Source organism: Bradyrhizobium sp. BRP22, assembly GCF_020194175.1.
Lineage (GTDB): Bacteria > Pseudomonadota > Alphaproteobacteria > Rhizobiales > Xanthobacteraceae > Bradyrhizobium.
On the sequence record NZ_JADYVX010000026.1, the window covers coordinates 57,672 to 114,804 of the forward strand.

51 protein-coding genes and 2 pseudogenes (2 of these 53 only partly in view) are annotated in these 57,133 nt (G+C 63.9%); 32 read left to right on the top strand and 21 right to left on the bottom strand.

Features of this window, described 5'->3' with window-relative positions; genetic code table 11:
* Positions 1–218, top strand: the final stretch of a protein-coding gene (locus I6F35_RS27130; RefSeq protein ID WP_225120725.1) for an ATP-binding protein. Its footprint begins 1,597 nt before the window's first position; only the last 218 of its 1,815 coding nucleotides appear in the window; the start codon falls outside the window, past its left edge; it ends in the stop codon at positions 216–218.
* Positions 211–945, top strand: a complete 735-nt coding sequence (locus I6F35_RS27135; RefSeq protein ID WP_225120726.1) for a peptidoglycan-binding domain-containing protein — start codon at positions 211–213, stop codon at positions 943–945. The genes I6F35_RS27130 and I6F35_RS27135 overlap by 8 nt, the downstream gene beginning before the upstream one ends.
* Before the next feature lie 138 nt (positions 946–1,083).
* On the opposite strand, the gene I6F35_RS27140 is transcribed toward I6F35_RS27135, so the two are convergent.
* Both I6F35_RS27140 and I6F35_RS27145 read right to left on the bottom strand, forming a co-directional pair.
* Positions 1,084–1,377, bottom strand: a complete 294-nt coding sequence (locus tag I6F35_RS27140; RefSeq protein ID WP_225120727.1) for an addiction module antidote protein — start codon at positions 1,375–1,377, stop codon at positions 1,084–1,086.
* A 1-nt stretch (position 1,378) separates the two neighbouring features.
* A complete protein-coding gene (locus I6F35_RS27145) occupies positions 1,379–1,687 on the bottom strand; it encodes a type II toxin-antitoxin system RelE/ParE family toxin (protein ID WP_225120728.1) in 309 nt (102 codons plus the stop codon).
* Between the two features lie 178 nt (positions 1,688–1,865).
* Here I6F35_RS27145 and I6F35_RS27150 point away from each other — a divergent pair, with 178 nt between their 5' ends.
* On the top strand, positions 1,866–2,210 hold the full coding sequence (locus I6F35_RS27150) for a DUF1491 family protein (protein ID WP_225120729.1): 345 nt from the start codon (positions 1,866–1,868) through the stop codon (positions 2,208–2,210).
* Here the strand turns inward: I6F35_RS27150 and I6F35_RS27155 are convergent.
* A complete protein-coding gene (locus I6F35_RS27155) occupies positions 2,207–3,175 on the bottom strand; it encodes a DUF2336 domain-containing protein (protein WP_225120730.1) in 969 nt (322 codons plus the stop codon). The two genes, I6F35_RS27150 and I6F35_RS27155, sit on opposite strands and share 4 nt — an antisense overlap.
* A 267-nt stretch (positions 3,176–3,442) precedes the next feature.
* Between I6F35_RS27155 and I6F35_RS27160 the strand changes: the two genes are divergently transcribed.
* Positions 3,443–3,643: a hypothetical protein gene (locus I6F35_RS27160; protein WP_225120731.1), complete on the top strand. Its 201-nt coding sequence runs from the start codon at positions 3,443–3,445 to the stop codon at positions 3,641–3,643.
* A 16-nt stretch (positions 3,644–3,659) separates the two neighbouring features.
* Positions 3,660–4,439: a hypothetical protein gene (locus I6F35_RS27165; protein WP_225120732.1), complete on the top strand. Its 780-nt coding sequence runs from the start codon at positions 3,660–3,662 to the stop codon at positions 4,437–4,439.
* On the opposite strand, the gene I6F35_RS27170 is transcribed toward I6F35_RS27165, so the two are convergent.
* From I6F35_RS27170 to I6F35_RS27180, 3 genes are read right to left on the bottom strand one after another with little or no spacing between them, the layout of a single operon-like run.
* Positions 4,436–5,053 carry a DUF1254 domain-containing protein gene (locus I6F35_RS27170; RefSeq protein ID WP_225120733.1) on the bottom strand — a complete coding sequence of 206 codons (618 nt, stop codon included), beginning with the start codon at positions 5,051–5,053 and terminating at the stop codon, positions 4,436–4,438. The genes I6F35_RS27165 and I6F35_RS27170 overlap by 4 nt on opposite strands.
* Positions 5,050–5,628 (bottom strand): DUF1214 domain-containing protein, encoded by a 579-nt coding sequence (locus I6F35_RS27175; protein WP_225120734.1) that lies wholly within the window; start codon positions 5,626–5,628, stop codon positions 5,050–5,052. The genes I6F35_RS27170 and I6F35_RS27175 overlap by 4 nt, the downstream gene beginning before the upstream one ends.
* A gap of 30 nt (positions 5,629–5,658) precedes the next feature.
* Positions 5,659–7,935 (bottom strand): PBP1A family penicillin-binding protein, encoded by a 2,277-nt coding sequence (locus tag I6F35_RS27180; protein WP_225120735.1) that lies wholly within the window; start codon positions 7,933–7,935, stop codon positions 5,659–5,661.
* 295 nt (positions 7,936–8,230) lie between these two features.
* On the opposite strand from I6F35_RS27180, the gene I6F35_RS27185 reads away from it, so the two are divergent.
* The 3 genes from I6F35_RS27185 (at position 8,231) to I6F35_RS27195 (ending at position 14,773) form a co-directional block, all read left to right on the top strand.
* Positions 8,231–8,746 carry a YcgN family cysteine cluster protein gene (locus tag I6F35_RS27185; protein ID WP_225120736.1) on the top strand — a complete coding sequence of 172 codons (516 nt, stop codon included), beginning with the start codon at positions 8,231–8,233 and terminating at the stop codon, positions 8,744–8,746.
* 159 nt (positions 8,747–8,905) lie between these two features.
* Positions 8,906–10,486 carry an MDR family MFS transporter gene (locus I6F35_RS27190; protein ID WP_225120737.1) on the top strand — a complete coding sequence of 527 codons (1,581 nt, stop codon included), beginning with the start codon at positions 8,906–8,908 and terminating at the stop codon, positions 10,484–10,486.
* A gap of 1,044 nt (positions 10,487–11,530) precedes the next feature.
* Entirely contained in the window at positions 11,531–14,773 is a 3,243-nt protein-coding gene (locus I6F35_RS27195; protein ID WP_225120738.1) for a CHAT domain-containing tetratricopeptide repeat protein, read from the top strand.
* A gap of 15 nt (positions 14,774–14,788) precedes the next feature.
* On the opposite strand, the gene I6F35_RS27200 is transcribed toward I6F35_RS27195, so the two are convergent.
* Both I6F35_RS27200 and I6F35_RS27205 read right to left on the bottom strand, forming a co-directional pair.
* Positions 14,789–15,706, bottom strand: coding sequence for a hotdog domain-containing protein (locus tag I6F35_RS27200; RefSeq protein ID WP_225120739.1), 918 nt, complete (start codon positions 15,704–15,706; stop codon positions 14,789–14,791).
* Positions 15,707–15,966: 260 nt separating this feature from the next.
* Positions 15,967–17,607, bottom strand: a pseudogene (locus tag I6F35_RS27205) (thiamine pyrophosphate-requiring protein); the annotation flags it as partial.
* Positions 17,608–17,958: 351 nt separating this feature from the next.
* On the opposite strand from I6F35_RS27205, the gene I6F35_RS27210 reads away from it, so the two are divergent.
* Positions 17,959–19,542, top strand: coding sequence for a porin (locus tag I6F35_RS27210; RefSeq protein WP_225120741.1), 1,584 nt, complete (start codon positions 17,959–17,961; stop codon positions 19,540–19,542).
* A 219-nt stretch (positions 19,543–19,761) separates the two neighbouring features.
* Positions 19,762–19,929: a Flp family type IVb pilin gene (locus tag I6F35_RS27215; protein WP_225120742.1), complete on the top strand. Its 168-nt coding sequence runs from the start codon at positions 19,762–19,764 to the stop codon at positions 19,927–19,929.
* Positions 19,930–19,946: 17 nt separating this feature from the next.
* Here I6F35_RS27215 and I6F35_RS27220 read toward each other — a convergent pair whose 3' ends face one another.
* Positions 19,947–20,180, bottom strand: a complete 234-nt coding sequence (locus tag I6F35_RS27220) for a hypothetical protein (RefSeq protein ID WP_225120743.1) — start codon at positions 20,178–20,180, stop codon at positions 19,947–19,949.
* Positions 20,181–20,238: 58 nt separating this feature from the next.
* Complete coding sequence (locus tag I6F35_RS27225; protein WP_225120744.1) at positions 20,239–21,198, bottom strand: Ku protein; 960 nt, start codon at positions 21,196–21,198, stop codon at positions 20,239–20,241.
* A 278-nt stretch (positions 21,199–21,476) separates the two neighbouring features.
* Here I6F35_RS27225 and I6F35_RS27230 point away from each other — a divergent pair, with 278 nt between their 5' ends.
* The 4 genes from I6F35_RS27230 to I6F35_RS27245 all read left to right on the top strand — a co-directional run bounded on the left by I6F35_RS27230 (position 21,477) and on the right by I6F35_RS27245 (position 23,598).
* Positions 21,477–21,632, top strand: coding sequence for a hypothetical protein (locus tag I6F35_RS27230; protein WP_225120745.1), 156 nt, complete (start codon positions 21,477–21,479; stop codon positions 21,630–21,632).
* A 145-nt stretch (positions 21,633–21,777) separates the two neighbouring features.
* Positions 21,778–21,933, top strand: coding sequence for a hypothetical protein (locus I6F35_RS27235; RefSeq protein ID WP_225120746.1), 156 nt, complete (start codon positions 21,778–21,780; stop codon positions 21,931–21,933).
* A gap of 100 nt (positions 21,934–22,033) precedes the next feature.
* Positions 22,034–22,450, top strand: a complete 417-nt coding sequence (locus I6F35_RS27240) for a hypothetical protein (protein ID WP_225120747.1) — start codon at positions 22,034–22,036, stop codon at positions 22,448–22,450.
* A gap of 131 nt (positions 22,451–22,581) precedes the next feature.
* Positions 22,582–23,598, top strand: a complete 1,017-nt coding sequence (locus I6F35_RS27245) for an NAD-dependent epimerase (protein WP_346283199.1) — start codon at positions 22,582–22,584, stop codon at positions 23,596–23,598.
* 26 nt (positions 23,599–23,624) lie between these two features.
* Here the strand turns inward: I6F35_RS27245 and I6F35_RS27250 are convergent, their stop codons facing one another.
* From I6F35_RS27250 to rfbA, 3 genes are all read right to left on the bottom strand, one after another.
* The gene (locus tag I6F35_RS27250) at positions 23,625–24,944 is read right to left on the bottom strand and encodes a UDP-glucose/GDP-mannose dehydrogenase family protein (protein WP_225120749.1); all 1,320 of its coding nucleotides are present in this window, start codon (positions 24,942–24,944) and stop codon (positions 23,625–23,627) included.
* Between the two features lie 151 nt (positions 24,945–25,095).
* Entirely contained in the window at positions 25,096–26,160 is a 1,065-nt protein-coding gene (rfbB, locus tag I6F35_RS27255) for a dTDP-glucose 4,6-dehydratase (protein ID WP_225120750.1), read from the bottom strand.
* A 12-nt stretch (positions 26,161–26,172) separates the two neighbouring features.
* Complete coding sequence (gene rfbA, locus I6F35_RS27260) at positions 26,173–27,048, bottom strand: glucose-1-phosphate thymidylyltransferase RfbA (RefSeq protein ID WP_225120751.1); 876 nt, start codon at positions 27,046–27,048, stop codon at positions 26,173–26,175.
* Between the two features lie 539 nt (positions 27,049–27,587).
* On the opposite strand from rfbA, the gene I6F35_RS27265 reads away from it, so the two are divergent.
* A complete protein-coding gene (locus I6F35_RS27265; protein ID WP_225120782.1) occupies positions 27,588–28,022 on the top strand; it encodes a hypothetical protein in 435 nt (144 codons plus the stop codon).
* Between the two features lie 23 nt (positions 28,023–28,045).
* Here I6F35_RS27265 and I6F35_RS27270 read toward each other — a convergent pair whose 3' ends face one another.
* Entirely contained in the window at positions 28,046–28,297 is a 252-nt protein-coding gene (locus tag I6F35_RS27270; RefSeq protein ID WP_225120784.1) for a hypothetical protein, read from the bottom strand.
* Positions 28,298–28,521: 224 nt separating this feature from the next.
* Here I6F35_RS27270 and I6F35_RS27275 point away from each other — a divergent pair, with 224 nt between their 5' ends.
* The 3 genes from I6F35_RS27275 (at position 28,522) to I6F35_RS27285 (ending at position 31,617) form a co-directional block, all read left to right on the top strand.
* Positions 28,522–28,830 (top strand): helix-turn-helix domain-containing protein, encoded by a 309-nt coding sequence (locus tag I6F35_RS27275; protein ID WP_225120752.1) that lies wholly within the window; start codon positions 28,522–28,524, stop codon positions 28,828–28,830.
* On the top strand, positions 28,827–29,222 hold the full coding sequence (locus I6F35_RS27280) for a VOC family protein (RefSeq protein ID WP_225120753.1): 396 nt from the start codon (positions 28,827–28,829) through the stop codon (positions 29,220–29,222). The genes I6F35_RS27275 and I6F35_RS27280 overlap by 4 nt, the downstream gene beginning before the upstream one ends.
* Positions 29,223–29,388: 166 nt before the next feature.
* Positions 29,389–31,617 carry an alkaline phosphatase family protein gene (locus I6F35_RS27285; RefSeq protein WP_225120754.1) on the top strand — a complete coding sequence of 743 codons (2,229 nt, stop codon included), beginning with the start codon at positions 29,389–29,391 and terminating at the stop codon, positions 31,615–31,617.
* Positions 31,618–32,175: 558 nt separating this feature from the next.
* Here the strand turns inward: I6F35_RS27285 and I6F35_RS27290 are convergent.
* The 4 genes from I6F35_RS27290 to I6F35_RS27305 form a co-directional block, all read right to left on the bottom strand.
* Entirely contained in the window at positions 32,176–32,913 is a 738-nt protein-coding gene (locus tag I6F35_RS27290; protein ID WP_225120755.1) for a metallophosphoesterase family protein, read from the bottom strand.
* Between the two features lie 826 nt (positions 32,914–33,739).
* Complete coding sequence (galE, locus tag I6F35_RS27295) at positions 33,740–34,750, bottom strand: UDP-glucose 4-epimerase GalE (protein WP_225120756.1); 1,011 nt, start codon at positions 34,748–34,750, stop codon at positions 33,740–33,742.
* Positions 34,751–34,952: 202 nt separating this feature from the next.
* A complete protein-coding gene (locus I6F35_RS27300) occupies positions 34,953–35,198 on the bottom strand; it encodes a hypothetical protein (RefSeq protein WP_225120757.1) in 246 nt (81 codons plus the stop codon).
* Positions 35,199–35,323: 125 nt separating this feature from the next.
* Positions 35,324–35,725 carry a VanZ family protein gene (locus I6F35_RS27305; RefSeq protein ID WP_225120758.1) on the bottom strand — a complete coding sequence of 134 codons (402 nt, stop codon included), beginning with the start codon at positions 35,723–35,725 and terminating at the stop codon, positions 35,324–35,326.
* Between the two features lie 237 nt (positions 35,726–35,962).
* Here I6F35_RS27305 and I6F35_RS27310 point away from each other — a divergent pair, with 237 nt between their 5' ends.
* The 14 genes and pseudogenes from I6F35_RS27310 (at position 35,963) to I6F35_RS27375 (ending at position 53,591) form a co-directional block, all read left to right on the top strand.
* Positions 35,963–36,634 carry a response regulator transcription factor gene (locus I6F35_RS27310; RefSeq protein WP_028167982.1) on the top strand — a complete coding sequence of 224 codons (672 nt, stop codon included), beginning with the start codon at positions 35,963–35,965 and terminating at the stop codon, positions 36,632–36,634.
* A 91-nt stretch (positions 36,635–36,725) separates the two neighbouring features.
* The gene (locus I6F35_RS27315) at positions 36,726–38,099 is read left to right on the top strand and encodes a sensor histidine kinase (RefSeq protein WP_225120759.1); all 1,374 of its coding nucleotides are present in this window, start codon (positions 36,726–36,728) and stop codon (positions 38,097–38,099) included.
* 127 nt (positions 38,100–38,226) lie between these two features.
* Positions 38,227–39,630 carry a hypothetical protein gene (locus tag I6F35_RS27320; RefSeq protein ID WP_225120760.1) on the top strand — a complete coding sequence of 468 codons (1,404 nt, stop codon included), beginning with the start codon at positions 38,227–38,229 and terminating at the stop codon, positions 39,628–39,630.
* A gap of 249 nt (positions 39,631–39,879) precedes the next feature.
* A complete protein-coding gene (gene ccmI / locus I6F35_RS27325) occupies positions 39,880–40,986 on the top strand; it encodes a c-type cytochrome biogenesis protein CcmI (RefSeq protein WP_225120761.1) in 1,107 nt (368 codons plus the stop codon).
* A 29-nt stretch (positions 40,987–41,015) separates the two neighbouring features.
* Complete coding sequence (gene ccmE / locus I6F35_RS27330) at positions 41,016–41,504, top strand: cytochrome c maturation protein CcmE (protein ID WP_225120762.1); 489 nt, start codon at positions 41,016–41,018, stop codon at positions 41,502–41,504.
* Positions 41,501–43,483 carry a heme lyase CcmF/NrfE family subunit gene (locus I6F35_RS27335; RefSeq protein WP_225120763.1) on the top strand — a complete coding sequence of 661 codons (1,983 nt, stop codon included), beginning with the start codon at positions 41,501–41,503 and terminating at the stop codon, positions 43,481–43,483. Before ccmE ends, I6F35_RS27335 begins: the two co-directional genes overlap by 4 nt.
* Positions 43,483–43,980, top strand: coding sequence for a cytochrome c-type biogenesis protein (locus I6F35_RS27340; protein ID WP_225120764.1), 498 nt, complete (start codon positions 43,483–43,485; stop codon positions 43,978–43,980). Before I6F35_RS27335 ends, I6F35_RS27340 begins: the two co-directional genes overlap by 1 nt.
* A gap of 177 nt (positions 43,981–44,157) precedes the next feature.
* Positions 44,158–45,501, top strand: coding sequence for a methyl-accepting chemotaxis protein (locus tag I6F35_RS27345; RefSeq protein ID WP_225120765.1), 1,344 nt, complete (start codon positions 44,158–44,160; stop codon positions 45,499–45,501).
* A gap of 247 nt (positions 45,502–45,748) precedes the next feature.
* Positions 45,749–47,335, top strand: a complete 1,587-nt coding sequence (locus tag I6F35_RS27350) for a Do family serine endopeptidase (RefSeq protein WP_225120766.1) — start codon at positions 45,749–45,751, stop codon at positions 47,333–47,335.
* Positions 47,336–47,646: 311 nt separating this feature from the next.
* Complete coding sequence (locus I6F35_RS27355) at positions 47,647–48,327, top strand: response regulator transcription factor (RefSeq protein ID WP_225120783.1); 681 nt, start codon at positions 47,647–47,649, stop codon at positions 48,325–48,327.
* Positions 48,328–48,404: 77 nt separating this feature from the next.
* Positions 48,405–48,664: pseudogene (locus tag I6F35_RS27360) on the top strand (type II toxin-antitoxin system RelE/ParE family toxin).
* Between the two features lie 51 nt (positions 48,665–48,715).
* Positions 48,716–49,015, top strand: a complete 300-nt coding sequence (locus I6F35_RS27365; RefSeq protein WP_225120767.1) for a HigA family addiction module antitoxin — start codon at positions 48,716–48,718, stop codon at positions 49,013–49,015.
* Positions 49,016–49,173: 158 nt separating this feature from the next.
* The gene (locus tag I6F35_RS27370) at positions 49,174–50,634 is read left to right on the top strand and encodes an ATP-binding protein (RefSeq protein WP_225120768.1); all 1,461 of its coding nucleotides are present in this window, start codon (positions 49,174–49,176) and stop codon (positions 50,632–50,634) included.
* On the top strand, positions 50,631–53,591 hold the full coding sequence (locus I6F35_RS27375; RefSeq protein WP_225120769.1) for a bifunctional [glutamine synthetase] adenylyltransferase/[glutamine synthetase]-adenylyl-L-tyrosine phosphorylase: 2,961 nt from the start codon (positions 50,631–50,633) through the stop codon (positions 53,589–53,591). The genes I6F35_RS27370 and I6F35_RS27375 overlap by 4 nt, the downstream gene beginning before the upstream one ends.
* A 96-nt stretch (positions 53,592–53,687) precedes the next feature.
* Here I6F35_RS27375 and I6F35_RS27380 read toward each other — a convergent pair whose 3' ends face one another.
* The 3 genes in view from I6F35_RS27380 to fdhF are tightly spaced (at most 2 nt apart) and all read right to left on the bottom strand, a layout consistent with a single transcriptional unit that may run on beyond the window.
* Positions 53,688–53,900 carry a formate dehydrogenase subunit delta gene (locus I6F35_RS27380; RefSeq protein ID WP_225120770.1) on the bottom strand — a complete coding sequence of 71 codons (213 nt, stop codon included), beginning with the start codon at positions 53,898–53,900 and terminating at the stop codon, positions 53,688–53,690.
* Positions 53,890–54,720, bottom strand: a complete 831-nt coding sequence (gene fdhD / locus I6F35_RS27385) for a formate dehydrogenase accessory sulfurtransferase FdhD (protein WP_225120771.1) — start codon at positions 54,718–54,720, stop codon at positions 53,890–53,892. Before fdhD ends, I6F35_RS27380 begins: the two co-directional genes overlap by 11 nt.
* Positions 54,721–54,722: 2 nt before the next feature.
* Positions 54,723–57,133, bottom strand: partial view of a formate dehydrogenase subunit alpha gene (fdhF, locus tag I6F35_RS27390; RefSeq protein ID WP_225120772.1) — the 3' portion only. It continues 466 nt past the right edge of the window; the window shows 2,411 of its 2,877 coding nt (coding positions 467–2,877); its start codon lies beyond the right edge, outside the window — the gene reads right to left on this strand; its stop codon occupies positions 54,723–54,725.

Consider the following 57,133-nt stretch of genomic DNA (forward strand, 5'->3'; position numbering starts at 1 on the left):
CCGGACTTGGTCTGTCGATCGTGAAGGGCCTGATTGGCTTGCACCAGGGCGAGATGAGTGTAGAGAGCAAACTTGGCGAAGGCACCACTGTGACCGTGACGCTGCCATTGTCGTTTGCGCCGCCGGCCGTACAGGAGCCTTCCGGCAAGATCGCGACGCTGAAGCCCGCGTTGCGATCCGGATTACAAGAACAAGCTCAGGTGAAGAAGAGTGCCTAGAAAAGTTGCCGATGATGACGAGATGCCGCGCCGCCGCCGTCGCGGTGCGCAGGCGGTTGCGATCGAAGCCGAAGAGCGCGGCCTCGTGACGCGCGTGCTGCTGCATAGTCCGAAGGATACGGTCGCCGGCGTGCTCGCGGCTGGCGCCGTCATCGCCATCGTCACCAATGCGCTGTTCCTGCAGGCCGGCCGTCATCCGTCGCCGATGTTCGGTTCGGTGGTGACGCTGCCGCCGCCTGCCGTCGCGAACCCGCTGCCGCGTCCGCGGCCGGTCGAGGCCGCTGCGCGTCCCGTTGAATCCCAGCCCGTGGAAGCGAAGCCTGCCGAGCCCGCGAAGCCTTCCGAGTCCAGGGTGGAACCGAAAGCGTCTGACTCCAGAGCTTCCGACTCCAAGCCTTCCGATTCCAGAGCTTCGGACCCGATGACCAATCTTGTGGTGAAGTCGACTTCAGTGCCGCCAGCTCCGGCCAATGTCGCGCGGCCGCCTGCGCCGATTCCCTCGCGCGGCGAGACCACCCAGAGCGCGGGATCGAAGCGCATCGCGGCCGTGCAGCGCGCGCTCACCGAATATGGCTACGGTCAATTGAAGCCGACCGGCACCATCGGTTCCGAGACCCAGGCCGCGATCGCCAAATTCGAGCGCGACCGCAAGCTGCCGGTGACCGGTCAGATGTCGGACCGGGTCGTGCGCGAACTCCAGGCGATGATCGGACGCCCGATCGAGTAGCTTTGCGCCTGGCACTGGCCTATCGTTCGACCCGTGCGACTGAGATCACACATGAGAGGCTCTGGCGCAGGTTCGCCCGTTTCATCACGGGTTTCTTGCGCCGGCCCCGAATACTTCAGCCGACGCGGGCGTTTTTCGTTAAGCGGCATTTCTGGCGGCAAGCGTCAATCGCATTCCGAGGGGCTTCAAAGCCTTATCGAGCGTTTCAAGGGTCGGATTGCCGCCTTGTTTGAATGCCTTGTAGATCGCTTCCCGGCTCAGGCCGGTTTCTCGGGAGAACTCGCTTACGCCGCGAGCCTTGGCGATATCGCCGATAGCTGCCGCGATGAATGAGGGGTCATCGATCTCCAGCGCCGCCTCAAGGTAAGCGATTTGCTCCTCTGGAGTCTTGAGGTGATCCAGCACGTTGAAAGGTGTTGTTTTCAGGGCCATGTCAGATCTCCTTTGCCATTCGTTTCGCAGTTTCGACATCGCGCTTCTGGGTTTTCTTGTCGCCCCCGCGGAGCAAGATCACGACTGTCTTGCCGCGCTTCGTGAAATACACGCGGTATCCGGGACCGTAGTCGATCTGCATTTCATTGACGCCGCCGCCAACCGACTTAGCATCGCCTGCATTGCCAAGCTCCAAGCGGCGGATGCGGGCGACGACGCGAGCAACGGCCTGGGTGTCGCCAAGGTTGGCGATCCACGTGGAGAAGGCTTCGGTCTGAGTGACTTGCACTATGTGCACTAAGATACACATAGTGACGCAGATGTCAACTATAGTACACAAGGAAAAATTTGGCTCGCTCGTCTTAGCGACGCTCGGGTACATTTGGCACGAGCAGGATAAATATTTCCGCGGGCCGAAAGGCGGCCGGCTGAGGTTGTATGTTCGCGGAAGCTGTAAGTGTCACCTCAAAATATCGATGGGTTAGCCTGTGCGTCTAAAATCAAGCATCTGGGTGTCCGCATATCTGCGGCGCTGTCAGAAAGAAGGTGTTTTTGGCGCCGTGCGCCGCCGCGGCGCGGAGGAGGCGGGGGCGGTGTTCGTCAAGGTGGCGCTGCTCGACGGCAACGCCATGCTTTACACGCCCGCGCCGCAGACGGCTTATGAAGACAGCCGGCCATTTGACCGCATCTTCGTGCCGATGACGAAAGAGCCGGTACCGGAGTCATCGGTGGAGCAACGGCTTGCCAAGGAAATCCGCTTCGATCCCGATGCCTGGGTCGTCGAAACCGAGGACAAGGCCGGGCGGCACTTTCTGGACCTGGCGAAGGGTTAGCGTCCGCCCTGCGAGCGGATCGCGGGCACATCGCCCGGCTGAACGGCCGGGCGCTTCTCAGCGGACACGGAGCGCGTCCGATGACGCTCGTCATCATAGAGCGAAGGACGATATTTGGCGCGCGCGACTGCCATGGTCGAGCCGCGCCACGCCGCCAGCATGATAAGCGCCGTGCGTTCCTCCAGCCGATCGTACATTCGCGACAGGCGGAAGACGTAGTGCACCGATGAACCCAGCGCCGGATTGAGGAACATCAGCACGCGCTGGAACACCGGGCCCGGCATGTTGAGCGCTCTCGCCGCGCAGGCCAGCGGCTCGCCGCTGGGATCATTCACCACCTGCTCGGCAATGCGCGATGGCAGGATCAGGGCTTCGCCAATCTCGCGTGCGAAATTCTCGATGTCCCCGGCGAAGGCCGCCATCTCCAGGATCTCGATGGCGCGGGCCGCGCGCGCTGCTGGAATCCGCGCCGAGGCCTTCAGCGGCGTCTGCACGATGTTCTGCAGGATCTGGACCCGTTCACCCGCCGTCGCGGCAAAGAACATGTCGGTGATCTCTGCGGCATCGTTGGGCCGCATTGCAAGGCTCGATGCCATCCGAAGCTGCGCCTCGGTCGGAAGCTTGACTGATGATGGCGGAGACGGCGGCGCCGGGATTTCAGCGGCGACCGGCAACGGCTGGTCCGGGTCGGTGCGCCGCAGGCGGAGCTTGTCGAGAAGCTCCTCCGGCGTCGCCGGATAGACCGAGAGCCGTGCCCGCACCGCCGCGCGCGTCGCATCATCCACCTGGTCGATCAGGCGCGAGGCCAGCTCGACGAACTGCCGCTCTTCATCGGCGGAGTGGGCTTTGGTCTGCACATAGAGGTCGGTGAGCACGCGCAGCAGCGTCGGGCGGATGTCGACGCCCTCGCGACGAGAGAGGGTCATCAGCCCGTCGAGGCCCGGAATGACTGGAGCTGCGCTCATGGGAAGGCGTACGCGACTTTCGAAATGCGCAAAACGTTCTGACGCCAGCCTATGTCGGCGGCTTTAAGAGCCGGTTAAGGAAAACGAGCCGTGAAGGCATCCGCTCAAATGTGAACTATCTGACGGAAGCGATCTGACGAATAGGGCACACTCGCCGCATCAGTAACCGATCGGTGGTTCCGATTAAGAGGTCATTAACCACGTGCGGTCCTTAATCCGGACGCCGCCTGGCAAATCCTCGCCGCGCGGCAGGCAGAGAGAACAGAGATGGGCACCATCATAGAGTTTCCGGCGGATGCAGCTTCGCGGCGGCCGGGCGCAGTCATGGGTGGCGCTGCAAGCGATGGCATGGGGACTGTTCTGATCCTTCCCGTTATCCGGATCGAGCGCGCGACCGACCAGACCGATGGCGGGCGCGGGCCGGCAGAAGGTACAGCGCCTCGTCGCCGTCGCCGTCGGCGCACCTGACGATTGGACATTTGAAATGCGCGAGGCGTGTCTTCCGAGCCGGAGCGCCGGGATCCGGCGCTCTCGCCCGGTATTTGCACTGCTGTTGATCGGCGCGGCGCTTGGCGGCTGCAGCGGCGGTGATTTCGGCCGCACGCGCGCCGACTTCCGCAACGACGACATGCACCGCTGGCTCGGCGCGGAAGCGACCGGCAGCATCGGCATGAGGCCCTCGCAATTCCAGCTTACCGAAAACGAGCGCCAGCTCCGTGATCTCGCCTATCCCCTGATCGAACCGCCGCATTCGCGGCCGGCGTGGAAGAGCGTGTTCGGCGACTACCAGCCGCTGCCCTCGCCATGGCGCCAGAAGGTGGTGTTCGACCGCACCGCCTACGGACGCGCGCTGATCGACGAGCCGCATCGCGCGCACACCTCCCGCTACATGCAGCTGATCGACGATGTGCGCGACGACATCACGCGCTTCGAGCCGTTCTTTGCGACCGCCTGGCGTGTCATCGAGCTCGATCGCAAGCGCAATGCCAGCCTCGGCATGGTGTCGGATCTGTCGCCGCGCGAGCGGGCGGACGCGATCGCGCGGATGGAAGAGAACACGCTGATCGTGCAGTGGGTCCAGCAATGCCTGGAGCGGCGGATTTCGTCCTATCGCTGGGCGCTGGAGCGGTTGGTGATCCAGGCGCCGGACAATGTTGCGGCTGATGCCGATCGCCTGATCGGCGAACTCGCCGCGCTGACCGCCAATCCGCCGGTCGCCGCGCAGCCGCCGGTCATCGGGCACGCCACGGTCGTGAAGGGCTAGCGTTTCGAAGGCCGTGCCGCGGGTGCAGGGGCGGGTAGCGGGATCTCGGCCTGCTTCGGCGCGGGCGGCTCGGTCTGCACCTTGCAGCTTGCCGCTGCGAGCGAGGCCTGTGCCTGCGGCATCAGGCCGGGCTCGGCCGCCAGCGCCTTCAGGAGGATCAGGCCGGTGGTGGTCGGGGAATCGATGATCAGCCGGTCGGCGGCGGTGACGTCCTCGTCCTCGGGCAGCTCGTTGTGCTGCGCTTCGGTCATCAGATCGAGCTCGATCACCTTCTTGCCCGCGGAGCGGTCGTTGATCGCGTAATAGGCGAGCTCGTTGCGGGTGTAGAACGACACCGAGGTATAGGCCTGGCTCACCGGCACCGTCAGCTTGATCGGCCCGGTCGAGAGATCGTAGCGGCAGATCGCCATCGCGAATGCCGGGTCCATGTACGGCATCAGCGAATTGCCGGGATCGGCGGGCGGCAGTTGCGTGACGGCATTGAGCTGCGTGATCGGCGTCAGCCGCGAATAGGCATCCTGGGAAGCGATCCGCGGCAAGGCGAGCACACTGACGAGATGCACCACGCCGCCCAGCAGCACCCCTGCGATGATCGTGAAGGCGAGGCGGATCATGGGCAGCCCACCGTCGAGATCGTCGGCATCGGCGCGTCGCGCTGGGTCCGCGTCGCCACTCCGACCGGCGTGTCGTAGAGCCGCAGCATCAGCGCGTAACGCTCGATGCCGCCGGTCGGCAGCCAGTTGCCGGCACGCGAGCGCGAGGCGATGCGGATCTCGAACGTACCGTCGGAAGCGCGGATGATCTCCTGGCTCGTGAAGCCGTAGCGCTGCAGCGAATTCGCCACCAGGCGGCCTTTGCCGTCGAACAGCGTCAGCGTCCAGAACCGCGCCGGCGGGGTCACGCCGCTGACCACGACGTCGCAGCGTCCGTCGAGCGGTTTCTTCCTGTCGTCGGTGGTGGCGGTGAAGGCGATGCCGTCGCCGGTGCCCACAGGCAGTTCGCCGGAGCGCGCGATCGTCGCGCGGTTGTAGGGGTCGATGTCGGAGGTGCCATTCCTCGGCCTGGCGGTCCAGGCGCCGATCTTAAGCGTGCCGATATCGGTGCCGCGCGTCGCGGCCACGTAGGTCGAGCCGAGGCCGATCCCGGCGGCTATTATCAGCGCAAGCAAGGTAATGAGGATCAGCCGCACGGCCCTACAGCTCCGAAGCGATCACTGGCATCAATTCTTGCGCGGTGCGGGTGTCGCCGCCTGGTCGCCGGCCGCCGTCAGGTAATTTTCGGGGAAGGCCAGTGCGCTGGACGACGGCTTGTCCGGTTTCGCCGGCGCGCTGGACGACGTCTTGCCCAGGGTTCTGGCCGCATCGTCAAGCATTTTCTCGACCCGCACCAGGATATCGGCGCCCCGCTTGGTCAGCACCGGCGGCGGCCCGGGCTTGGTCTCTAGTATCTTGGGCGCGGCGTTCGCATTCGCCTGCGTCGCCGGCTCCCGAGGCAGCTTCTGGCCCATGCCGATGCCGGGGATTTCCCGGACCTCCACGCCCTGATGCGCGGCGACCATGATGTCGTGCCACGTCTGCGCCGGCAGCGAGCCGCCGGTCATGCGGTTGGTCGGCGAATAGTCGTCATTGCCGTACCAGACTGCGCAGGTGAAGTTGCCGGTGTAGCCGACGAACCAGGCGTCACGATAGGCGTTCGTGGTGCCGGTCTTGCCGGCAGTCGGGATACCATCGAGCGCGGCGCGGCGCGCGGTGCCTTCGCTCACCACGTGGCTCATCATCCCCGCCATGTCGGCGGCAACCGAGGCCGGGATCGCCTGCCGCGGTTTCGACCCGTCGCGGTCCCAGCGCCACACCAGATCGCCGGCGCCGGTGCGGACTTCCAGCACCGCATGCGGCGTGACGGACCGGCCCCTGTTCGGGAACGTCGCGTAGGCGACCGCATGCTCGAGCACGGTGACTTCGTCGGAACCGATCGGCAGTGACGGCGTGTCGGGCAGCGGCGCCTTTAGGCCGAAACGGCGGGCGACCTCGACGATCTTGGCGCGGCCGGCCTTCGGGCCCTCCTTGCCGCCGAGCGCGATCGAGAGTTTCACCGGCACGACGTTGATCGAGCGGGTGATCGCCTGCGTCAGCGTCACCGAACCGGAATAGGAATGGCCGTAGTTCTGCGGGCACCAATTGCCGATGCACACCGGGCCGTCGACGATCTTCGAGTTCGGCGTGAACCCGTTCAGGAGCGCGGTCGTATAGACATAGGGCTTGAACGACGAGCCCGGCTGCCGGTACGCGTCGGTGGCGCGGTTGAACTGGCTGGCGCCGTAGTCGCGGCCGCCGACCATCGCGCGCACGCCGCCGTCGAGATCGGCGACCACGGTTGCCGCCTGGGTCGCGTGATAATCGCGGCCGAACTGGCGGAGCTGGTTCTCGATCGCTTCCTCGGCGGCTCGCTGCACGTTCATGTCGATCGCGGTGCGGACCACGAACACGCGCTCGCTGTAGGATTTCGGGAAGGTGTCGACGAGCCTGCGCATCTCGTCGAACGCCCAGTCGAGATAGTAGTTCGGCGAATTCTCGTCGCGCCGGTCGACCGCGACCGCTGGATTGCGGCGGGCGCCGAACACCTGGCCCTCGGTCATGAAGCCGGCATCGACGAGGTTGTCGAGCACGACGTTGGCGCGGGCGCGCGCGGCCGGCAGGTTGATATGCGGCGCATACTTGGTCGGCGCCTTGAACAGGCCGGCGAGCATGGCGGCTTCCGCCAGGTTGACGTCGCGCGCCGACTTGTTGAAGTAGAAGTGCGCGGCGCCATCGACGCCGAAGGTGCCGCCGCCCATATAGGCGCGGTCGAGATAGAGCTTCAGGATCTCGTTCTTGCTGAGGCGATGCTCAAGCCAGATCGCCAGGAACGCTTCCTTGATCTTGCGCTCGATGGTGCGCTCATTGTTCAGAAACAGGTTCTTGGCAAGCTGCTGCGTGATCGAGGAACCGCCCTGGCGTACGCCGCCGGCCTGCGCGTTGGTGACGAGGGCGCGGGCGGTGCCGGCGATGTCGATGCCGAAATGGTCGTAGAAGCGGCGATCCTCGGTGGCGAGCGTCGCCTTGATCAGGACGTCGGGAAAATCTTCCAGCGGGATCGAGTCGTTGTGCTTGATGCCGCGGCTGCCGATCGGATTGCCGTAGCGGTCGAGGAAGCTCACCGCGAGATCTGACTTCTTCAGCCAATCGTCATCGGCGGTTTCGCGGAACGCCGGGATCGCCAGCGCCAGCAGCACGACCATGCCGCCGAGGCCGATGGTGGCGGCTTCCGACAGCGGCTCGATGAACACCCAGCGCTTCCAGCGGCCGACATAGAAGCGATCCATGAAGGTTGAGTAGCGCTCGTAAAGTTCGCGCAAGCCCCTGCCTGAGGAGAACAAGGTGGAGTCGATGCGCGCATCCAGGTCCAGAAAGAAGTTCCGGAGCCTGGTCTTCCACTGCGGCGGTAGGATCTGGCGCACCGGGGCCCTTGCTCGGTTCGAAAGCGCTCGCGCCCATGAATTTGGGCGCCGGTCGAGCGACTTGCTTCCATAGTTACGGCAAACCCAAGGCGCCGTTTCGCGCCGCTTGGGAGACTCGGTTATCGTTTCTATCTGAGCGGAGGTTATAAACCAATGGTGCTGCTTGCGATTTTAATGTCAGGCTGAACCTGTTTGTGAACTCGCCCGGCCGCCCGTCGTATGGGCGGCTTGCGCGCCTGCCACTGCGACCCCTAGATGGGCCTGTGAGCCGACTTAAACCAGATTCTCGATTTCCATGACCGCACCGCCCAAGCGCGCCTCGAACCAGGAGGGATTCTTCTGGAAAACCAAGACGTTGGAGGAGATGTCTGACGTCGAGTGGGAAAGCCTGTGCGACGGCTGCGGGCGCTGTTGCCTGGAAAAGCTCGAGGACGAGGACACCGGAAAAATCTACTTCACTCACGTCTCCTGTACACTGCTCGATGCCGGGCTTTGCACCTGCAAGGACTATCCGAACCGGTCCGACAAGGTTTCGGACTGTGTCCGGCTGACGCCCGAAAACGTCCGCACCCTGAACTGGCTGCCGCCGAGCTGCGGCTACAAACTGGTCGCGGAGGGCCGCGATCTCTATTGGTGGCATCCGCTGATTTCCGGCGACCCGAACACCGTGCACGAGGCCGGCGTCTCGGTGCGCGGCCGGGTCCAGGGAACCGAGGACGAGATCCCCGACGCCGAGCTCGAGGACCACATCGTGCGCTGGCCGGCGCTGCTGCCGAAGCGGGCGCGGCTGAAAAAACGGCCGAAACCCTAGGTGCTGTGCACGAAGGCAAATCACGTCATTGGGATGACGCGGCCTCGGAATGCGCCCATGCGCTGAGGCGTCTGCCTCAACAGGAATTTGCTGCCTAAGTTGGAATTCATAGAACGATTCCATTGTGGCTTTGCGCCGCAGCGAGAAATTGCGCCCGAGATGAACAAGTTCGAACGGCAGGGCAGCGAACCTGCCGACCGACAGACATTGCCTGCAGACGTAGCCGAAGAGCTGTCCCGCCTGCCGACCGAGGTGATCGACCTCAGCGATGCGCCGCCGCTGGCGCCGCCGGCTCCGCTTGCCCCGGACGAAGTCCGCACCATCATGGTCAGCCTGATGCTGACGATGTTCCTGGCGGCGCTCGACCAGACCATCGTCGCGACGGCGCTGCCGACCATCGGCCGCCAGTTCGAGGACGTCTCCAACCTGTCCTGGGTGATCACGGCCTATCTCCTGGCATCGACGGCGGTCGCGCCGGTGTTCGGCACGCTGAGCGACATCTATGGCCGCCGCGCCATGATCATCACGTCGCTCAGCCTGTTCGTGGTCGGTTCGATCCTGTGCGCGATCGCGCCCAACCTGCCGGTATTGATCCTGGCGCGCGGGCTCCAGGGGCTCGGCGGCGGCGGCATCATGCCTGTGGTGCAGACCGTGATCTCCGACGTGGTCAGCCCGCGCGAGCGCGGCCAATACCAAGCCTATTTCAGCAGCGTCTGGATGGCCGGCGGCATCGCGGGGCCGGTGATCGGCGGCGTGTTTGCCGAGCACCTGCACTGGTCGATGATCTTCTGGATCAACCTGCCGCTGTCGTTCGCCGCGCTCGCGCTGCTGTTGCCGAAGATGGGCAAGATCGCGGTGTTCCACCGCCGGCGCAAGGTCGACTGGCTCGGCGGCATCCTCCTGATGGCGTCCGCGGTCGTGGTCATGCTGGTGCTGACCTGGGGTGGCAACCGGTTCGCCTGGCTGTCGCCGGTGATCATGGCGATGATCGGCGCGTCGTTTGCGCTCGCCGCCAGCTTCGTGTGGCACGCGGGCAGGGCGGACGAGCCGTTCCTGCCATTGTCGCTCCTGAGCGGAACGGTCGCTCCGTTCGCGATCACCGCAGGCAGTTGCGCGCTCGGCGCCATCGTCGGGCTGACGGTGCACCTGCCGCTTTATTACGAAGTGGTCTACCACCTCACTGCCAGCGAGGCGGGCCTGGCGCTGATCCCGCTTGCCGCGGTCTCGACCTGCGGCGCGGCGATTGCCGGCCGGACCATGGCGCGTGCCAAGCACTACAAGCGCGTGGCGATCGTCGGCACCTCGGTCGCCGCCCTCTGCGGGCTGGGGATGGCGCTGACCACGCTGCCGCTGTGGGGGCTGCTCCTGTTGATGTCGGTGTTCGCGCTTGGCCTCGGCACGACGTTTCCGGTCAGCGTGGTCTCGCTGCAGAATGCGGTGGCGCGTTCGCAGGTCGGCACCGTGACCGGTGCGATGAATTTCTTCCGTGCGCTGATGGCCTCGTTCACGGTGGCGGCGTTCGCCGCGATCCTGCTGATGGCGCTCGGCGCCGACATCTCGCTCGCCGGCGAACATCATGGCTCCGTGAGTTCGATTCCGGCCGCCGACATGATCATGGCCTTCCGCTTCGTCTTCGGCGCCGCCGCCCTGCTGCTCGCCGCTGCCGCGCTGTGCATCACCATCATGGAAGAACGGCCGCTCGCAGGTCCGGCCACGCGCCAGGTGGAAATGGCGGAGTAGCGAGGATCGACCGCTTCGATCCGTCGGGTGGGCAACGCGAAGCGTGCCCACCACCAAGCGCTCCGCTCGTGATGGTGGGCAGGCTGTCGCTTTGCCTACCCGACGGCATTCGCGCGTCCGGCTCGCTCTCTCCCCGTCATTGCGAGCGAAGCGAAGCAATCCATCGCGCCACTTGTGGAGACGTGGATTGCTTCGCTTCGCTCGCAATGACGGGGTGAGTTCTGATTCAAATTTCAAACAGCTTCTCCGCAGTCATCGTCCGGCTTGACCGGACGATCCAGTATTCCAGAGGCGGCGCTTATGCCGAGAGGCCGCGGGATACTGGATGCCCGCCTTCGCGGGCATGACGGTGGAGTGGATGTGAGTCCGCGTTCTCGCGGCATGATGTGCCCGAGGTTTGCATCTCGTTCCACCCTCTCATTGAAGTGAGGGCGCAGGGAAAGCCGGGTGCCGGTTGCACCCGTGGGCCCCGTGCAACAAAAAGCACGGGGGTAGGACCACAGGTCAACCGAAGCAACTCCGGCTTTCCCTGCGCGATGGTTTACGGCTTACTTCGTGCTCTTCTCGGTGACCGGGCTTTCTTGCCACCGTCACTCCGCAGATACTCGATCCACAGAACTTAGCGCCAGCGTCGGGGCGCCAGAACCACACGACTTCGCCGTCCGCGAATGTCACGCTCGTCAGTCGCAACATCCGCGTCCACCGCATCTCACCGCAACGTTCGTGACGATCGCGAGCCGCCCCTCATTTGGATGAGACGCGCGGAGTCATAGTGCTGATTTGCCCGACGGCGAAAGCGGAATGTTTCTTCTGCGATGGCTGGACAGGGCAAATCACGTTGAAATGTCTTAGCAAATTGACCTGCACGCGCATCGCGTTTTCGGGTTCGAAGCAGTGCTCGTTTCGCCCCGATTGCGCCGCGTGCCGAGCTTTTGCGCGTCACAACAATGCAGCGTCGATGGAGCAGAATTCCGCTTTCGCCTTGCTGCGGCCCCAGAGAGCCGCGATGTCAGATGCTTTGCAAAGTTGATTGGAGGGTTGGGCATGCGGGCAGGTCGAGGATCGATTGTCCGGTTCATCCTTGCCGTATTCCTCGCAGGCATGGTTACGTTGCCTTGCGCGGCCGGCCAGCAGGAAATGCTGGCGCTGATGCAACGTATTACGGCGCTCGCCAAGGAAGGTCGGTACAGCGAAGGCGTACCGCTGGCGAGAAAGCTGACAAGTGAAGCCGAGAAGGCCACGGGCCGGCAGTCGCTTTTGACGGCGGCCACGCTGGTCGTGCTGGCGCAGGCTCTACAGGCCCAAGGCGAAATGGCCGAAGCCGAGACCGCATTGAAAAGAGCGCTTGCCATCCGCGAGAAGGCGCTCGGCGCGAACCATGCGGATGTTGCGGCAGTTCTGGTCACTCTTGGCCAGATCGCGTTCAGCCAGAACCGATTGAACGACGCCGAGCGGAATGCGCAGCGCGCGATCGCCATCAACGAAAGCACCTTGGGCCGCGACAATCTCAATACGGCGATGGCGCGCATGCAACTTGGCAATGTGCGTCACCGTCAACTGAGAGAGGCGGAGGCGCTGGAGATTTACAGCCAGGCGCTTGACGTCTTCAAGCGCGCATCGGGACAGGCCGACATCATGGTCCCGGTTGTCCTGAACAACATCGCGGAGGTCTACAAGGCGCAGGGCCGGCTTCAGCTTGCCGAGGAACGTTTCCTTGAAGCGCTCAGTCTCCAGGAACAGCGCCACGGCCGCGACAGCGTCCATCTCACCTCCACGCTCAACAATCTCGGGGAACTCAGGCGCCTGCAGGGGCGGCTTTACGAGGCCGAACAACTGGCGCGGCGCACACTGGCGATCAGGGAAAAGTCGCTCGGCAGCGATCATGCCGATGTCGCCGCCAGCCTCAATAATCTCGCGCTTGTTCTTTCGCGACAGGGCAGGGCGCAGGAAGCCGAAAGCCTGCTGGATCGCGCCCTTGCCATCCAGGAAAAGGCGTTCGGACCGGACCATCCGAATGTGGCGACGACGTTGAACAACCTCGCCGATGCCAAGGCCTATGCCGGTCGAAAGAAGGAAGCCGAGCCGCTGTTTCGCCGCTCCTTGGCGATCCGCGAAAAGGGCCTCGGTCCAAACCACGTCGATCTCGCGATCTCGCTCGACAATCTCGTCACGTTGATCTGCGACGATGGGCGCTATGCCGAAGCGGAGCCCTTGGCGCGTCGCTCGCTTTCGATCCGCGAAGGCGCGCTCGGCAAGGTCCACCCGCTGGTCGCGAGCAGCCTCAACAATCTTGCCGTCATCACGGACAGCACCGGAAGGCCCCAGGATGCCGAACCGCTTCTGAAGCGGGCGCTGGAAATCCGATCGAGCGCACTTGGCGAAGTGCATCCGGACGTCGCCAACAGCTTCAACAATCTCGGGGCACATTATCTGGACGCCAGCCACTGGCAGCAGGCCTATGACGCATTTGCGCGCGCTTCGGCGATATTGATCAACCGCAGCGCCGGCGAAGCCGATGCGGCGCGGACGACCGCCGATCTGAAATTCCATGACAATACGAACCCATTCCCCGGCATGATCGTTGCCGCCTATCAGCTCGCCGGGACGTCCGACGGCGACAAGGCGATGGCGTTGCGATATCGGGCCTTCGAGGCGGCGCAATGGATCGGTGACGAACAGGCGGCAAAGGCTGTCGCCGGAATGTCGGCGCGTGTCGCGGCGCGCAGCGGCGATCTGTCGGCGCGGGTTCGCCAGCGCCAGGATCTGAGCGAGCAGGCGCTTGCCACGGATCGCTTGCTGATCTCGGCCATTTCACAGCCGAATGCCGCGCGCAACCAGCAGACAGAGCAGGCGATCCGTGCCCAGGCGATGCGCATCGCAAGCCAGATCGAAGCGCTCGACCGCGTGATAGCGGCTCAATTTTCGGGATACGCAACGCTTGTTGCCAGGACGCCGATTTCCCTTGAAGACGTTCAAAAAGCGCTGGGCCCGAAGGAGGCGCTGCTGCTGTTCACGACGACGTCGCGCTTTACCTTCGTGTGGACCGTCACGCGATCCGACGTCCGATGGCACGCTGCACCGATCGGTGAAAAGCAGGTCGCGGAGACGGTCAGCATCTTGCGCTGTGGTGTCGACTACGAAGCGTGGATGGACGCAAGTCGGGGCTGCGCCGAAAAACTGGGAATGGATCGCCCGCGGAGCGATCAGTTGCCGTTCGATCTGGACCGTGCGTTCGGACTCTACCAGACGCTTCTACAGCCGGTCGAGAAGGACATTGCAGGCAAGGAGCTCATTCTCGTTCCATCCGGTCCGCTCGCCACGCTGCCCTTCCAGCTCCTGCTGACTGACAAGCCCGCATCTGACGGCACCCGGCAGGAGCTCGCCAAGCAGCCGTGGCTGGTCAAACGGTTTGCCACGACCGTCCTGCCATCCGTCTCCAGCCTGAAGGCGCTGCGCCAGGTCGCCCAACGGAGCAAAGCGTCCAAACCTTTCATAGGTTTTGGCAACCCGCTGCTGAACGGAGACGGCCAAAGCGATGGGGTTGTCGACCGCGTCAAGCAGGCCCGGCTTTTTCAGAATTGTGCGGAAAGCGCGAAACCGCGAACGAACCTCGTCGCCCAAAGAGGGCAGCGTGCTGCCGTCATCCTTTCCGGCGGCACCGCCGATCTCGAGCAACTCAAGCATCTCATGCCGCTGCCCGAAACTGCGCTCGAACTGTGCGCCGTGGCGGACAGTTTTGCGCCCAAGGGCGAGGTTTACCTGGGCAATGAGGCGACAGAAGCAAAGGTGAAGTCGCTCAGCGAAAGCGGGCGCCTGGAACAGTTTCGCATTCTTCACTTTGCAACGCACGCAGCGCTGGCCGGCCAGGTTCGCGGCTCGACCGAGCCAGGTCTGATCCTGACGCCGCCTCCTGCCGCCACGCAGGCCGATGATGGCTATCTCACGTCGTCGGAGATTTCCGCGCTCAAGCTCGACGCCGATTGGGTCGTGCTTTCAGCCTGCAACACCGCCGGCGGCGAAGCATCGAATGCGGAAGCCTTCTCCGGTCTTGCCAGAGCGTTCTTCTATGCAGGCACGCGCGCCCTGCTGGTCTCGCACTGGCCGGTCAATTCGGATGCCGCCGTCGCCATCACGACGGGTGCCATCAGCATTATGACCTCGCAGCCCGATACCGGCCGCGCGGAGGCGCTTCGCCGCTCGATCTCGGCGTTGGTCGCCAAGGGAGGCGACAATGCACATCCCAGCGTCTGGGCGCCCTTTGTGCTGGTCGGAAATGGTGCTTCGTAAGGGCGCTGCAGCGACCTATTCCTCATCGACACCGGAGGATCGCCTCAGCATGAAATGACCGAACGCCGAGGCGATCGGCTTGGTTCTGTCATCCTGCCAGGCCTGCGCCTCGAAAGCGACGACGCGCCGACCCTGCTTGACGATGGAGACGCTGGCGTAGCTGTCGAGGGCGCGGCCGGAGCGGAGATAGTTGATCGTCAGGCCGATCGGCTTCGGTGGCGCCGACACGCCGAGCTCGCGCGTTACGCCTATCACTGCAGCCGTTTCGAGGAAGGCGCCGGTCATGCCGCCATGGATGGCGGGCAGCAGTGGATTGCCGATGATCTTCGGCGAGAAAGGCATGATCAGCGTGCCGTCCTCGCCGATGCGGATGCCGAGACACCGCGCGAAGGGGCTGTTTGCGAATGGCCCGGCGGGGTCATCCGGTGCTTCGAGCGCGGGCAGAGCGTCATCGTTCCGCGGCTTATCGAACAGCATGTTGGTGCGGTTCGCGCCGACCATGAAGCAGGCCGTCGCCGTGGCGACCGGATCGTCCTCGGAATCCTGGTAGGCCGTCGCGCGCACGAAGGCGATGGAGCGGGTTACCCGATAGCAGATCGAATGCGCGTTGATGTCGAGACCCGGCGTCGCCGGCTTCTGATAATCGATGCGCAGATCGAGCGTGGCGATGGCGCGCGTGCCGTCGAGCGCGAGCTGAACGGCCATGCCGCAGCTCTCGTCGAGCATGGCGGTGACCACGCCGCCGTGAAGAACGCCCGTCTGTGTGTCGCCGACGAAGACCGGCCGATACGGCAGCCGTGACCAGGCCTCACCGGGCGCGGCGCGATCGAGCTGCAGGCCGCTGATCTGTCCGTAGGTGGAGCGGCGCCATTTGATGGCGTCCGCCAGTTCGTCGAACGGTAGTGGCGTATTGGATGTCGATGTCTCGGACATGCCGACGTCTTAAACCAGTGCGGCGAAGGGAGCGAAAAATTTCCGTGCTCGGCTTGCGATCGGCGAAAGGCATGGTTTGTGGGAGAAAGAATCGGCGGGCGTCGCTGCGCCCTCTCCCCTTGTGGGAGAGGGCAGCTCCGCTGCCAGCAACAAACTCGCTTGGGTGAGGGGTTCTCTCCGCGAGCACCTGTGCCCGTGGAGACAATCCCTCATCCGTTGCGGACTGCGTCCGCGCCACCTTGTCCCACAAGGGGAGAAGGTCAAATGCCCGGCCTGGAAACTTCCGTCTCCTTGCTGGTGATGAATTCGAGCAACACCGGGACGCCTTCTCTGGTCTTCTGGATGCCGCGCTTTATTGCCGGCACGATGTCCTCAGGCTTGGTCACGCGCTCGCCGTAGCCGCCGAAGGCGCGCGCCATCGCGGCGTAGTCGCCGGAAATGTCGGTCGAGCGATATTTCTCGGTCGAGATCGGCATCACCTTCAATTCGATCGCCATCGAGAAATTGTTGAGCAGGATCGACATGATCGGGATGCGCTCGCGCACCGCGGTCTCGAAATCCATGCCCGTGAAGCCGATGGCGGCGTCACCCCAGACATTGATGCAGAGCTTGTCCGGCTTGGCGAGCTTGGCGCCCATTGCGAGCCCGAGCCCGTAGCCGAGCTGCGTGGTCTTGCCCCAGCCGAGATAGGAGAGGGGCTCGACCGACTTCCAGAACGGCGAGAGCTGGTCGCGCGGGCTGCCGGCATCATGGGTGATGATGGTATTGTGGATGTCGACAGTGTGCTGCAGGTCCCACAGCACGCGGTACGGATTGAGCGGCGCCTCGTTATGGGTGAGCTTCGGCATCCATTTCGCGAGCCATTCCTTGTGGCTGGCGGCGATCTCGGCGGCAACCGCACTGGCGTCGCGGTCCGAGGTGACGGTCTTGCCGATCTCCTCGAGCAGCGCATCGAGCACGAGCGCGGCGTCGCCGACCAGGCCGATCCGGGCCTCGACATCCTTGTTCAGATGATTGGGGTCAAGCGTCGAATGGATGATCGCCTTGCCCTTCGGCATGCCGATGCCGAATGAAGTTTCCGTGAACGAGCAGCCGATGCCGAAGATCACGTCGGCATCAGTGAGGAATTTCGGCACCGCGCGCGGCACAGCCAATCCGCCAGAGCCGAGCGACAGCGGATGCGTCTCCGGAAATGCCGATTTGCCGCCGAGGCTGGTCGTGACGGGAATTGCGAGCCGTTCGGCAAGGCGCTTCAGTTGCGGCCAGGCGCGCGCATAATGCACGCCCTGGCCGGCATAGATGACGGGACGCTTGGCCTTGATCAGGAGTTCGGCAGCTTCCTTCACATGAACGGGATCGGCACCGTAACGGGTGCGCAGCACCGGCGTGTAGTTCAGCGGCTCCGGCACCTCCTCGTTCCACATGTCCGCAGGGATCTCGACGATGACCGGTCCGCCGCGGCCGTTCTTCAGTTTGGTGAAGGCACGGCGGAAGATGTTGCCCACTTCGGAAGCGAGAATGATCGGCTCTGACGATTTCGTGAACGCCTTCATCGCCTCGCTGGAATTGAAGTTCGGCTCGATGTGCGAGAGTCGGCGCGCATAGCCCATCGGCAGCACCAGCACGGGCACCGACTCGCCAAAGCATTGCGCCACGCCGCCCATCGCATTCTCCGAACCGGGGCCGTGCTGCATGCAGAACGCGCCGATGCTGCGGCCGGATGTGACGCGGGAGATCGCGTCGGCCATGTGCAGGCCCACGCGCTCCTGCCGCACCATGATCGGCCGGATATCGGCATTGGCGGCATGCTCGATCAGATGATTGACGGGATAGCCGCACAGGATCTCGATTCCCTCGCGCTTCATGATTTCCGCAATCGCTGCGCCGAGCTTCATGGCCGTGTCCCTCCCTTGATATTGGCCGGTTCATCCGGCCGATTGCCTACAGTAGGAACAGGATTTCGCCGGCGCGTAAAGCGTGTGCCGCGTCCGTCCGAGGAAATGCAGATATGCATTTCGCGATGCGGAGATGCGCAATACGCGAATGAACGTTCAAGATTTTGTGCTGGCAGATCAGATCTGCGCGAGGCGAATACGATTGTTCGATGTATCTCGAACCGTCGGCGTGGCGAAAACATCACAACGCACGACGAAGTGTGTCTGCTTCATGTCCCTGTCATTGTCGCCGGTGGTTTTTGGGTTAGTAGCGCGTCAAACATGCATCTGCATGTTGGGATTAGGAGATCCAAGATAATGTTACGGGCGCGAACACTCATTCTCGGCACAGCCGCCGGCCTGATGGCCATAAGCGGCGCACAGGCAGCCGATCTTCCGGTCAAGGCGAAGGCGATCGAATATGTGAAGGTCTGCTCGCTGTACGGCGCCGGCTTCTGGTACATCCCGGGCACCGACACCTGCATGAAGATCGGTGGCTACCTGCGCGTCGATACGACCTTCAACGGCGGTCCGCAGGGCCAGCCGGCCTGGAACGGCGATCTCGGCCAGGGCAATCGCTTCGCCGATTACTTCGCCACCCGCGCCCGTATGGCGCTGACGGTCGACACGCGCACCTCCACCGACTATGGCGTGGTCCGCACCTTCACTCAGGCGGACTTCCAGTTCTCCACGCTGGGCGGCAGCACCTTCAATCCGAATTCGGTCAACGGCTCGCTCCCGGTTGCCGGCTCGCAACTGCTCGACACGCCGGGCGGCGGCTATGTCGCGGTCGAGTATGTCTTCATTCAGTTTGCCGGTTTCACGTTTGGTAAGTCCGCTTCCGCCTATGCCACTCCCTGGCAGGGCTTCCCGGGCAACAACTCGTCGTTCCTGATAGGCGGCCAGAACACCGACACCGGCGTGAACAACATTCAGTACACCGCGCAGTTCGGCAACGGCGTGTCGGCCAGCATCGGTCTGGACGATCCGGTGGTCTGGGACCGCACCACGATCTACAACCTGTCGCTGCCGCTGAACGCGACGCTGAACTCCGGCAACGCGTATGCGGGCGTTCGTTCGCCTGACGTCGTCGGCAACGTCCGTGTCGACCAGGCCTGGGGTCTGTTCCAGATTTCAGCCGCGGCGCATGAGGTGAGCGCGTCCTACAATACCCTCAACGCCGCTGGCGCTCCGGCCGGTGGTGTCGGTCTGCCTGGTGCGGCGCCGACCGCGGCGTCCGAGCTTTCCGGGCATCCCGACGATTCCTGGGGTTACGCGACGATGGTCGGCGTGAACATCAAGAACGTCCCGACCGGCCCCGGCGACGACATCAAGTTCGATGCGAGCTACGCCAAGGGCGCGACCAAATATGTGATCGCGACATCGTCGGCCTCGCCGAGCTTTGCGATGTTCGGCGGCAGCAGCGCGTTCGGCGCGTATCAGAGCATCGGCTTCGGCGCGACCACTGACGCTGTGTACCTGCCGGTGGCGGCCGGCGGCGACGGATCGCTGCATCTGACCGAAGCTTTCGGCTTCCGCGGTGCGTTGAACCACAACTGGGATCCGTACTGGTCGACCAGCTTCTACGGCAGCTATTCGGCGGTCCGGTATGACGGCACGGCGAAGGCGTTCATCTGCGCCAACTTCACCACGCCGGCGAAGGCGGTCAGCGCGAATTACTCCTGCAACCCCGACTTCAACGTCTCGCAGCTCGGCGCCGTCACTCGCTGGACCCCGGTCAAGAACCTGACGTTCTCGGCCGAATTCCAGTGGTTCCATCTCGACCAGAAATTCCAGGGTACGGCCGTCCTTGGACCGTCTGCCCCCAAGCCGTCGGCGACTTACGAGTTCAAGGACCAGGACACGTTCTTCCTGCAGCTTCGCGCGCAGCGCAACTTCTGATCGCCTCGTGTCATGTGTCAGCGGGTCTCTGCGTTGCGGCGGCCCGCTGATTTGCCTAGACGATCGCAGCGGATGATGGAGGCGATCGACGCCATCCGCATATGGCCTTAATCAATCGTTCATCCTGCCCGTCAATACGGCATCAACCAGTCGGTCTCTACGTTCCCGTCACCACGCGAGACGGGAGAAGCCCGTGCGAGACGTCGGTGGGGATTTTTGATGCGAGCGTTGATTTCGAGTTTTTTCAGCGATGAGCGCGGGGCGACCGCGATCGAGTACTGCCTGGTCGCCTGCAGCATCAGCATCGTGATCGTCGTCGCAGTCACCGGCATCGGCGAGAATGTACGGGCCCTCTTCGTCCGGGTCCGTGACGGCTTCCCGCAGTGACGGCTCACGCGTGACCCTCAGCCGGTCCCGTCTTCGTTGAGCGCCCGCAGCACCGCGATCCGCGCAAACATCAGCCAACCGCCGCCGCTCTCAGCACCATGGATCAGGTGCTCGACCGCGGTTTGCCAGCGCTCGCGCTGCTGCACCGGCTCCGGCAGCTTCATGATGTAATCGGCGGCGTGCTGCAGCGTCACCAGCTTGCGGCCGCCGCGCAGGACGATCGGCTGCGGGAAAGGTGTCGACCACGGCATTCTAGCTTGCCGGCTGCCGGGTCGCGATCATCGCATGAGACCGTCGGGCTGCTCCCGCCTATCCGGCCTTCTTGGCCCGGGTCGGCGCGCGCACGGGCTTTTCCGCCTTCTTCGGCTCGTCCTTGGCGGCGCGCTTGGCGGCGCCATTGCCGCTGCCGGCGATCGGCAACAGCATTTCGCGTTGGCCCTCGGCCCGCTTCTTCGGCTTCTTGCCTTTTGCCTTGGCGGGCGCGGGCGCCTGCTTCTCATTGGCAAGGCTGCGCTTGAGCGCGTCCATCAGGTTGATGACGTTGCCGGTCGATTTCGGCGCCGGCTTTGCCACGGGCAGGCCGTTGCGCTTCTGGTTGATCAGGTCGATCAGCGCGGTTTCGTAACGGTCGTCGAACTCCTCGGGATCGAAGTCGGCCGACTTCTGCTCGACGATGTGCTTGGCGAGGTCGAGCATGTCCTTGGTGATCTTCACATCCTGCACGTCGTCGAAATATTCCTTCTCGTCGCGCACCTCGTAGGGGTAGCGCAGCAGCGTCCCCAAGAGGCCCTTGCCGAGCGGCTCCAGCGCAATCACGTGCTCGCGGTTGGTGAGGACGACGCGGCCGATCGCGACCTTGTTCAAATCGCGGATGGTCTCGCGGATCACGGCGAACGCGTCATGGCCGACCTTGCCGTCCGGGATGAGATAATAGGGGCGGATCAGATAGCGGCTGTCGATATCGGCCTTCGGCACGAATTCATCGATCTCGATGGTGCGGGTCGATTCCAGGGCGATGTCGTCGAGCTCATCCTTGGTGATCTCGATGTAGGTGTCGGTATCGACCTTGTAGCCCTTCATGATGTCTTCGGCGGCGACTTCCTCGCCGGTCTCGGCATCGACCTTGGCGTATTTGATGCGATGCCCGGTCTTGCGATTGACCTGGTTGAACGAGACCTTTTCGGTGTCTGACGTGGCCGGGTAGAGCGCGACCGGGCAGGTCACGAGCGACAGCCGCAAAAAACCCTTCCAGTTGGCGCGGGGGGCCATAGGGATACTCCGAAGACGCAACAGACGGGAGGCAGAAGATACCACCGCGGAACCCGGTTTCAAACGTGGCCAAACGGTGAATCTTCCGATGACGTTAACCGCTGATGGCCCGGGTGGTTCTTGCGGATTTGTTCGCGGCCGGGTGCGACGCATTGGCTCGCCCGGCAGCCGGCCAACTCGTTCGGAACATCGCTTCCGATGCTGCGTTGGCCTCCGGACGGGACATCCAGGCATCAGCCGTAGTTACAGGCACTTAACTGAATGGAATGAGGTGGCGCATGGCAACGACACACCGAGATGGCCGGATCGTAGAAACCACGACCGAGGCGCGCCAGGCCGAGCCCGGACCTTCCGTGGCCGCCCTGCTATCGATTTCGACCGGGCTCGCAGTGGTGATCCTGGGCGTGGTCTGGTTCGTATTCTTCCACACCTGAAATAGGGCGCGACCCGCACTATGGTCGATTGCAGCCGCAATCGACCAAGGCGCGTCGCCGCTTGTTGGCCTCGCGCATTGCGTCACCAGTTTATCGAATTTGCCCCGTAGAAGTCGGATCTGAAAGTTTCCACTGCAGATCCGCAATGCTCTCCCCACCAGACAAAGTATCGCTCCTGACGCGGGTGAAGGAGCGCGGTTTCTCCGGCGCGTTCCTGGCCGTGGCACTGCTCGCCATGGCGGGCTGGGTCTATCTTTTGGGGTCGCTGTTCCTTAAGCTGATGCTCTGGTGTTTCTCTTGATGGCCGATCGGCGCGGGCGCGACGGTTTTACGGTTCCTTAACTAAGACAGGGCGACCTTTGCACGTTGCTCCCGTAAAGGTCCGGACCGGACGAACGCAGATGTTTCAGCTCTTCTTGCGATCCCGAGCGCAGAACTTCATCAAGGCCCGGCTCGGCATCGATGAGGGTTTTCGGGCGCGTTCGCCCGAGCGCGACGCCGAGACCGACCGGCTGCGGGTGGAATCCATCCTGGCCGCGATCGACGAGGCTTTGCAGGCGGCCGAGAGCGAACAGAACGGCCTCAGCCGACGCGTCGACGACGTGCTGGCACGGGCGGCGGTGACGCTCGGCAACGGCACCGACGAGTACCTGGAGCGCGAGCCGCTCGACAATTATCACCAGGACTTGTTCGACGCCGAGATCGCCAACGGGCAGCGCCGGCTGAAGGAACTCGCCGCGGCGATCGCGCACTTCAAGTTCATGAAGGCGGCCGTGCTGAGCCGGTTTCCGGACTATAAGCCGTCCGCCAGCAATTAGCTCGGGGCAGGCAGCCGGCTCTGCCCGCCAAGGATAATGGCCGATCGGTCCGGCTAAAGCCTTCACAGCGACGTATTGTCCGGCGATCATGGCGCGGAAAACTGGGCGCCATGGCGCGAAGGATAAAAGCGGTGTCTGCAGACGATTTGCTGGTTACGGGTTGCGCGGGGTTCATCGGTCTTCATCTGACAGAGCGGCTGCTGGCGGCCGGCCAGCGCGTCATCGGCATCGACAATCTCAACGACTATTACGAGCCGGCGCTCAAGCTCGCCCGCCTCGACCTCATCAAGGAGCATCCGAACTTCAGCTTCCACAAGCTCGACCTCGCCGACCGCGGTGGCATGAAGGCGCTGTTCGAGCAGTATCGTTTTCCGGTGGTGGTCCATCTGGCGGCGCAGGCCGGCGTCAGATACTCGCTCGAGAATCCCCACGCCTATGCCGATGCCAATCTCGAAGGCTTCATCAACATCCTGGAAGGCTGCCGGCATCATGGCTGCCGACATTTGTTGTTCGCGTCATCCTCCTCGGTCTACGGCGCCAACACCAAGCTGCCGTTCTCCGTGCGCGACAATGTCGATCATCCGATCAGCCTCTATGCCGCGACCAAGAAGGCGAACGAACTGCTCGCCCATTCCTACAGCCATCTCTACGGCATTCCGATGACGGGGCTTCGCTTCTTTACGGTGTACGGTCCCTGGTACCGGCCCGACATGGCGCTCTATCTCTTTGCGCGCGCGATCAGTGAGGGTAAGCCGATCAACCTGTTCAATAACGGCAACATGCGGCGCGATTTCACCTATGTCGACGACGTCGTCGAGGCGATGACGCGGCTCGTCGATCACGTGCCGAAGGGTGATCCCGATTGGTCCGGCGACAGGCCAAATCCGAGCACGAGCAAGGCGCCATGGCGCATCTACAATATCGGCAACAACAAGCCGGAAGAGCTGATGCACGTGGTCGCGCTGCTGGAGAAGGGGCTTGGCCGCGAGGCCGAGAAGGTGCTCTTGCCCATGCAGCCGGGCGACGTGCCCGCGACCTTTGCTGACGTCGACGACCTCGCGCGTGAGATCAACTTTCGGCCGCATACGCGGATCGAGGATGGCGTTGCGAAGTTCGTCGCCTGGTTTCGCGACTATCATCGCCTGTGATCGATAGCTTCAGCTTCGATCGAGCTTCAAGTCGCCGATGGCGTCGGTCTGCCCACGCTTTCGTATTTGAATCCGTGGGCGATCACGTCGCTCGGTCGATAGATGTTGCGGAGGTCGACGATGGCGGGATTGGCCATCTTCTGCTTCAGGCCCGCCAGATCGAGCGCGCGGAATTGCTCCCACTCGGTCACGATCACCAGCGCGTGGGCGCCCTCGGCGCAGCTATACGGGCCGTCGCAATAGGTGACGTCGGATAGTTCGGAGCGCGCCTGTTCGATGCCTTCCGGATCATAGGCCCTGATCGTGGCCCCCAGATCCTGCAGCGCCGTGATCAACGGGATCGATGGCGACTCGCGCATATCGTCGGTGTTGGGCTTGAAGGTCAGGCCGAGCAGCGCGACTGTCTTGCCGCGCAGCGATCCGCCAAGCACCGAGGCGACCTTGCGCGCCATCGCGCGCTTGCGGTTTTCATTCACGGCCAGCACCGCTTCGGCGATGCGGATCGGCGCTTCATAGTCCTGCGCTGTCTTGATCAAAGCGCGCGTATCCTTTGGAAAGCACGATCCGCCGAATCCGGGGCCGGCGTGCAGAAACTTGGTGCCGATGCGATTATCGAGGCCGATACCACGCGCGACCTCCTGCACGTCGGCCCCGACTTTCTCGGCAAGGTCGGCAATTTCGTTGATGAAGGTGATCTTGGTCGCGAGGAAGGCGTTGGCGGCGTATTTGATCAGCTCCGCGGTGCGGCGGCCGGTGAACATGACCGGCGCCTGATTGAGATAGAGCGGACGATAGATTTCGGCGATGGTCTTTCTGCCCCGCTCGTCGTCCGTGCCGGCGACGATCCGGTCGGGATGCTTGAAGTCGCGGATAGCCGCGCCCTCGCGCAGGAACTCGGGATTGGAGGCGACCACGACGTCGGCCTCGGGATTGGCTTCGCGAATGAGTCTCTCGACCTCGTCGCCGGTCCCCACCGGGACGGTCGACTTGGTGATGACGACAGTGAAATCCTTCAGGCTCGCCGCGATCTCTCGCGCTGCCGCATAGACGTAGCTGAGGTCCGCGTGGCCATCTCCGCGGCGCGACGGGGTTCCGACCGCGATGAAAACGGCATCGGAATGGGAGACCGGATCGGCGAGCTCGGTCGTGAACGACAACCGTCCGGCCCGCGTATTGGCCTCCACCAGCCGATCAAGATCCGGCTCGAAGATCGGAATTTCGCCCCGCTTGAGCGCCGCGATCTTGTCCGCGTTCTTGTCGACACAGGTAACCTGATGGCCGAAATCCGCAAAGCACGCTCCGGAAACCAGGCCGACGTAACCCGTGCCCACCATCGTTATTCGCATATCGGATCCTGAAAGCTCTCTAAGTGAGTCGCCTAACTTGAGGCGCGTGACGATGCATCACGCTGTGACTTGAAAAATCATAGCTGAACCATTTCCATGATGACCGAATGACGGTGAAAGGCAATCCCCAGCCCGTTTGCGGGGCTAGCCTTCATCCCAGCCCAATGCGGGCGCGCTGGTAGCCTCGATCGAGGATGGCCTGCCACCAGGCACGATTGTCACAGAACCAGCGCGCTGTCTTCGCAATGCCGCTCTCGAATGTTTCCTGCGCCTTCCATCCCAATTCGCGTTCCAGCTTGGAGGCGTCGATGGCATAGCGGCGGTCGTGACCAGGGCGGTCGGCGACGAAGCTGATCAGGCTGCGGCGCGGGCCTTGTGCGCTCGGGGCGATCTCGTCGAGGAGATCGCAGATGCTTTCGACCACATGCAGGTTGGTGCGCTCGTTGCGGCCGCCGACATTGTAGGTCTCGCCGACCACGCCATGCTCGAGCACCAGCGTAAGCGCCTTGGCATGGTCCTCGACATAGAGCCAGTCGCGGATGTTCTTTCCATCGCCATAGACCGGCAGCGGCTCGCCGGCCAGGCCCTTGATGATCATGTGCGGAATCAGCTTTTCCGGGAAGTGATACGGGCCGTAGTTGTTCGAGCAGTTGGTGACGAGCGTCGGCAGCTCGTAGGTTTCGCGCCAGGCGCGCACCAGATGGTCGGAGGAAGCCTTGCTAGCGGAGTAGGGCGAGTTCGGCGAATAGGCTGTCGTCTCGGTGAAGAAGCCGTCGTCGCCGAGCGAGCCGAACACCTCATCGGTCGAGATGTGCAGGAAGCGGAAGCGCGCCCGCTTCTCGGGCGACAGCGTGCGCCAATGGCGCAGCGTTTCCTGCAGTATGGTGAAGGTGCCGACGATGTTGGTCTGGATGAATTCGCCGGGGCCATCGATCGAGCGGTCGACATGGCTCTCGGCGGCCAGATTCATCACCGCGTCGGGCTGGTATTTCTCGAACAGGCGGCGCAGGCCGGCGCCGTCGCAAATGCACTGCTTCTCGAAGCTGTAGTTCAGGTTCTGGGCGGCGCCGGGCAGCGAATTGGGGTTCGCCGCGTAGGTGAGCTTGTCGATATTGACCACACGGGCATGGGTGTCGCGAAGCAGATGGCGCACGACGGCCGAACCGATAAAACCTGCGCCGCCGGTGACAAAAATGGTCGAGCCCTTGAAACGCATGGCGAGCTGCCTCTATTGCTCAAATGAACGATAAACCGACATTAAATATTCGCCGTAGCTGCTCTTGGCGGTCTTCTGCGCCACCCTGGCGAACGCCTGCAGCGAGATGTAGCCCTGACGCAGCGCGATCTCCTCGGGACAGGCGATGCGCAGGCCCTGGCGCTGTTCAAGGATCTGGACGAAATAGCTGGCATCGACCAGCGAAGCATGCGTGCCGGTGTCGAGCCAGGCAAAGCCGCGGCCGAGCACCTCGACATAGAGATCGCCGCGCGCGAGATAGGCGTTGTTGACGTCGGTGATCTCGATCTCGCCGCGCGCAGACGGCTTGACCTTGGCCGCGATGTTGACGACGTCGTTGTCGTAGAAATAGAGCCCGGTGACGGCGACATTGGACTTCGGCTGCTTCGGCTTCTCTTCGATCGAGAGGGCGAGACCTCTATCGTCGAGTTCGATCACGCCGTACTGCTCGGGCGTTTTGACGACATAGCCGAACACCGTCGCGCCCTTCTTGCGCTGCGAGGCCGCGGACAGCATTTCCGGCAGACCGTGGCCGTAGAAGATGTTGTCGCCCAGTATCAAGGCGACGGGATCGGTGCCGATAAACTCGCGGCCGACGATGAAGGCGTCCGCAAGTCCACGCGGCGTCTCCTGCATGGCATAGGAAAAACGTACGCCGATCTCGCTGCCGTCGCCGAGCAGCCGCTGAAACAGCGGCTTGTCCTGCGGCGTCGAAATGATCAGGATGTCGCGTATGCCGCCCAGCATCAGCGTCGAGAGCGGATAATAGATCATTGGCTTGTCGAAGACGGGCAAGAGCTGCTTTGAGACCACCGTCGTCGCCGGGTAGAGGCGCGACCCCGTCCCGCCGGCGAGGATAATGCCCTTCATGATCAATCCAGATTTAAATACATTCGGGTTATAAATAATCCTATTTCATTATAAAAATAAAGCCGAATATAATATTAATATTTATTGCGACGAATATTCGTGGCAATGTGTTGGAAGCGTCAAGGCTGAGCTTCCGGCTGCTCGCGCGGGTACCGCGTTACGCGGGCGCTCGTGCGTGTCCGTGACATCCCGGGAACCGCGGCCGGCTTGAACTGCCCACGGAGGTACTGCTCGCCCCGTCAGCCGGCGGCGGGCGGGACCCATCGGCCGCGCGGGAACTTCATCATCATTGTGAATCCGCCATCGCATCCGATCCGGCAGCCGCCCGGCGGCCCGCATGCAGGAGCCATTGGCGGACGGGTACGGCCGGACAAATCGCTTGGACTTCAGCACGGCTTTAGCGGCCTCCGAGTAGCCCGTCGATAGAGAACGCGGAGTGAGTGCTTGACGCAGGCTTGGATAACCCGCACATGCAGGAAAACCGTCCCACGAACATCATGAATGCACGCGATTTTGCACTGCAAATCGATCAGATAGTTATGGCCTCACGTCCGAGCATCCGTATCGCCCGAAAAGCCCGCTCCAAGGCCGAGGCGGATTTTGCCACATGGCTCATGATGGCCAAGCTCGGGAGCTTCGACGATTTGCCTGAAAATGCGCAAGCATTCTTGCTTGATTATCGAGGCAGGCTTGAGCGCATGAGCGAGGCGGAGTCGAAAGCCGTGGCCGTTCGCGAGATCTACGCCAGCTATTACAGCGAGATGGGGGGCGTGGGCGCGGCACCAGAGCTGGAAACCGTCGCTGCATCCGCTGACGACGGCGCGGCGCGGTCTCAGAAAGCGCGTATGCCTCCGCCCGCCCGGCTGGCTGCCGCTGCTCCCGACAGGCCGGCTGTCCGAAAGTCCATGCCGGCCCTGCTGATTTTTGCGGCCATGGTGGCGCTGCTCGTCGTCTACAAGTTCCTGATGAATTGAGCGATCGACGAGGTGGTCTTCAACTATCCTACCGAAGGAACCAATCCGGTTCGTTCCTTGCCGGGATAGGGAGACTGCGCGACGCCGGTCGGGCGGCGAAGCCGGGATATGTCGACTGGGGTGATTTCTCCATCGAGCCAGTCTTGTTCTCGCGCCAGAGCCCTCCAGGCATCTTCCATGCGCTTGAAATGCGCTTTCGCCTGTTTGTCGGTTGCCCGCTTTGCAAGCTTGGAACAGGTCACCGCGTTATCCAAGAGATGCTGCGATTGCTTCATGGAAAATCCTCCTGTGCCAGAAAAACGTAGGCGATCCGCGAGGACATTCAACGCAACTTCCGTGACGATTTCGTCACGCTCATGAACACCTGTTCATCGTGTGAACTTGCAGCGTCGACGCGAGGGGCGAGCAGCATGCTGCATTCGCTTCGCGTGCGTCACCTCAACGGCATCCAACCGGCACGCAGCTTGACATGCAGTAAAATTACTGCATATTGATTTGCGTGGACGACGACCAGCTCGACAATATCTTCAAGGCGCTCGGCGATCCGATGCGACGCCGTATCCTTGATCGCCTGGCGAAACGTCCCGGGCAGTCCTTGTTTGAGATCTGCGCTTCGTCCGTTGCAGAGGATGGCAGAAGCCTGTCCCGACAAACGATCTCGCAGCACCTCGACATGCTGGAGAGGGCCGGACTTGTGCAGACGCACTGGAGCGGGCGCACCAAAATGCACAGCTTCGACAATGCGCCGCTGCGGAAGGCGGCAGATGCCTGGCTCAACAAGCATCTGAAAAAAGGGAGAGCGACATGAGGATCTATGTCACGAGCGTTTTCGTTGACGATCAGGCCAAAGCCCTGAATTTCTATACGGACAAGCTGGGCTTCATCCTGAAGCACGATATCCCGCTTGGCGCTCATCGTTGGCTGACTGTGGTGTCGAAGGAGGCGCCGGAAGGAACCGAACTCCTCCTTGAGCCGGGCGAGCATCCTGCCGTTGGGCCATACAAGTCTGCGCTTGTGAACGATGGGATTCCTGCAGCTTCCTTCCAAGTGGATGATCTCGACAAGGAATTCGGGCGATTGCGCGAGCTTGGTGTCCAATTCACGGTGGAGCCGATGGATGCTGGCACGGTCAGAATGGCCGTCTTCGATGATACATGCGGCAATCTCATCCAGCTCGTCGAGATGATCCAAGGAAAGTAAGAGTTCCAATATCAACGCGTTGCGTTGCATATTCGCCGACGTTGTCGCTGCAACATTACACGTGTCGCCTAAGCGTCACATGCGCGTCGTTAGCGACGCCCGATAATCGCTGCCTCGTTCCCGACCAAACCCGCACAGGTTGCGCAGCGAAATATGGGGCGTCCACATGAACTTGACTGGTCTTCTTTCACTGATATCGGCGATGTCGCTCGCAGCATCGCTTGCCGTCGTTGTGACACCGGCGCATGCCGAGCACGACAGCGATGATCGCGACCATGGTTATGGCGACTCCGGAGATCACGACCACGATCGTGGTCACGGCGACCATCATGGCCGCAAGTCGCCGCGGGTGGTGCTAATCTCGCTCGATGGCGCCAAGCCCGATTTCATCCAGAAGTTCATCGACGAAGGCGTGCTGCCGCGCAATGGCGGCCTTGCGCGGCTGAGCCGCAACGGCGCGGTAGCGGTGCAGAACGTGACAGCGTCGCCGTCGCTCACCGCGGTGTCGCACATCGAGATCGCCACCGGCTCGACGGCGGTCCACAACGACATTCCGTCGAACACCTTTCAGGCGATTGTCGCTCCGATCTCCTCGAGCCTCAGCGGCTTCGCGGCGCCGATCGGCGGCTATCGCGAAAGCCCGCTCGGGCCTTCGCCGCGGCCGACAGCGGTGCCGCTGTGGGTGCAGCTGCGCCAACAGGGCAAGAAGGTGGTCACTGCGACGTGGCCGGGTGGCGACGGCGCCGACATCTCCATCAACAACGCGGTGGTGCAGCCGGCCCAGCCGACCCGCGTCACCGACTACACCGTGCCGTTCGGGGCGTTCGGCGGCATCGGGGCACAGGGCTTCTCGCTCTCCCGAGGGGACTTCGTGTCGGATCCGGCGATCGTCGCCGCGCTCCAAGCGGCCGGCCGCTTCTCGTTCAGCCCGGTGCTCGTGACGTCGGCGCCGATCGAGACGTTCTCGTGCTCGTCGGCATCGACCGCGACCTGCACCAATGCGGCGACGCTCGACGTCAAATACGCGATCCGGGTGGCGGCACTCGACACCACCAATGACCGCAAGGTGAACTACGACACCCTGGTGTTCTTCGACACGACGCGCGGCATCACCGCAGGACCGTTCCACGCGCCATCGACCGGACCGGCCTACGTCAAACTTGGCGGCGAGAACGCGCCGTTCTTCTTCGAAGGCAGCGGCGCCAAGGTCGGTGCCGCTTACTTCGTCTCGGCGCTGGCGCCCGATCTTTCGGTTGTGCGCTTCGCCCGCTACGGCGCCAACTTCATCCCGCGCAACGCGGCGGTGCTGGCCGACGTCGATGACATCAACAACAATGTCGGCTTCTGGCGTCCGCAGGCTGACTTCCGCATTCCGGAGCGGCTGAGCCCGGGCTTCACGAACTTTCCCGACATCGAGATCGAAACGATGTACGAGGATATGGTGAAGACCTTCGTGCGCTACCAGGCTGATATCGGCGAGCGCGCGATCCGCAACCATCCCGACGCCGACCTGGTGATGGTCTATATCGAGCAGCCCGACGGCTCCGAGCATCAGTTCCTGCTCACCGATCGCCGCCAGGGCACCAACCCGACCGACCCGAACTCGATCGGCGCGGGCCAGGACCCCGCCAAGGTCGAGCGGTACGCGTCGTACATCCGCTTCGCCTATCAGACGGCCGACAAGGCCGTGAAGCAGATCGCAGATGCGGCGGGCCGTGACAGCAACGTCATCGTGGTCTCGGACCACGGCTTCGCGCCGTTCCACACCTCGGTGAACCTGACCAACATCCTGCGCAATGCCGGCATCGACACCACCAACGTGGCGATCCGCACCTCGGGTCCGGCCGCCAACATCTACGTCAACTTGCAGAACCGCGAGCTCGGCGGCACCGTCGATCTGGCGACCTATAAAAAGCTGGTAACGCAGATCACCGACGCGGTGAAGAACGCGGTCGATTCCAACCCGAGGTTCAACTTCTCACTCAGGGATGGGCGGATCTTTACCGTGGTGGAGACCCGGCCGCTGCAGTGTGAGGAAGGAACCGGGGAGTGCACCAGCAAAACCATCGGCCAGGATTTCGGCGATGTGTTCGCGCTGATGGCCCCGGGCTACAACTTCGACGGCATTCAGAACCCCGGCGTTGCCCGCCTTGGCGATTCGCCGTTCAATGCGGCGACGACCATGCTGTCGATGCCGAACTTCTACGGGGCCCATGGTCACGATCCCGAGCTGCCGGTGATGAGCGCGACCTTCATCGCTGCCGGCCCGAAGATCCGCAAGGACACCACGATCCGACGGATGCGCAACGTTGACGTGGCGCCGACCATCATGCGGATCATCGGCGTTCCGCCCCACCGGATCGACGGCGAGGTGCTGCACGAGATCCTGCGCTGAAGACCGGCGCGATCCTCAAACTCATGCGGTGGGCGCTGACCGGCGCGCCCATCGGACTGGCCCAGTTGTGCAGCTCGGCCTCAGCTACCTTGTGGGACGCTGTCTCGGTGAGTTGATCATCCCAACCCGGATCGCCCCTTAGTTGGGGCTGATGATGCAGGCTCCGTCGCGAGGGCTCCAGACGAACCAGCGGTAGCACGGAGGCTGGGGGCGACTCGTGACGGGACACTCGTTCCGCACACGCGCGCCTCTATCCCAGCCATCGACGACGCATCCACCGTTGCGCGCCACATGGCAACCGGGGCCGCATCCGTCTGCGGCGCTCGCCGCGCCAATGCTTGCGAGCGTAGCTGCGAACACAATCGCGAATGTCGTTCTCATCTCGATCTCCTCTCGCGCCTCATGTCTTTTGCAAATGCGCGCCGAGCGCGCGGCGTTGATCTTGGATCAAAGGGGCGGAAAAGCGAAGCCCCGCCGGGTGGCAAAGCAGCCGGGCGAGGAGTGCGATTGCGAGGGCAGTGGCACCGTGCGGACCCATTCAATAAAGCCAATTGATCTTCAAATCGCGAGCAGACTATCGCCCTGGATCGTCAGCAGCGTCAGATTGCCGGTCGCATATGCGCCGGTGTCGATGTTGATGCGGTTCGGCCGGATGTCCGGCGCGCTGACAGGCGTGTGTCCGTGAACGATGTATTTGTCGAAGCGCTGGTCGGAATTGAGGAATTCGTCCCTGATCCAGAGCAGATCCTGCTCCTGCTGCTTATCGAGCGAGACACCCGGCCGCACGCCGGCGTGAACGAAAAAGAAGTCCCCGCAGGTGAACGAGGTCGGCAACTGCTCGATGAACGCAAGGTGCTCGGGCGGCAGGGCACGCTTCAATCCCTCGATGAGCTCGATCTGCTGGTCCGCGGTCGGGTTCATGGTCGGGGTCACGCCGTAGGACATCAGCGTCAACAGGCCGCCATAGTGGCGCCAATCCTGGAGCTTGGCGGGGTCCTTCAGGACGTCGAGCAGGAAGACCTCGTGGTTCCCTTTGAGGCAGACCGTCTCGTGACTTTGGCTGCGCCGGATCAGGAGATCGAGCACGGCCCGCGATTGCGGACCGCGATCGATGTAATCGCCTAGAAACACCTGGATGGCGCGCTCCGGCACCGAGCGGTCGAGATCAACGTCAATGACGGTCAAGAGCGATTGAAGAAGATCGGCGCGTCCGTGGACGTCTCCGATCGCGTAGACGCGAACGCCGTCCGGAAGTCGGGGCTTGATGTTCTTGCGAAATCGTCCGATCAGACCCATCCTTAAGCCAACTTGCGCGCCTCTAGAGCTATTAACGCCCCCTGGCTCTTATCAATTCCCTTTCCCTACCGAATCTCTAATTGTTGTAGAAAAACTTACATCCCGTGCTGTTAGATCGACGTAAGACGCCCTTTTTCTGCATTGAAAGATCGCGGTCGAGCTGGTAGTAACCCGTTGTTTATTTAATATTTTAATCTTATTGTGCAGGTAGTACATATGAATAGCTGTAAGAGGATTTCAGCCGAGGCTTTGGTTGAACGGGTCGAACTCATGACCCGACGTCTTGCTCAACTACACAATCTTCGAAGATTAGTTGGTGAGGCCGAAGCGAGCGCGCTCGCGAGGCGAGCGAAACGGATTGGACCGCGAGGCGCCAAGCGGCCAAATCGCCAGCGCACTCGTACTTCATCGCTGCGATCCTATCGACCGACGCGTCCGCCTCGACGGTTAGCCGCCGGCGTTAGTACCAGCCGGCGTCCCCGCGCGAGAGAATAGCCAAACCTATGTGGGTTTGACGATACGCAAGACAGTCGTTTGTCCCGCGTGTCTGCGGGAAGTGCAGCTGGCGGGTTCTGATCGACGACGGCGCCAAAGCCGCTCGCCCGGAGCGCAATACGTCAATGCGACGGCAACAAACATGTTGAAGGCGAGCCAAATCGCGATGATCGCGTAACAGGTTGCAGCGTAATCCATAGGAAGCACCTATGAAGCCGTTGCCTGCTAGGTAGACCGCGACGGCTTTGTGTCCCTATAGTGTCACAAAGAAACTAATTCCCGATTAAGGCTCATCGGCGCGACTGCGGTCACGAGCCGCTCGCCGACGCGATCAGCGATATCCCTCGGGATTGTTGCTCTGCCAGCGCCAATGATCTGCGCACATCGTCTCGAGCGACCTGGCCGCCTTCCATCCTATCAGTTGAGAGGCGGTTTCGGTGGCGGCATAGTAGGCATCGATGTCGCCCGGGCGGCGCGATTTGATGTCATAGGGTATGGGGCTGCCGCACGCCTTTTCGAAGGCGCGAACGACTTCGAGCACGCTGCTGCCGGTACCGGTTCCGAGATTTACCGAGAAGCATTTCGGGCTGTCCAACGCCTTCAATGCGGACAGGTGTCCGAGCGCCAGGTCCATGACATGGATGTAGTCGCGAACGCCTGTTCCATCAGGCGTATCGTAGTCGGCGCCCCAGATGTTCAGGCGCTCGCGCCGGCCGATTGCGACCTGGGCCACGAAGGGGACCAGGTTGTTGGGGACGCCCCGGGGATCCTCCCCGATCAGACCGCTCTCGTGCGCCCCGACCGGATTGAAGTAGCGCAAGATGGCAATCCCCCAACTCGGGTCGCTGACATGTTGGTCGCGGAGCATGTCCTCGATGATGAGCTTGGTCCGTCCATAGGGGTTCACCGGATTTAAGGGGTGGTCTTCGGTATAGGGCAGAAATTTCGGGGTGCCGTAGACGGTGGCCGATGAGCTGAACACGATGGTCTTGACGCCGGACCGTTGCATCGCGCGCAGCAGCCGGTGCGATCCAATGACGTTCTGATCGTAATATTCGAGCGGCTCTGCGACGGAGTCCTGAACGGACTTCAGCCCGGCAAAATGCATGACCGCCGTACAATTGTGTTGCGTCAACACCTGCTCGATCGCGCGCTCGTCGCGAATATCGCCTTCCACGGCAATCAGTGACTTGCCGCAAATCTGCTGCACGCGCTGGAGGGCAATCGGACTGCTGTTGGAGAAATTATCGAATACGACGACCTCTTCACCCGCAGCCAGCAACGCTACGCAAGCATGCGAGCCGATATAGCCGGCCCCGCCGGTCACAAGGATCATCGTCATCCTCCCAGATTGGGATCGTCAAGCAGCAGTCCCGTGGCGAACCAGTCACTACAATCTAGAGCTGCTAAAAGCATGTGCGATGCGAGGATTAGACAGCGGGATAGAAGCTGACCTGTCAAGGTCGATCCGGGGGAATTTGATGCGGTCGTTAACCCGCTCGACCAGGCGGTTGCCAGCGCCGCTCGGATAGCTAGCGGTCGAGCTAGACAGCCGCGCTCGTCGTCGTGCCGATGCCCAGGCCGACATCGAATAAATCGCGGCGGTCCGATAACGCCAGGCTGCGCAACTCGCCGACCGTGCCGCGCCCGGCCGAACAATGGCTGCATCTGACGATTGCGGAGGGTGGGGCGAGTTCGCCGTGGTCGATCACCACGCCGATGCTGTCGCATTCAATGCATACGAGCTGAAAACTCATTGTTGAAATTAATCCGCCACGCACTGCAAACAATCGACGAGGCAAGCCTCGTGCCGCCAATGTATCGCCGTACGGCCGAGGTTATTCGGACGATCGTGGCATTGCAATGTGACGGTTGTTTTAACCCTAAAGCTCAGCGCAAACGCTCGCGTTTGTCGCTAGGGCTGCAGCGCGGACGGCGGCTCCTGCGCGGCGTCAGGGCGTATTCCCCTGAACCGGTTGAGCGGGCCGCGCAGCAGCAATTCCGCGAAATGGGCGACGGCGATCCCGGAGAGCCCGCCGCCAGCCTTGACCAGCGCATCGATGACGCGGCCGTGCCGATCCGGCGTCAACAGCTGCAGGACTTCCAGTGCGAACGCGCTGCCGATGACGAGTGCGATGATCAGGAGCAGCCGGTTGGGATAGGCCCGCACGAATGCAAATCCCAGCAGTGCGAACGCTGCAAAGTGCTCGAACTGGGGACGTGCGACGACAGGGCGGTCTTGAAGCGGCGAAAGCGTCGCGAAGGCGATGAAGGCGAGCACCAGCCAGGCGGCGACCAGGGACAGTCGTTGGTTCATAGGCTGTTGCTAGGCAAAAACAGTGCCGAGCTCAAGCCATACAGGGTCGTCGCCGCACCCATGGCAGCGCTATCAGCAGATATCGTTAACCCCGGCGGCTGTTCAGCCGGCCCAAATCTGCTATCAAGCCGCGGAAATCAACAAAAAGTAACATGGCACCGCTCATCTTTGTTCATAGCCCGTTCACGCTGGTGGGCCTCATCTTAGCAATGCTGCGGCTCACCATCGGAGGCCAAATTGCGCCTACTCGTCGTTGAGGATGATCCGGATCTCAATCGCCAGCTTACGACCGCGCTGACGGATGCCGGTTATGTGGTCGATCGCGCTTTCGACGGCGAGGAGGGGCACTATCTCGGCGACAGCGAGCCCTACGACGCCGTTGTCCTCGACATCGGTCTGCCGAAGATGGACGGCATCTCGGTGCTGGAAGCCTGGCGACGCAACGGTCGCGCCATGCCGGTCTTGATCCTGACCGCGCGCGACCGCTGGAGCGACAAGGTCCAGGGTTTTGACGCCGGTGCCGACGACTACGTCGCCAAACCTTTCCACATGGAAGAGATTTTGGCGCGGATCCGCGCGCTGCTGCGCCGCTCCACCGGCCATGCCCAGTCCGAACTGACCTGCGGCCCGGTGACGCTGGATACCCGCACCGGCCGCGTCAGCGTCTCCGGCAACCCGGTGAAGATGACCTCGCACGAATACCGGCTGCTGGCCTATCTGATGCATCACACCGGGCGCGTGGTGTCGCGCACCGAACTGGTCGAGCATCTCTACGACCAGGACTTCGACCGCGACTCCAACACCATCGAAGTGTTCGTCGGACGCATCCGCAAGAAACTCGACGTCGACATCATCCAGACCGTGCGCGGCCTCGGCTATCTCCTGACGCCACCGCCGAACGGCGCCTAACCGCGCGGCGACGCTGCGCGCCGGGCTTACTTTTTGATTGGAGCATGATCTTATCCGAAAACCCGCGCTCCATTTTCGGGATCATTCTCTGATGCGTGGAAGCTCGCTCGCCACCCGCCTGTTCCTGTCGGCGACCGCATGGCTGGTTGTGATCCTGGCGATCACCGGCTTCGTTCTGTCCTCGGTGTATCGCGATGCGACAGAACGTGCTTTTGACCGCCGCCTCAACCTTTATCTCCGCACGCTCATCGCCGAGGTCGCCACTCCCGATGAGCCGGCGGACCACCAGTTCCAGCTCGGCGAGCCGCTGTTCGAATTGCCGCTGTCCGGCTGGTACTGGCAAATCCTGCGCACTGACGTGGAAAAAGGCGAGACGCGCGCCTCGCGCTCGCTATGGGACAAGAAGCTGCCGAAACTGGAGGATCAGGGCTTTGAGCTGACCGCTGCCGGCATCCGCCTTGGCTATGTCGATGGCCCGGAGGGGCAGACGCTGCGCATGGTGGAGCGTCCGGTCGATCTTGGCAGTGATGGCAGGTTCCTGGTCAGCGTCGCCGGCGACGCCAGCGAGATCTTCGACGAGACGCGCAGCTTCGACTACTACCTTGGCGGCACCTTCACCGCACTCGGCATCGTGCTGTTGCTGACCACGGTGTTCCAGGTCCGTTTCGGCCTGGCGCCGCTCAAGCGCATTTCGGAGGCGATCGCCGATATCCGTTCCGGCCGCGCCGAGCGGCTCGAGGGGCGGTTTCCGGTGGAGATCGCGCCGCTCGCGCGCGAGACCAACGCGCTGATCGACGCGAACCGCGAGATCGTCGAGCGCGCGCGCACCCATGTCGGCAACCTCGCCCACGCGGTCAAGACGCCATTGTCGGTGATCGTCAACGAGGCTTCGACCCATGTCGCCGATCCCTTCGCCGCCAAGGTGCTGGAGCAGGCCGAGGTGATGCGCGACCAGGTAGCGCATCACCTGGAGCGCGCCCGCATCGCCGCGCGCGTTACCATCGTCGCCACCGTCACCGAAGTGGCACCCGCGCTCGAGGCGCTGCGGCGAACCATGGAAAAGATCCATCGCGACCGCGACATCATCATCGAGCTGAAGGCCGATCCATCGGCGAAATTCCGCGGCGAGCGCCAGGACCTCGAGGAGATGGCCGGCAACCTCGTCGACAACGCCTGCAAATGGGCGGCCTCTCAAGTCTCCATTGAGGTCATGGTCGAGCCGCCGGCGGAGCCGGGCGCCGGCCCGCGGCTGCATATCATCGTCGACGACGACGGGCGGGGATTGTCGGCCGCCGAACGGGCGCAGGTCTCGCGGCGCGGCCAGCGACTCGACGAGTCCAAGCCGGGCTCAGGACTTGGGCTTTCGATCGTCACCGATCTTGCCGGCCTCTATGGCGGTAGCCTCTCGCTCCGCAACGCGCCGATCGGCGGCTTGCGGGCGGAGCTGGAATTGCCAGGAGTCTGAAAGCGGAGGGTCGCGGCGAGGGCCGCCCGCGCAGCATTCCTAACGCCTTCTTAACGCGCGCCCTCCTATCATGCCGAGCGGACGCGTTCTTGCGTCGCCGTCACGAGCACTCAATCACCCAAGGCTAATGAGCCAGACATCGACCGAGCGGCTGAGGGATTATCTCGCGCAGCTTCCGCCGCAATCGCAGGCGTTGCTGATGCGCGAGTTCGAGCGCGCGGTGGAGCGCGGCGAGGATGTCAGCGTCGCCACCCTCGTCCTCGAGCAATTGCGCAAGATCGTGCGCCGGGCCGAGGAGGAGGAGACGCGTCCCCGCGGCGATGATCCGGCGCGCCTGTTGTTCGGTCCGCTCGAGCCGTTCCTGGCCGAAGGCAATTTCCCGATCCGGCCGGGACAGGTTCGCCGCGCCTCGCTGCTGCCGATATGGCAATGGCTCGGCCGCGAAGGCGCGCCCGAAGCGACCCGCGAATTCGAAGCCGCGCTGGCGAAGGCGCATGACAGCGGCGCAACTTCGGCGGCTGAGGCCGCGGCCCGCAAATATCAGCTCGCCGCGGCCGAGGCGATCGTCAAGGTTGCAACGCCAGTGCCGGGCGACGACAAGCAGCGGGGGCTGTCGCGCGTCGGTCCGCCCAATGTCATCGAGGACCTGCTGTCGATCGGCCTGGTGTTGCGCGCACGCGAGGCTCTGGAGACGCTCGGCGGCCGGCTTCCCAGCCAGCTCCGGATGTTCGGCGACACCCAGATCGGCTCCGTCACCGCGGCGCTCAACGTGCCCTCGCTGCAGACCCCGCAACTGCTTCCCTTTGCGCTGTCGCTGGTGATGCAGCGCCTGGTCGCCCCGTGGCAGATCATCCGCCTCGCGATCAAGATGGTGGCCTCCGATGATGAGATCCGCGTCGCCGCCACGCCCTATGGCATCGCCGTCACGATCGCCCTGCACGATCTCTCCTATCTCGCGGCCTGCCTGCGCAACGACATCAGGCGCGGTCATCTCGACAATGTCGGGGATCAATTGAAGACGTTGCATGATGGTGTGCGCGGCCTGCGCACCGAGCTCGACCTGCGCAACGACTCCAGCTGGGGCAGGCAATTGACCGCGATCCGCGCCGACATCTCCAACTCGCTGCAATCGGAGATCGACAGCGTTCCCGGCCGGGTCCGCCGCATCCTGCGCCAGCGCGCCGACAAGGACATCTCCGCTGCCGCGCGGATCGATCCCACTGAAGTCGAGGAGGTCGCAGCCCTCATTGATTTCGTCGCGGTGTGCCGCACCTATGCGAGCGAGCTGGCGATCAACGAGGTGACGCTGCGCACCTATTCCGACCTGCAGCAATATGTCGAGCACTCCACGGAGGCGCTGGTGCAATCCTTGCGCGCCGGCGACCACAGGGCACGTGGCTATCGGCAGCAGCAGGTCAGCGCGGCAATCCGGTTCTGCGAGGTCCTGTTCGGCCATGACTACGCTTCGCTGATGAACCGTGCCGCGGAAAACGCTGTCACCGGCGAACGCAAGTCCTCCCGCGCCGGCTAGAGCATTTTCGGTTCTGGTTGAATCAGAACCGAAGCTCTGGATTCTTGTTTTGACGCGTTGTCTTCACGCGAACCGGTATTCACTTCGCTCGAAAACGCTCTGATTCCTGTTCTGACCCGTATTTCCTCCCTCCGGTCGGTACCGGAGGCAGTCGCGATCCAGCAATTGTCAATTGCTCCGCTTCCCGCCGGTAGTGTAAAGCGGCGCATCGGTGCCAGACTTCGGTGCCGTTCGCCCGGGAACTCGTTGATGACACTGTGGTTTGTGTTCGCGCTGATGACGGTCGCGGCGATTTTCGCCGTGCTTTGGCCGCTCGGTCGCGCGACGCCCGCGACATCAGGCGGCAGCGAGGCCAACGTCTACAAGGACCAACTCGCCGAGATCGAACGCGATCTGGCCGCGGGCCTGATCGGCGCGTCGGAAGCCGAAGCGGCGCGGGTCGAGATCGGCCGCCGCTTGCTCGCTGCCGTGGATGGCGATGCCGCAGCCGCGCCGAAGGCGAACCTGCGGCTGCGGCGCTCGGCGGCCATGGCGGCGCTGGTGGGGCTGCCGGTGATGGCGGCGGCGCTCTATCTCGCGCTGGGTTCGCCGCAGCTCGGCGATTTTCCGCTCGCCGCGCGCAGCCGCACGGCGGACGTCAATCAGCCGCTCGCCAATCTGGTCGCGCAGGTCGAAGCGCACCTTGAGAAGAACCCGAACGATGGTCGTGGCTGGAACGTGCTGGCGCCGGTGCTCGCCAGGCTCGGCCGTTACGACGATGCGGTGCGCGCCTATCGCAATTCGATTACCTATAACGGCGACAGTTCCGAGCGCCGCGCCGATCTTGGCGAAGCGCTGACCGGTGCCGCCGGCGGCGTCGTCACCGCGGAGGCCAAGGCCGAGTTCGAGCGCGCGGTGGCGCAAAACGCCGACGATCCAAAGGCGAACTATTTCCTCGGGCTCGCCGCCGAGCAGGATGGCCGCAAGACCGATGCGGCTGCGATCTGGCGCGCAATGCTTGCCAAGGCGCCGGCGGATGCGCCGTGGCGATCGCTGGTGCAGGCGTCGCTGGTGCGCGTAGGCGCCGCCCCGGCCGCGCCAGCGCTTTCGGATGAAACCATGGCCGCGGCCAAGGATATGAGCGCGGACGACCGCTCCGCGATGATCCGCGGCATGGTCGATCGGCTTGCTGCGCGGCTAAAGCAGAACGGCGACGATGTCGAGGGATGGCTGCGGCTGGTGCGCGCCTATATGGTGATGGGCGAGCGCGACAAGGCGGTAGCCGCGCTCACCGATGCCCGCCGGGCGGTTGCCAACGATGCCGAGCGCTTGCGCCAGCTCAATGAAGGCCTGAAGAATCTCGGGCTGGATGGATGACATGCGCACAGACAGGACCATAGGGAACCATGACGCGTAAGCAGCGGCGCTTGGTGATGATCGGAGGCTCGCTCGCGGTGCTCGCGGTGGCGGCCGCGCTGGTGCTCAGCGCCTTGCGCGATTCCATCGTGTTCTTCTCCACGCCCTCCATGGTCGCCGAAAAGCATATCGCCGCCGGGAAGCGGTTCCGCCTCGGTGGCCTGGTGCAGCCCGGCTCGCTCAAGCGCGGCGACAATCTTGCCGTGAGCTTCGCGGTCGCCGACGGCAGCGCCACGCTGCCGGTCGCCTACAAAGGAATTCTGCCGGACCTGTTCCGCGAAGGGCAGGGCGTCGTCGCCGAGGGCGCGCTGGATCAATCCGGCGTGTTCCGCGCCGACACCGTGCTCGCAAAGCATGACGAGACCTACATGCCCAAAGAGGTCGCCGACGCCCTGAAGAAGCAGGGCCACTGGAAGGACGATTACGGCAAGCCCAGCGCGTCGGCGGAGCCGCAGCCGGCCCAGGGGGTGATGCGTTGATCGCGGAGGCCGGACATTACGCGCTGGTGCTGGCGCTCGGGCTGGCGCTGATCCAGTCGGTCGTGCCGATGCTCGGCGCGCGCTGGGGCGACCTTGCGCTGATGAATGTCGCGCGCTCCACCGCGCTCGCGCAGCTCTTGTTCGTCGGCGCCTCGTTCACCGCGCTGGTGATGCTGCACGTCACTTCGGATTTCTCCGTCGTCAACGTGTTCGAGAATTCGCACTCGATGAAGCCGCTGATCTACAAGATCACCGGGGTCTGGGGCAATCACGAGGGATCGATGCTGCTCTGGGTGTCGATCCTGGCGCTGTTCGGCGGCCTCGTCGCCGCTTTCGGCAGCAACCTGCCGCTGACGCTGCGCGCGCATGTGCTCGCGGTGCAGGCCTGGATCGCGAGCGCCTTCTATCTCTTCATCCTGCTCACTTCGAATCCGTTCCTGCGCATCGCCAATCCGCCGATCGAGGGCAGGGACCTGAACCCGGTGCTGCAGGACATCGGCCTCGCCGTGCATCCGCCGATGCTCTATCTCGGCTATGTCGGTTTCTCGATTTCGTTCTCCTTCGCGGTCGCCGCCCTGATCGAGGGCCGCATCGACGCCGCCTGGGCGCGCTGGGTGCGGCCGTGGACGCTGCTGGCCTGGATCTTCCTCACGCTCGGCATCGCGATGGGATCGTACTGGGCCTATTACGAGCTCGGCTGGGGCGGCTGGTGGTTCTGGGACCCGGTCGAGAATGCGTCGCTGATGCCGTGGCTCGCCGGCACCGCGCTGTTGCATTCCGCGGTCGTGATGGAAAAGCGCAACGCGCTGAAGGTCTGGACCATCCTCTTGTCGATCCTGACCTTCTCGCTGTCCTTGCTCGGCACCTTCCTGGTCCGCTCCGGCGTCCTGACCTCGGTGCATGCCTTTGCGACCGATCCGGCGCGCGGCGTGTTCATCCTGTTGATCCTCTGCCTCTTCATCGGCGGCAGCCTGTCGCTTTATGCGGCCCGGGCATCGTCATTGAAGCAGGGCGGCCTGTTCGCGCCGATCTCGCGCGAGGGCGCGCTGGTGCTCAACAACCTGTTCCTGACCACGGCCTGCGCGACCGTGTTCATCGGCACGCTCTATCCGCTGGCGCTCGAGGTCCTGACCGGCGACAAGATTTCGGTCGGCGCGCCGTTTTTCAACCTGACCTTTGCGCCGCTGTTCGTGCCCTTGATGATCGCCGTGCCGTTCGGCCCCTTGCTGGCCTGGAAGCGCGGCGATCTGCTCGGCGCCGCCCAGCGCCTGACCGCCGCCGGCATCGCCGCGCTGATCGCGATCGCGGTGCTGTGGGCCTGGACCCGCGGCGGCTCCAGCTTTGCGCCGCTCGCGATCGGGCTCGCGGTGTTCGTGATAGGGGGCGCGCTTACCGATCTTGCGGAGCGTACCGGGCTGTTCCGGTTGCCGTTCGGCACGACCGTGCAGCGGGCGCGCGGCTTGCCGCGGGCGGCCTGGGGCACGGCCTTCGCCCATGCCGGCGTCGGCATCGCCCTGATCGGGATCGTCTGCGAGACCACCTGGAACAGCGAATATATCGGCACCATGAAGCCGGGCGACGTCGCCAAAGTCGCCGGATACGAATTGAAGCTCGACGATATCGGCCAGCGCCAGGGGCCGAATTTCCGTGAGATGGTGGCGCGATTCACGGTCGGCCTCGACGGCAAGTCCCTCAGCGTCATGACCCCGTCGAAGCGAAATTTCACCACGCGCGGCGCGTCCACGACCGAGGCGGCGCTACTGACGCGTGGTGCCAGCCAGCTCTATATCTCGCTCGGCGATATCGCGGCCGACGGCGGCATTGCAGTGCGCATCTACCACAAGCCGATGGTGCTCCTGATCTGGTTCGGCCCGGTGCTGATGGCGTTCGGCGGCTTCCTGTCGCTCTCCGACCGGCGCCTGCGCGTCGGCGCGCCGAAGCCCGCGAAAGCCGCGCGCGCATTGCAGGCGGCGGAGTGATGCGCCGCGCGCTCGCCGCTGTTGCGCTCGCGCTGGCCGTGTCCGCCGGCGCGCCGGCTTTCGCCGTACAGCCCGACGAGATCATGGCAGATCCGGCCAAGGAGGCGCGGGCGCGGGAGCTCTCGCGCGAGCTCAGGTGCATGGTCTGCCAGAACCAGTCGATCGACGATTCCGAGGCGCCGCTGGCGCGCGACCTGCGGGTCTTGGTGCGCGAGCGGATCGCGGCCGGCGACAGCGACCGGCAGGTGATCGATTTCCTGGTCGCACGCTACGGCGAATTCGTCCTGCTGAAGCCGCGCTTCAATCCGCATACGCTGCTGCTCTGGCTGGTGCCGCCGCTGGTGCTGGTCGGAGGCGGCGTGGCGCTCTGGCGGTTCGGCCGCCGCCGGCCGGCCGCCTCGGCGGCGGCCACGAGCGGCGCGCATCTCACCCCCGAAGAGGAGAGCCGTTTGGCGGCGCTGATGTCGGAGGAAGCGCCCGAGGAAAGGCGCACCTGACCTGCGTACTGTTACGTAGGTCGATACGCGCGGGCGTCGGCCGCGATGTTCATCTAATCTTGACCTTTTGTGCGGAACTTCGGCGCGCCCCTTCCTCCAGAACATGATCTGCGAAGCTCGTGTTCACAAAGAGATGGAGCGTGATGATGCTTCGTCATAACGCTCTCGAGCAAGTCGATGTTTTCCAACAGCAATTTGACCATCCGTTTCCTCGTCGCCTCGGTCGTCATCGCGCTTCTGATGCTGCTTGGGATTGGCGGCGGCACGGGCTTCATCGCCGTGCTCTACCTCAACAACGAGATCACGGCGCTTGCCGCAGAATTCAAATCGCTGAGCGGCGCGGGCCGCGATCACGCCATGCAGATCTATCAGGAAGCCCAGACGGCGTTCTCCTACTTCCTGATCGCCTGCGGTGCGATCGCCGTGATCGCGCTTGCGGTCTGCATCACGACCTATTTCGCGGTTCGGGACGGCGTCATGCGGCCGCTGGCGGCGATCGTACATGCGATGCGCGAGGTGGCCGAGCAGAAATACGAGACGCCGATTCCGGGTCTCGGCAGGGGCAATGAGATCGGCCTGCTCGCCGGCGCGCTCGAAGTCTTCAAGACCAACGGGATCGAACGCCAGCGGCTGACCGAGCAGGAGCTGCGCGATGCCCACAACCAGCGCGAGCGGAGCCGCTACCTCGACGAGAAGATCCGCGACTTCAACGGCCTCGTCGCCAATGTCGTCGGCAGCGTCGCCGCATCGGCCGTTCGCCTGAGGGGCAACGCCGAGACGCTGTCGCGCGCCGCCAACGAGACCAGCGAGAAGGCGAGCGCGGTTGCCAGCGCAGCCGGCCAGGCCAGCACCAGCGTCCAGACCGTGGCGGCTTCCACCGAGCAGATGACGACCTCGATCGCCGCCATCAGCCAGCGCGTGACCGACGCCACCCAGCGCGCCGAGGGCGCGGTGGCGCAGGCGCGCCAGAGCGCCGACACCATCCATGCGCTCTCGGACGCGGCCGAGAAGATCGGGGCCGTCGTGCAGCTGATCCAGACGGTTGCCTCGCAGACCAACCTGTTGGCGCTCAACGCCACGATTGAAGCCGCACGCGCCGGCGAGGCCGGCAAGGGATTTGCGGTGGTTGCCTCCGAGGTGAAGAACCTTGCGAGCCAGACCAGCAAGGCGACCGAAGAAATCTCGCAGCAGGTCGCGAGCATTCAGGCGATCACCGCCGAAACGCGCGGCGCCATCGACGGGATCTCGAACACGATCGCGGAAATCAGTTCGATCATGTCGGGCATCGACGTCGACACCGCCCGCCAGCGCAACGCCACCCAGGACATCTCCAGGAGCGTCCAGGACGCGGCGCGGGGAACCATGGACGTCACCAACCACATCGTCCAGATCACCACCACCTCGTCCGATACCGGCCGCATGGCCGGCGAGGCCAAGGACTCCGCGGTCGACCTGTCGCAGCAGGCGGATATCCTCAAGCACGAGGTCGAGGGTTTCATTGCCAGCGTCAGGGCGGTCTGACCTCTCGCTTTTTGCGCGCCCAAAACACCTCTTGATGGAACCTGTCGCGAACGTCGCAAGCTCGCGGCTAACCCATTGGCAGAGCTGCGATATTCTGCCGCACCCGGTTTCATCTCTATTACAAAACTTTAATTCCGCAGCCAGCGCGCCGTAAGGCTGATGCCCCCATGTTTAGCGAAGTCAGGTGCTTGCCCCCGCACCCTTCGCACCTTTCGAATTCTGGCTCTGGCCTTTGGAGATTTTAGGAATGACCGAACGACCCACCGATCTTTCGTCTCTGCCGTCCTACCGCGCGCCACGGCGTTCGCTGTTCTCGGCCCGCAGATTTGCGTTGATGGCTTCGGTCGTCGCCGGCCTCGGCGTCGCCGCCTATGGCTTGAGCCCGCAGCACACGCCGAGCGATCTGTTCGCCAGCCCGGCGCAGGCGCAGGTCAACAACGAGGTCCGCAAGGTTCAGCAGCCGATCGGCTTTGCCGACATTGTCGAGCGCGTGAAGCCGTCGGTGATCTCGGTGAAGGTCAATATCGGCGAGAAGCTCGCCAAGGACGACAGCAACGACGACTCGCCGTTCCCGCCGGGTTCGCCGATGGAGCGCTTCTTCCGTCGCTTCGGCGGACAGGATGGGTTGCCCCCGGGCCTGCGCGGTGGACCGCGTGGCCGTGGCATCGTGACCGGTCAGGGCTCGGGTTTCTTCATTTCGGCTGACGGCTATGCCGTGACCAACAACCACGTGGTCGACGGCGCCGACAAGGTCGAGGTCACGACCGATGACGGCAAGACCTACTCGGCCAAGGTGATCGGCACCGATCCCCGGACCGACCTCGCGCTGATCAAGGTCGAGGGCGGCTCCAACTTCCCGTTCGCCAAGCTGTCCGACAGCAAGCCGCGGATCGGTGACTGGGTGCTGGCGGTCGGCAACCCGTTCGGGCTCGGCGGCACGGTCACTGCCGGTATCGTCTCGGCCTCCGGCCGCGACATCGGCAACGGCCCGTATGACGATTTCATCCAGATCGACGCGCCCGTGAACAAGGGCAACTCCGGTGGCCCGGCGTTCGACGTGTCCGGTGAGGTGATGGGCGTCAATACCGCGATCTACTCGCCTTCCGGCGGCAGCGTCGGCATCGCCTTCTCGATCCCGGCCGCGACCGTGAAGAGCGTGGTCGCCCAGCTCAAGGACAAGGGCTCGGTCAGCCGCGGCTGGATCGGCGTCCAGATCCAGCCGGTGACATCAGACATCGCCGACAGCCTCGGCATGAAGAAGGCCGAAGGCGCGCTGGTGGCGGAGCCCCAGGCCAATGGTCCGGCGGCCAAGGCCGGCATCGAGTCCGGCGACGTCATCACCGCCGTCAACGGCGAGCCGGTGAAGGATGCGCGCGAGCTCGCTCGCACCATCGGCGGCCTGCCGCCCGGCAATGCGGTGAAGCTCAACGTCCTGCACAAGGGCCAGGAGAAGACCGTCAACCTCACGCTCGGCCAGTTGCCGAACACCGTGGAGGCCAAGGCCGATAACGACAACAGCGATCGTGGCGGCTCTTCCTCCCGCGGCACCGACGTGCCGAGGCTCGGTCTGACCGTGGCCCCCGCCAACAGCGTGGCCGGCGCCGGCAAGGACGGCGTCGTGGTGACCGAAGTTGACCCGAAGAGCGCCGCGGCCGAGCGTGGGTTCAAGGAAGGCGATGTCATTCTTGAAGTCGCCGGCAAGAACGTCACCAGCGCCGGTGACGTGCGCGACGCGATCACAGCCGCACGCAGCGACAACAAGAACAGTGTTTTGATGCGTGTGAAGAGCGGCGGTTCGTCGCGCTTCGTGGCAGTGCCGCTGGCCAAGGGTTAATTACGAGATGGAAGGCGTCGCCGGCAATCGTCGCCCCCGCCGACGGCCCTTCCAGGGGAGCGAGCCCCAATGCTCGCTCCCTGTTGCTACCTTCCGGTGGAATGCGCCCCCCTCCGTCGGAAGGCCTAGGGCGGTGAAGTCCCCCAGCTTCACCGCCCACTCTTTCCCCTCCAGCATGATCCGGAAAACCCGTTCCCGGATCATGGAAAACGACGCGAGCGCGCGCGGCCGTCTTGCATGTGCAGGGCGGCCGCGCCATGGTGAGAGGAAGCCAATCCGTGACCGCCACCGCACCTGTAGCCGCACCCCAGATGCGCCTCCTGATTATCGAAGACGACCGCGAATCCGCCGACTATCTCGTCAAGGCGTTCCGTGAAGTCGGCTACATCGCCGATCTTGCCGATGATGGCGAGGAGGGCCTGTCGATGGCCCAGAGCGGCGACTATGACGTTCTGGTCGTTGACCGCATGCTGCCGAAGCGGGACGGCCTGTCCCTGATCGGGACGCTGCGCGAGAAGGGGAACCGAACGCCGGTGTTGATCCTTTCCGCGCTCGGCCAGGTCGACGATCGCATCAAGGGCCTGCGCGCCGGCGGCGACGACTACCTGCCGAAACCCTATTCATTCGCCGAGCTATTGGCCCGCGTCGAAGTGCTGTCGCGCCGCAATGTCGGTCCGGCGGAAGAGACCGTCTATCGGGTCGGCGATCTCGAGCTCGACCGCCTGTCGCACCGCGTCGCCCGCGGCAAGGACGAGCTGACGCTGCAGCCGCGCGAGTTCCGCCTGCTCGAATATCTGATGAAGCACGCAGGCCAGGTGGTGACGCGCACCATGCTGCTCGAGAATGTCTGGGACTATCATTTCGATCCGCAGACCAACGTCATCGACGTCCACATCTCGCGCCTGCGCTCCAAGATCGACAAGGGCTTCGAGCGGCCGTTGCTGCACACGATCCGCGGCGCCGGATACATGATCCGTGACGGGATCCGGTAACGGCGGCCCCGTCTAGCATTACTGTGATTGATTTGTATCACAGAGTGATACAAACGTCTTTCGTTTTGTATCTTGCCGTGATACATGCGTTGCATGGTCAGGCGCTTCAAGGACGACCCAAGGGCTTTCCGGCTGATTTGTTGAAGGTCGCCCGCCGCAAGCTTCAGTACCTCGATGCTGCCGTTTCGCTGCAAGACCTTCGCCCACCGCCCGGTAATCGTCTCGAGCCCTCCAAGGGCGACAGGGTCGGGCAACATTCGTCCGAGTTAACGATCAATTCCGCATCTGCTTTGTGTGGACCGACGAAGGTCCAACCGACGTCGAGTTTACGGACTAACCATCATTAGTAATCCGGGCGGGCCTCTCCGCCCAGGCCAGGAGGTCGCAAATGGCAAAGAAGCTGCTGCCGATGCACCCCGGTGAAGTGCTGCGGGAGGAGTTTCTTGTTCCGCTCTCACTATCAGCCGGGGCGCTCGCGAAGGTCTGCGGTGTCCCGCGCACCAGGATCGAGCGGATTGCAAACGAGGAAACGGCGATAACGGCGGACACAGCGCTCCGGCTGTCGAGAGCGTTGAATACGTCTGCTCAGCTCTGGCTCAACTTGCAGAACGCGTATGACGTGCGAATGGCCGAGCTCGGCATTGGTCCCGAGTTGGACAAGATCAAGCCGATCGTTACAGCGGCTTGAATGCGAGCGCCTGCCACAAGGGATATTTCGGAGCTGCGGGAAGCGACGAGTGCCCGGCCGCATGAACGCTTTGTCACTTCTGGCGGTCGGATCGCCCATGTTAGGTTGGAAACATCGGACAGCAATCCCCGGCAGCAACATCATGGGCAGCATCATCCGTGACGGCATTCGGTAAACTGATCCGCACCACGGCGTTCCGGCTGACGCTGGTCTATCTGTTTCTGTTCGCGCTGTTTGCCGCCTCGCTGCTCGGCTATTTCGCGTGGAATACGCGCCGCCTGATCACCGAGCAGATCACCTCCACGGTCAATGTCGAGGTCGGCGAGGTCACCGAGATCTACAACCGGCGCGGCCTGCGCGGCCTGGCGTTGACCATCGGCAACCGGGCGCTGCGGCCGGGTGCCAATCTTTATCTCGTGACCGCGCCGAACGGGCAGGCGATCGCCGGCAATGTCGGCTCGCTGGCGCCGGGCGTGATGGGAATCGAGGGCTGGACGGAGACAGCCTATCGGCGGCTCGACGACAACGACAACACCGATCACCGCGCGCTGGTGCGCGTCACCGAAATGACCAACGGTTTCCGGCTCTTGATCGGGCGCGACCTGGAGGAGCGGCGGCGGCTGTTCGGCATCGTCGCAAAGGCAGCGCAATGGTCGATCCTGGTCGTGGTCGTGCTCGGCATCGGCGGCGGTATCTTCGTCGCGCGGCGGGTGCTGCAGCGGATCGATGCCATGACCGGCACCGCCCAGCGCATCATGGCCGGCGATCTCTCGGATCGCCTGCCGGTCGGCCGCAGCGGTGACGAGCTCGATCGTCTGGCGGAGAATCTCAACGCCATGCTGGAGCGGATCGAAGCGCTGATGACGGGGCTGAAGGAAGTCTCCGACAACATCGCCCACGACCTCAAGACGCCGCTGACACGCCTGCGCAACCGCGCCGAGGAAGCGTTGGCGCGCGCTCGCAGCGAGGCCGATTACCGCGCTGCGCTGGAGCGCACCATCGAGGAATCCGACGGCCTGATCCGCACCTTCAATGCGCTTCTGATGATCGCTCGCGCGGAGTCCGGGCAGGCACGCGGCAATATGGATGATTTCGACGCCGCCGAGGTCGCCGCCGGCATCCACGAGCTCTATGAGCCGCTCGCCGAGGACGACGGCATGAGCCTGCATGTGAAGACGGCACCGAGCCCGCTCCACGGCAACCGCGAATTGATCAGCCAGGCGCTTGCCAACCTTGTCGAGAATGCCATCAAGTATGGCAAACCGGTGGTGCAGCCGATCGACCCCGAGGCGGCGGCCGCGGCCAAGCAGATCCTGATTGAGGCGCGGCGCGAGGGCGACTCCGTGCTGCTCAGCGTCACCGACCACGGTCCCGGCATTCCCGAGGCCGACCGCAAGCATGCGGTGGAGCGATTCGTTCGTCTGGAGGCGAGCCGCACGCTGCCGGGTTCCGGTCTCGGGCTGAGCCTCGCCTCGGCGGTTGCGACACTGCATGGCGGCGAGCTCAGGCTGGGCGACGCCGAGCCCGGGCTGGTTGCGACGCTGGTGATCCCGGCGCGCGCCGGCGCGGCCGACAGGCTTGCGGGCCAAACACAGGATGTGCCACAGAAGGCCGCATGAATGCTTCCGCGCCGGGCTCCGCGGGACATCGTCTGGCCGCGCGGTTCGCGGACGGACCGCATGTGTCCGCGCCCATTCAAGCCGAACAACGCCTGGCCGACTGGCTCGCCGAACTCGAGCCGGCGCAATCGGTCGCGCTCGCCGAGCTGCTCGGCCTTCCCTATGCGAAGCGCATCCTGCTGGGCATTGCGGAATTCTCGCCGTTCCTGTTCGAGCTGGTGCGCGCCGACCCCGCGCGGCTGATCCGGCTGCTCTCCTGCGACCCGGAACCGCACCTGGCGTCCCTGATCGGGAAGACCTCGCACGACGTGTTCGCCGCCTCGGGCGAGACCGAGGTGATGTATCTGCTCCGCCGCATGAAGGCGGAGGCGGCGCTCCTGATCGCGCTCTGCGACATCGGCGGTGTCTGGCCGGTCACGCGGGTCACCGCCGCGCTGACCGATCTTGCGGTCGCCACCGTGCAATCGGCGCTGCGCTACCTGCTGCGCCAGGAGATGGCGCGCGGCCGCCTGCATGCGCCCGACCCCGACCACCCCGAAGAGGGCAGCGGCCTGATCGTGCTCGCGATGGGCAAGATGGGCGCGGGCGAACTGAACTATTCCAGCGATATCGACCTCATCGTCTTCTACGATCCGGCCGCGACCTCGCTGGCCGATGATATCGAGCCGCAGCCGTTCTTCGTCCGCATCACGCAGTCGATGGCGCGCATGCTGCAGCAGCGCTCCGGCGAGGGCTATGTGTTCCGCGTCGACCTGCGGCTGCGGCCTGATCCCGCTTCGACGCAGGTCGCGCTGTCAACCGATTCGGCGCTGAATTACTACGAGCGGGAAGGGCGGACCTGGGAACGCGCCGCGATGATCAAGGCGCGCCCTTGCGCCGGCGACAGCAAGGCGGGCGAGGTGCTGCTTGCGGAGATCGCCCCCTTCGTCTGGCGCAAGCATCTGGACTTCGCCGCGCTCGCCGATGTCCACGACATGAAGCGGCAGATGCAGACCTATCGCGGTCAGAGCGAGATCGCGGTCGAGGGCCACAACGTCAAGGTCGGCCGCGGCGGCATCCGCGAGATCGAGTTCTTTGCCCAGACCCAGCAGTTGATCGCAGGCGGCCGGCATCCGGAATTGCGAGTGCGGCCGACGCTGGACGCGCTGACCGTGCTCCACTCCAGCAACTGGATCACCCGCGAGGCGCGCGACGAGCTCACGGCGGCCTATTTGTTCCTGCGCCGCGTCGAGCACCGCCTGCAGATGGTCGCCGACGAACAGACCCACACGCTGCCGGAGGATCCCGCGGCGATCGAGCGTTTCGCTCAGTTCCTCGGCTATGCGAGCAGGGCCACGTTTGCGCTGGAACTGCTCGCGCATCTCAACATCGTGCAGGGCCATTACGCCAAGCTGTTCGAGGGCGACGAGCCGACCGGCACGGCAAAGCTGCCGAAGCTGAACTATGACGCCGGCCCTGAGGACCAGCGGCTGCTCGAGCATCTCGCCAATCTCGGTTTCGAGAAGCCCGTTGCGGTCGCAAAGACCGTACAGCAATGGATTGAAGGCGACTATCGCGCGCTGCGTGTGGAAGCGACGCGCAATGCCTTCCTCGAGTTCATTCCCGGCCTGATCGATGGGCTCGCCCATGCCGAGGAGCCGGACGCTGCCGTCGCGGCGTTCGATCGTTTCCTCGGCGCGTTGCAGCGGGGCGGGCGGCTGATCACGCTGCTCAGCCAGAACCGCGACCTGGTCGCACTGGTGGCGCTGATCCTTGGCGCTGCGCCGCGGCTCGGCGACATGCTGGCGCGGCAGCCGCAGATCATGGACGGGCTGATCGATCCGCGCTTCTTCGGCGCGATGCCGGACCAGCGCGAATTGTCGGCGCGCCTCGCGACCACGCTCGGGGATGCGGATTCCTACGAGGACTTCCTCGACCGCCTGCGGCTGTTCGGCCAGGAAAGCCTGTTCCTGATCGGCACCCGGATTCTCTCCGGCACCGTGTCGGCGCAGCAGGCCAGCGTCGCCTTTGCGGACGTCGCGGAGGGCATCGTGCACACCGTGCATGGCCTCGTCACCGACCAGTTCGCCGGGCACTACGGCCGCATCAAGGACCAGGAGACCGCGATCCTCGCCATGGGCCGGCTCGGCAGCCGCGAGATGACGGCGTCCTCCGACCTCGACCTGATCCTGCTCTACGACTACGACCACGAGAATCCGGATTCCGACGGCGCCCGCGCGCTGCACGGTGCGCAATATTTCGCCCGCTTCACCCAGCGCCTGATCTCCGCCTTCACGACGCGGACCAATTACGGCGTGCTGTATGAGGTCGACATGCGGCTGCGCCCGTCAGGCCGCGCCGGCCCGCTGGCGTCACGGCTCGATTCGTTCGCCGAATATCAGGAGCGCGAGGCCTGGACCTGGGAGCACATGGCGCTGACGCGGGCGCGCGTGATCTCGTCGTCGCCAGCGTTCCGCGAGCGGATCGAAGCCATCATCCGCGCCGTGCTGACGCGCAAGCGCGATGCGGGCAAGACCGCCAACGATGTCCTCGAGATGCGGCGCGCGATCGCGCTCGAGAAGGGCGAGGACGACGTCTGGGACCTGAAGCTCGCCGCCGGCGGTCTCGTCGACATCGATTTCATCGCGCAATATCTGCAGCTCGTGCACGCTGCCGAGAAGCCCGACATCCTCAGCGTTTCTACGCTGACGGTGCTGGAGAATGCCGCAAAGCTCGGCGTGCTGAGCCAATCGGAGGCCGAAGTGCTGCGCTCGGCCGCGCGGCTCTATCACGACCTCACCCAGATCCTGCGGCTTTGCGTGACCGGCAAATTCAATCCGGAAACCGCGGGCGAGGATCTGCTGCGCGTGATGGCGCGGGCAGGGGACACGCCGGACTTCTCCGCCCTCGAAGCCCGCGTGCGCGAGACGCAAGGTGAGGTGAGGCGCGTGTTCAACGCGCTGATTGGCGGGCGTTAGGCGCGGCGCCGGTTGCCACAAACTCGGTGTCGTCCCGGCCTTGAGCCGAGATCCATAACCACAGGCCTCCGTCGTGTGCTCCGCCGCAGCCGCGGCTTACGCCTTCTTCAATTTCTCGATCGCCTCGTGGACATAAGGGTCGAGCCCCGCGCCGCCGGCGTCGAGATGGGCGAAGATCGCCTTGCGCATCCGCGGGTCCCAGAACTTCCTGATATGCTCGGCAATGCCCGGCACCGCACGGTCAGGCCCCTGGTTCTGGAAGAACTTTCCGATCTGGTTGGCCATGTAGATCAGTCTGTCAGGCGACATGGATGGCCTCTCTGGCATCGGCGTGGCCCGTGACCCGCTCCGTATGCGTGAACACTTCGAATCCGTCGGCGCGTGCGATCGCCGCAAGCGTGATGCCGGCGGCGTCCGCCATCCGCACTGCAAGCGCTGTTGGCGCCGACACCGCGACCATCAGCGGTGCGCCGATCGTCGCCGTCTTCTGCACCATCTCGACCGAGACGCGGCTCGTCAACAGCACCATGCCCTCGCTGGTCGGAACGTTCGCCTGCGCCAGCGCGCCGGCGAGCTTGTCCAGCGCATTGTGGCGACCGACGTCCTCGCGCAGCCTCACGACGCCGCGTGCGGGCGTCCAGAACGCGGCGGCATGCACCGCGCGTGTCCTGAGGTTGATCGCCTGCAGCGGCGCGATCGCCGCCATCGCGGCCATGATCTCGCGCGGTGAGAAGCTGCGGCCCTTCGGCACGATCGCGGCCGGACGAACCGCTTCGGCGATCGAATCGATGCCGCAGATGCCGCAGCCAGTGGGACCTGCGATATGCCGCCGCCGCTCGTTGATGAGCGCGGCCTTGTCGGGCGCGAGCCACATCCGCAACTCGATGCCGTCGTCGAGTTCGATGACATCCAACGTCTCGATCTCGTCCGGCGACTGCACGATGCCTTCGCTGAGGCTGAAGCCAATGGCAAAATCGCGCAGATCCTGCGGCGTGCCCATCATGACGGCGTAGGTGCCGCCATTATAGGTCAGCGCCAGCGCCGTCTCCTCGGGGATCAGGCGCGCGCCTTCGCTGAGGCTGCCGTCGCGCCAGACCTGCCGCTCGCTGCTTATGACAGGATCGTGCATCCTCACTCCGCGGCTTCCACGACCGGCGCGATCCGGCGGGAATGTCTTGCCTGCGCCTCATAGGCCTTCTGCCAGTCGGACGGACCGTTGGAAGGCGAGACCTGCACGGCCGTGACCTTGTATTCCGGACAATTGGTCGCCCAGTCCGAATAGTCGGTCGTGATCACATTGGCCTGCGTGTCCGGATGGTGGAACGTGGTGTAGACCACGCCCGGCGCCACGCGATCGGTGATCAGCGCGCGCAGCGTGGTCTCGCCGGCCCGGCTCTTGAGCCGCACCCAGTCGCCGTCGCGCACGCCGCGCTGTTCGGCATCGTGCGGATGGATCTCCAGCCGGTCCTCGCTGTGCCAGACCACGTTCTCGGTGCGGCGGGTCTGCGCGCCGACATTGTACTGGCTGAGGATCCGGCCGGTGGTGAGCAGCAGCGGAAACCGGGGCCCGGTGCGCTCGTCGGTTGCGAGATACTCAGTGACGATGAACTTGCCCTTGCCGCGGACGAAGCCGTCGATATGCATCACCGGCGTCCCCTCGGGGGCCTTCTCGTTGCAGGGCCACTGCACCGAGCCGAGTTCGTCAAGTTTGGCATAGGAGACGCCGGCGAAGGTCGGGGTCAGCGCCGCGATCTCGTCCATGATCTCGGAGGGGTGGCTGTAATTCATCTCGAAGCCCATTGCCTTGGCGAGACCGATCGTCACCTCCCAATCGGCCATGCCGTTCTTCGGCGTCATCACCTTGCGCACGCGCTGGATACGACGTTCGGCATTGGTGAAGGTTCCATCCTTCTCCAGGAAACTGGAGCCCGGCAGGAACACGTGTGCGTAATTTGCGGTCTCGTTCAGGAAGAGATCGTGCACGATCACGCATTCCATCGCCGATAGTGCCGCCACCACGTGGCTGGTGTTGGGATCGGACTGCAGGATGTCCTCGCCCTGCACGTAGAGGCCCATGAAGGTGCCTTCGATCGCGGCATCGAACATGTTGGGGATGCGCAGACCCGGCTCTGGATTGAGCTTGACGTTCCACAGCGCCTCGAACTGGTCGCGCACTGCGTCCGTCGAGATGTGGCGATAACCGGGCAGTTCGTGCGGGAACGAGCCCATGTCGCAGGAGCCCTGCACGTTGTTCTGGCCGCGAAGGGGGTTCACGCCGACGCCGGGCCTGCCGATATTGCCTGTCGCCATCGCAAGGTTGGCGATCGCGATCACCGTGGTCGAGCCCTGGCTGTGCTCGGTGACCCCAAGCCCGTAATAGATCGCGCCATTGCCGCCGGCGGCGTAGATGCGCGCCGCTTCGCGCAGATCCTTCGGATCGACGCCGGTCAGGATCGCGGTGGCCTCGGGGCTGTTGTTCGGCTGCCGTACGAACGCCGCCCATTCCTCGAACTCGCTCCAATCGCAGCGTTCGCGGACGAAGGCTTCGTTGACGAGGTCCTCGGTGACGATGACATGCGCGAGCGCGGTCATCACCGCGACATTGGTGCCCGGCATCAGCGGCAGGTGCAGCGCCTTGAGGTGAGGGGCGTCAACCATCTCGGTGCGTCGCGGATCGATCACGATCAGTTTCGCACCTTGCCGCAGCCGCTTCTTCAAGCGCGAGGCGAACACCGGGTGGGCGGAGGCCGGGTTGGCGCCGATCACGATCACGACATCGGTCTCTTCGACCGAGTCGAAATCCTGCGTGCCGGCCGAGGTGCCGAAAGTTTGCGACAGGCCGTAGCCGGTCGGCGAGTGGCAGACGCGGGCACAGGTATCGACATTGTTGTTGCCGAATCCGGCGCGGATCAGTTTCTGCACCAGATAGGTCTCTTCATTGGTACAGCGGGAAGACGTAATGCCGCCGACTGCGTCGCGGCCATACTTCTGCTGGATGCCCTTGAACTTCGCGGCGGCGAACGAGAACGCCTCGTCCCACGACACTTCGCGCCAGGGGTCCTCGATCCGCTCGCGGATCATGGGCTTGAGGATGCGCTCCTTGTGGTTGGTATAGCCCCAGGCAAAGCGGCCCTTGACGCAGGAATGGCCGCGATTGGCCTTGCCGTCCTTGTACGGCACCATGCGCACGACTTCCTCGCCGCGCATCTCCGCCTTGAAGGCGCAGCCGACGCCGCAATAGGCGCAAGTCGTCACCACGGAATGTTCGGGCTGTCCGATCTCGATCACGGACTTCTCCGTCAGCGTCGCCGTCGGGCAGGCCTGCACGCAGGCGCCGCAGGAGACGCATTCGGAGCCGAGGAAGCTCTCGCTCATCCCGGGCGAGACGCGGCTGTCGAAGCCACGGCCGGCGATGGTCAGCGCGAAGGTGCCTTGCACCTCCTCGCAGGCGCGGACGCAGCGCGAGCAGACGATGCATTTGGAAGGGTCGTAGGTGAAGTAGGGATTGGATTCGTCCTTCGGCATCCAGGCCGGATTGACCG

Excerpts from the sequence above, each read along its gene's own strand:
- I6F35_RS27140 (WP_225120727.1), bottom strand. The coding sequence starts at position 1,377 with ATGGCCCTGAAAACAACACCTTTCAACGTGCTGGATCACCTCAAGACT.
- I6F35_RS27145 (WP_225120728.1), bottom strand. The coding sequence starts at position 1,687 with ATGTGTATCTTAGTGCACATAGTGCAAGTCACTCAGACCGAAGCCTTC.
- I6F35_RS27155 (WP_225120730.1), bottom strand. The coding sequence starts at position 3,175 with ATGAGCGCAGCTCCAGTCATTCCGGGCCTCGACGGGCTGATGACCCTC.
- I6F35_RS27160 (WP_225120731.1), top strand. The coding sequence starts at position 3,443 with ATGGGCACCATCATAGAGTTTCCGGCGGATGCAGCTTCGCGGCGGCCG.
- I6F35_RS27165 (WP_225120732.1), top strand. The coding sequence starts at position 3,660 with ATGCGCGAGGCGTGTCTTCCGAGCCGGAGCGCCGGGATCCGGCGCTCT.
- I6F35_RS27170 (WP_225120733.1), bottom strand. The coding sequence starts at position 5,053 with ATGATCCGCCTCGCCTTCACGATCATCGCAGGGGTGCTGCTGGGCGGC.
- I6F35_RS27185 (WP_225120736.1), top strand. The coding sequence starts at position 8,231 with ATGACCGCACCGCCCAAGCGCGCCTCGAACCAGGAGGGATTCTTCTGG.
- I6F35_RS27190 (WP_225120737.1), top strand. The coding sequence starts at position 8,906 with ATGAACAAGTTCGAACGGCAGGGCAGCGAACCTGCCGACCGACAGACA.
- I6F35_RS27195 (WP_225120738.1), top strand. The coding sequence starts at position 11,531 with ATGCGGGCAGGTCGAGGATCGATTGTCCGGTTCATCCTTGCCGTATTC.
- I6F35_RS27200 (WP_225120739.1), bottom strand. The coding sequence starts at position 15,706 with ATGTCCGAGACATCGACATCCAATACGCCACTACCGTTCGACGAACTG.
- I6F35_RS27210 (WP_225120741.1), top strand. The coding sequence starts at position 17,959 with ATGTTACGGGCGCGAACACTCATTCTCGGCACAGCCGCCGGCCTGATG.
- I6F35_RS27215 (WP_225120742.1), top strand. The coding sequence starts at position 19,762 with ATGCGAGCGTTGATTTCGAGTTTTTTCAGCGATGAGCGCGGGGCGACC.
- I6F35_RS27220 (WP_225120743.1), bottom strand. The coding sequence starts at position 20,180 with ATGCCGTGGTCGACACCTTTCCCGCAGCCGATCGTCCTGCGCGGCGGC.
- I6F35_RS27225 (WP_225120744.1), bottom strand. The coding sequence starts at position 21,198 with ATGGCCCCCCGCGCCAACTGGAAGGGTTTTTTGCGGCTGTCGCTCGTG.
- I6F35_RS27230 (WP_225120745.1), top strand. The coding sequence starts at position 21,477 with ATGGCAACGACACACCGAGATGGCCGGATCGTAGAAACCACGACCGAG.
- I6F35_RS27235 (WP_225120746.1), top strand. The coding sequence starts at position 21,778 with ATGCTCTCCCCACCAGACAAAGTATCGCTCCTGACGCGGGTGAAGGAG.
- I6F35_RS27240 (WP_225120747.1), top strand. The coding sequence starts at position 22,034 with ATGTTTCAGCTCTTCTTGCGATCCCGAGCGCAGAACTTCATCAAGGCC.
- I6F35_RS27250 (WP_225120749.1), bottom strand. The coding sequence starts at position 24,944 with ATGCGAATAACGATGGTGGGCACGGGTTACGTCGGCCTGGTTTCCGGA.
- rfbB (WP_225120750.1), bottom strand. The coding sequence starts at position 26,160 with ATGCGTTTCAAGGGCTCGACCATTTTTGTCACCGGCGGCGCAGGTTTT.
- rfbA (WP_225120751.1), bottom strand. The coding sequence starts at position 27,048 with ATGAAGGGCATTATCCTCGCCGGCGGGACGGGGTCGCGCCTCTACCCG.
- I6F35_RS27265 (WP_225120782.1), top strand. The coding sequence starts at position 27,588 with ATGGCCTCACGTCCGAGCATCCGTATCGCCCGAAAAGCCCGCTCCAAG.
- I6F35_RS27270 (WP_225120784.1), bottom strand. The coding sequence starts at position 28,297 with ATGAAGCAATCGCAGCATCTCTTGGATAACGCGGTGACCTGTTCCAAG.
- I6F35_RS27280 (WP_225120753.1), top strand. The coding sequence starts at position 28,827 with ATGAGGATCTATGTCACGAGCGTTTTCGTTGACGATCAGGCCAAAGCC.
- I6F35_RS27285 (WP_225120754.1), top strand. The coding sequence starts at position 29,389 with ATGAACTTGACTGGTCTTCTTTCACTGATATCGGCGATGTCGCTCGCA.
- I6F35_RS27290 (WP_225120755.1), bottom strand. The coding sequence starts at position 32,913 with ATGGGTCTGATCGGACGATTTCGCAAGAACATCAAGCCCCGACTTCCG.
- galE (WP_225120756.1), bottom strand. The coding sequence starts at position 34,750 with ATGACGATGATCCTTGTGACCGGCGGGGCCGGCTATATCGGCTCGCAT.
- I6F35_RS27305 (WP_225120758.1), bottom strand. The coding sequence starts at position 35,725 with ATGAACCAACGACTGTCCCTGGTCGCCGCCTGGCTGGTGCTCGCCTTC.
- I6F35_RS27315 (WP_225120759.1), top strand. The coding sequence starts at position 36,726 with ATGCGTGGAAGCTCGCTCGCCACCCGCCTGTTCCTGTCGGCGACCGCA.
- I6F35_RS27320 (WP_225120760.1), top strand. The coding sequence starts at position 38,227 with ATGAGCCAGACATCGACCGAGCGGCTGAGGGATTATCTCGCGCAGCTT.
- ccmI (WP_225120761.1), top strand. The coding sequence starts at position 39,880 with ATGACACTGTGGTTTGTGTTCGCGCTGATGACGGTCGCGGCGATTTTC.
- ccmE (WP_225120762.1), top strand. The coding sequence starts at position 41,016 with ATGACGCGTAAGCAGCGGCGCTTGGTGATGATCGGAGGCTCGCTCGCG.
- I6F35_RS27340 (WP_225120764.1), top strand. The coding sequence starts at position 43,483 with ATGCGCCGCGCGCTCGCCGCTGTTGCGCTCGCGCTGGCCGTGTCCGCC.
- I6F35_RS27345 (WP_225120765.1), top strand. The coding sequence starts at position 44,158 with ATGTTTTCCAACAGCAATTTGACCATCCGTTTCCTCGTCGCCTCGGTC.
- I6F35_RS27350 (WP_225120766.1), top strand. The coding sequence starts at position 45,749 with ATGACCGAACGACCCACCGATCTTTCGTCTCTGCCGTCCTACCGCGCG.
- I6F35_RS27355 (WP_225120783.1), top strand. The coding sequence starts at position 47,647 with ATGCGCCTCCTGATTATCGAAGACGACCGCGAATCCGCCGACTATCTC.
- I6F35_RS27365 (WP_225120767.1), top strand. The coding sequence starts at position 48,716 with ATGGCAAAGAAGCTGCTGCCGATGCACCCCGGTGAAGTGCTGCGGGAG.
- I6F35_RS27375 (WP_225120769.1), top strand. The coding sequence starts at position 50,631 with ATGAATGCTTCCGCGCCGGGCTCCGCGGGACATCGTCTGGCCGCGCGG.
- I6F35_RS27380 (WP_225120770.1), bottom strand. The coding sequence starts at position 53,900 with ATGTCGCCTGACAGACTGATCTACATGGCCAACCAGATCGGAAAGTTC.
- fdhD (WP_225120771.1), bottom strand. The coding sequence starts at position 54,720 with ATGCACGATCCTGTCATAAGCAGCGAGCGGCAGGTCTGGCGCGACGGC.